Here is a 56,981-nt window from a genome sequence, read left to right on the forward strand (position 1 = left end):
CCGAGGGCTCGCCCTCGATCGTGATGTGCGCGGTGTTGTCGAGTTTGGGGTGACCGGCGAATCGCTCCCCCAGCGGGTCGGTGACCCGGATCGAGACCCAGGTACGGATCGCTGCACCGTGCGAGAAGAGCACCGCGCGTTGCGAACTCGCGGCAATCTCGTGCACCACCGAGTCGAAGCGTTCCAAGAACTCGTGCCCGCTGATGCCACCGGGGAGGCGATGATCGAGGTCGTCGAGAGCCCACGCAAGCATCTGGTCGAAGTACGCCTCGAGCGCCTTGTGCTCGTTGACCATCTCCAGGTCGCCGGCGTCGATCTCCCGGATTCCGTCGCGGAGTTGCGGTTCCAGGCCGGTCAGCCGCGCCAGCGGCGCCGCGGTCTGCTGAGTGCGTACGAGCGTCGAGGCCCACAGTGAATCCGGCTCCAGCCGAGCCAACGCGGGCGCAACCGCAACTGCCTGCGCCTGACCGATCTCGTCCAGTGACGCGCCAGGGATGGCGGTGTCGAGAGCCAGGACGGTGTTGGAAGCAGTCCGGCCGTGCCGGACGAGGGTGAGACGCACGCGGCAAGGATGCCAGGTCAGCTGATCAGCAGAGAGCCATGCCGAGGTTCGAGGAGGAGTTCACCACGAAGGTCTTCGTGCAGGCACTGCTGTTGGACCAATCGCCGTCGGTCGAGCCGGACAGCGAGGCCGACAGCGTGAAACTTGCTTTGGGGTTCAGGTTGTTCCACGCAAACTGGATGCAACCACCAGCCGCGATGGCGGAGGTCAACCTGACCGTGTAGTTCCAGGTGCCGCCTGCGGCGAGCGTCGCCGTGGTGCCGTCACCAGGACCGGTGCTCCCCGCCAGGATGGAGTAGTAGCCCGAGCCTCCGCTAGCCTTCTGGATCGAGTCGCTCGTCGCGGCGTTGTTCTTCAGCGACACCGTGAACTGGGTTCCGATCGGGATCGCTGTGCCCTTGCCACAGGTGTTGACGTTGCAGACCTGCAACGTCAATTGGCAGTTGGTCGAAGTGCAAGTCCAGTGGTGCCGGAACACCATGTCCCACGTGTTGCCGGTCCAGCCCGCTTGGGTGCATTTCGACGCCGCATATGCGGGAGCGGCCGTCGCCACCACTACGGCCGGCACCGTCCAGGCCGCGCCGGTGGCAAGTCGGCGTCGCGTGGGCGCGGCATTCTGCGTCTCAGGCACGATTCCCCCAGGCAATACTAAAGTTCCGAACGCGCAGGCAAGAATATACCTACGTAGTTATTAGAGGACACGGACCGGCGGAACGAAAGCCACCGTCGGCAAAAAACACGCGAACGGTCGCGAACCAATTCCTGCGGCGCATCGCGCGGTGGTGTGGACACCATAGAGTCACGGGGTGCGCGCCCTGGTGAAGACCGCTGCTGGCCCCGGACTCACGCTGACCGACGTCCCCGAACCAACCTTCGGGCCCGACGAGGTCAAGATCCGCGTGCAGCGCGCGGGCCTGTGCGGCACCGACCTCCACTTGTACGACTGGGACGACTGGGCTGCGTCCGTCGTACGACCTCCCATGATCACCGGCCACGAGTTCTTCGGCGAGGTCGCCGAGGTCGGCGCCGGCGTGACCAACGTCGAGCCCGGCCAGCGGGTTTCAGGCGAGGGGCATCTCGTGTGTGGCACCTGCCGCAACTGTCGTGCGGGCCGGCGTCACCTGTGCATCAACACGATCGGCATCGGGGTGAATCGTGACGGCGCCTTCGCGGACTACATCGTGATCCCGGCATCGAACGTGTGGGTTCAGCCCGACGATCTCGACCCCGACCTCGGCGCCCTCTTCGACCCGCTCGGCAACGCCACCCACACCGCGTTGTCGTTCCCCTTGGCCGGGGAGGACGTGATCGTCACCGGCGCGGGGCCGATCGGCGTGATGAGTGTGGCGATCGCGCGCCACGTCGGGGCCCGCTTCATCGTGGCGACCGACCTCTCGCCAGCTCGTCTCGACCTGGCGCGCCGCGCCGGCGCGGATCTGGCGATCGACCCGAGTCGATCCGACCTTCGCGCGGCCATGGCAGATCTCGGCATGAGAGAGGGCTTCGACATCGGGCTGGAGATGTCGGGCGCACCGGCCGCCGTACGACAACTCGTCGACACGATGAACCACGGCGGGCGGATCGCGATGCTCGGTCTGCCGTCCGCGGCGTACGAGATCGAGTGGGCCAAGGTGATCACCCACATGCTCACGATCAAAGGCATCTACGGCCGCGAGATGTACGACACCTGGTATGCGATGAGCGCGATGCTGCAGACCTCACCCGCCCTGCGTGAAGCCGTGACGTCGGTGGTGACGCATAGATTCGCCGCAGAGGACTTCGAAGACGCCTTCGCCGCCATCCGCACCGGGGAGTGCGGCAAGGTGCTGTTGGACTGGAGCTAGGAGACTGTGTGATGTACGGCGACCTGCGCGCCCGCCTGCGTACGACTCTTTCGGAGATCGACGCGGCCGGACTGACCAAACGCGAACGGCAACTGACCACCCCGCAGAGCGCGCACATCGCGACGCAGTCGGGTGAGGCGTTGAACTTCTGCGCGAACAACTACCTCGGCCTCGCCGATCACCCCGAGGTGCTGGCGGCAGCACGCGCCGCGTTGGACGACTGGGGATTCGGGATGGCGAGCGTACGTTTCATCTGCGGCACCCAGACGCTGCACAAGGACCTCGAAGGCGCGATCGCCGACTTCCTCGGCACCGATGACGCGATCCTCTTCTCCTCGTGCTTCGACGCCAACGGCGGCGTCTTCGAGACACTGTTCGGCGAAGAGGACGCGATCATCTCCGACGCGCTGAATCACGCCTCGCTGATCGACGGCATCCGGCTGTCGAAGGCCGCGCGCTATCGCTATGCCAATGCCGACATGGGCGAGTTGGAGGCGCGCCTGGTCGAGGCGTCGGGGGCGCGTACGCGTGTCATCGTCACCGACGGCGTCTTCTCGATGGACGGCTACCTCGCGCCCCTGGGCCGGATCTGCGACCTGGCAGAGAAGTACGACGCGCTGGTGCTGGTCGACGACTCACATGCGACCGGCTTCGTCGGGCCTGGCGGGCGGGGAACTCCTGAGCATTTCGGCGTCCAGGATCGCGTCGACATCGTCACCGGGACCCTCGGCAAGGCGCTGGGCGGCGCCTCGGGTGGTTTCGTGGCCGCCCACGCCGAGGTCGTCGAGTTGCTGCGCCAGCGTGCGCGTCCCTACCTCTTCTCCAACGCGGTGGCGCCCTCTGTGGCTGCCGGGTCGCTGCGGGCGCTGGAGATCGCGGCCTCTTCGGACGAGGCGCGTACGACGTTGCGCGCCAACACCGCTCTCTTCCGCTCGCTGATGACCGAGGCCGGCTTCGAGGTGCTGGCCGGGGAGCACCCGATCACCCCGATCATGTTCCGCGGTGATGACGGCGCTCGCCAGGCTGCCGACGTTGCGGACGCGATGCTCGCCCAAAGGGTCTATGTGATCGCGTTCTCCTTCCCGGTCGTGCCGCGTGGCGAGGCGCGCATCCGCGTGCAATTGTCCGCGGCGCACAGCGAGGCAGACGTACGCCGGTGCGTGGAGGCGTTCGTCGCCACCCGTGCCGCCTCGTGAGCGGTGGGGCTCTCAATCACCCCTCCGGAGGTAGACAGCACACCGACGCCGGGCGATGGTCGAAGTATGCCTATCCGTCTCGCACTGGTGAACGACTACGAGGTCGTGGTCGAGGGACTCTCGGCGATGCTGCGGCAATATCCGGGCGAGTTCGAGATCGTCGAACTCAATGCCAACACCGAGGTCGTCTCCCGCGTCGACATCGCCTTGTATGACGTCTTCGCCCAGAGCGCAGGCGACGGCGCCGACATCGACGACCTGCTCGCGAACCCGGTCGTCAACAAGGTGGTCGTGTACGCCTGGAACATCAGCCCGGGCGTGGCGCGCCAGGCACTCGACCGCGGCGTCCACGGTTTCGTCTCCAAGACGCTGCCGGCCAACGAACTCGTCGTCGCGCTGCGTACGGTCCACGACGGCGAACAGGTGGTCACCGACAAGGCTGCCAAGCGCGGCACGATCGGTGGCGACTGGCCCGGGCGCGAAGAGGGATTGACCGCGCGTGAGTCGGAAGTGATCGCCCTGATCACCCAGGGCCTGTCCAACAGCGACATCGCCAGCCAGGCATCGCTGTCGATCAACTCGGTGAAGTCCTACATCCGCAGCGCCTACCGCAAGATGGGCGTCACCTCACGTACGAATGCCGTCCTCTGGGGGATTGAACACGGCTTCGCCCCCGACCGCAGCCGCCAGCGCGGACCTGATTCCTGAGGTTGAGTTGGCCGTGCCTGGGTGTTGAGTTGGGCGTGCCTGGGCAAATGCAGCGGACCCGGCCGGGTCTCCCCGGGCCGGGTCCTGTGTTGCTGCTGGGCCGATCTCGGCCCGTCTCTTCAGTCTCGTGTGACGATCACACGTCCGTCTCCGCACCGTTGCGGCGCTGGGCCAGGCGCGAGACACCGGTCTTGAGCTGGCCGGCCACCTTGCCGACCTGGTCGGCGTACTTGCCGTCCGTACGCTCATCGACCTTCGCCGTCGCCTTGTCGAGGAAGCCCTCGATCTCGGCGCCGCGCTCGTGCGCGAGGTCACCGGCAGCTGCGAGGCCGCGGTGGACCAACTTCTCGGCCTCGGCCGCGAAGGTCTGCACGTGCTTCTCGATCTCGAGTTCGTCGATCTTCTTCTTCAGAGTCTCGGTGATCGTCATGTCATTACCCCTTCGGGGAGTGGGAGCGCGGGTCGCGCGCTCCGGTCCTTCTTGATGAACCCCGTGTTCGGTGCTCGCGGGTGCAACGAGTGAGCGGGCCGATCCATTCCGCCTCCCCGGTGGTTGAGGAGGGCGAAGCCCGCCCCCCGGTGGTTGAGGAGGGCGAAGCCCGCCCTCGGTGGTTGAGGAGGGCGAAGCCCGCCCCCCGGTGGTTGAGGAGGGCGAAGCCCGTCCCCCGGCGGTTGAGGAGGGCGAAGCCCGTTCCCGGTGGTTGAGGAGGGCGAAGCCCGTCTCGAAACCACACGACAGCGGGAATGCGCACCTCCCTTTGGGCTGTTTCGCTCCTACGCCGGTGCGGGTAGACAGAACCGGCCCGGCCGAGTCGCGGCCGGTCGTACTCCTGAGGAGACCACATGGGCTTGCTCGATCTGATCCGCCCCAAGAAAGAGGACGTACGCGCGACGCGCTCGGCGCTGGAGGCGGCCGAGGACGGCACCGCAGACGATGGGGCCATCAACGGGCTCGTCACGAAGATCTTGAACTTCGGCCTCGACGGCGCCGGTCCGCTCGACTCCGCGGTTCAGATCGCCGAGGAAGCACGCAGCAAGCACAAGTCGACCAACGACGCGATCGATGCGGTCGTACGCAAGCATCTGATCGGCGGCGCGGTCGGTGGTTTCGCCACTGGTGTCGGCGGCTTCGTGACGATGCCGGTCGCGATCCCGGTCAACGTGTTGGAGTTCTATGTCCAGGCCACCCGGATGGTCGGCGCGATCGCGCACCTGCGCGGCTATGACGTGACCCGGCCCGAGATCCGTACGGCCATCCTGCTCACCCTGATCGGCTCGAAGGCCGACGACGTACTGAAGAAGGCGGGTGTCGCGACCGGTGCCGGGCGGCTCACGACGCTGGCGTTGAAGAACCTGCCTCCTTCGGCGATGTTGATGATCAACAAAGCGGTCGGCTTCCGGCTGCTGCGCGGTGTGGGCGAGAAGCTGTTCTCGCGATTCGGCCGTGGCGTACCCGTCCTCGGCGGTGTGGTCGGCGGCGGTATCGACGGCTTCATGATGCGCAAGATCGCCGAGGCGGCGCGCAAGGAGTTCCCGGTCAAGCCCGCCTAAGCCGAGGGGTCATGAACTCTGGCCGAGGGGTCATGAACTCCGCTCCCACGCCGGGCCGTCGCCGCCGAACTTCTCGACCAGCCGGCGTCCGACGTGACCGGCGTTCGCTTTGAGTACGCCCTCGGGCACGGTCGGCAGGTTCTCCTCCCAGTCGATCAGTGTCGAGCCGCGGAACTGCAGGATCCGGGCCGGTCGCCCGAAAAAGAACTGGTGCAGGTGCGCGCTGCCGTCGCCATAACGGGCCAGATGTACGCGCCCGACGCTCGGCAGTTCCTCCACCGCCGCTGCGATCGCGACGATGAGGCGGCCGAACTCGGAGGCGAGTTCATCAGGCAGGTCGGCGAGGTCGTGATGCGTACGCGGGTCCAGGTTCAGCGCGACGGGCAGTTTGCCTTCCAGCCAGGTGTTGAGCACCCAGCGTTCGTTGCTCCACGCGTACGATCCCTCGCGCTTCTCGCTCGGCGGCCGCGAACACCAGCACTCGGCCGGGTCCTCGCCTCGACGAGGCGTTTCCGCGTTGGCGAGCGCAGCGAGCGGCTTGATCCGCAGACCTTCGGTTTCGAACGGGAAGATGTCCCACCCCGGCATTTCCTCCAGGGCCACGGGGAGCCGCCGCTCGGCGTCGGTTGCTGCGAGCACGCGGGCGTAGAACTCTTCGGGTTTTTCGAGGTCAGTCATGCCGCTGAGCCTGTCACCTTCTGCTGACTCGGCGGGAAGATGTGCTGACTCGGCGGGGATTTGTGCTGACTCACCAGGGGGAGGGTTCGTAGTCCTTCACGAAGCAGCCATACAGATCGACGCCGTTCTCGCCTTGGACGATCGGGTCGTACACCCGAGCGGCACCATCCACCAGATCCAGCGGCGCATGCCAGCCCTCGGCGGCGATCCGCAGCTTTTCGTGATGCGGCCGCTCGTCGGTGATCCACCCGGTGTCCACCGCTGTCATCAGGATGCGGTCGGTCTCGAACATCTCCTTGGCTGAGGTGCGCGTCAGCATGTTCAGCGCCGCCTTGGCCATATTGGTGTGCGGGTGCCCGGCGCCCTTATAGCGGCGCGAGAACTGCCCCTCCATCGCCGAGACGTTCACGACGTACGCGCGCCGCACCCCCGGCTCCGAGCCGACACCACGCGTCGCCGCCGCCATCGCCGGCCGCAGCCGCGACACCAGCAGGAACGGCGCGATCGAGTTGCACAACTGCACCTCGAGCAACTCCAGCGGATCGACTTCGCCGACCGTCTGGGTCCAGGAGTTGTTGAGTTGTACGTCGGGCAGCAGCCCACCCGCATCGATCGCCGTACCTGCCAGATGCGCGTCAAGTGACGCGTTGCCCGCTTTCAACGCAAGCGCTGTCAACGACGCCGCGTTGTGCGCCGCCAACGCCGCCGCATCCGACTCACCCTCGTGATGCGCGACTGCCTCGTCGCGCAAAGCCCCCGCGATCGCGGCCGGGTGCGCATCTGAGATCCGGTCGAACGTGACCATCTCGGGCAAAGTGCGATCAGTCGGCAGCGGCGCGGATTCACCCTCGACCAGCGGGGCGTACGCGCCGGGCGTACGGCGTACGGTCTGGCAGGCGTTGTTGATCAAGATGTCCAGCGGACCCGCTGCCGCAACATCGTCGGCCAGCGAGATGACCTGGGTGGGGTCGCGAAGATCGATGCCGACGATCTTGAGCCGGTGCAGCCAGTCGCCCGAGTCCTCCAGGTCGGTGAACCGGCGTACGGCATCCTTCGGGAACCGCGTCGTGATCGTCAGATGCGCACCGTCGCGCAGCAGTCGCAGCGCGATGTACATCCCGATCTTGGCCCGCCCGCCCGTCAGCAGTGCGCGCCTGCCGGTGAGATCCGTACGTTGGTCGCGTTTGGCGTGACTCATCGCCGCACAACTCGGGCAGAGCCAGTGATAGAACGCGTCCACCAGCGTGAAGTCGTTCTTGCAGATATAGCAGCCGCGTGCGGTGATCAGTTCGCCCGCAAAGGCTCCGGGCGCGGTGGAGACCAGCGGAATCCCGGCTGTCTCGTCGTCGATGCGTACGGGACTCCCGGTCGCGGTGAGCTCGATGATGCGCTGGTCGTGTTGGAATCGCTCGGCCCGGATCTCGGCGCGGCGGGCCTTCTTGATCAGCTTGTACATGAACGACGCCGCACGCTTGACCGTACGAATATCCGGGTGATCGGGCGGCAACTCGGGCAGTTGTTTGAGCACTCGCAGGGTCGTCGCCAGATCCTCTGGGTCGATCCTGGGGACGTCGCTGTTCGCACTCACCCCGCCATTGTCACGGGTGCGGGTGATAACGGCCGATTTCACAACTCAACGACCAGGGTGGCCCAACTCAACGCCCAGGGTGGCCCAACTCAACGGACGCGGAGGATGCCGTGGGCACCCCGTTCGGCATCGATCATCACGTGGCTGACGAAGGGGTAGTCGCCGCGTTCGGTGAGGGTGAGTTCCACGAAGCCACCCTGGGCAGGCAACAGAGGAAGCACCTGGGCGCCGGTCGAGCGCGCGGGCGCGGAGGCCGACCCGAGAGTCCAGGACCCTTCGGTCCACACCCGATCGAACTGACCACCGACCACGTGGAACGACGACGCCCGATTCGGCCCCGCGTCGAGGATCCAGAAACGCACCCGGTCACCGGGCGAGACGACGAGTGGGTCGTGGTCGTACTGGTTCGGATACCCGTTGAAGGACACCTTGTCGGGGCGCTCGGCCATCAGTTTGTCCATGTCGACCTCACCTGCATTGCCGGAGCCATCCTCGGGGCCGAAGAACTGCTCGGACTGCACCATCACGAACTCGTGATCCACCTCCGGCAGGTCGGGTGGGTCGATGACCACGGCACCGAAGAGCCCGTTGGCGATGTGCGCCGACATCGGCATCGAGGAGCAGTGATACATCCAGATGCCCGCGCGCCGCGCCGTGAAGCGATACACCAGGGATTCGCCGGGCGGGATCGTACGCATCACCTTGTCCGGCGCGCGTACGCCCGCGTGGAAATCGACCGAGTGACCGATCTTGCCGTCGTTGACCAGAGTGATCACGAAGCGGTCGCCCACTCGGCCACGCAGGGTGGGGCCGGGTGCGGTGCCGTTGTAGGTCCACAAGGTCTGGCGTACGCCCGGCGCCACCTCCTGCTCCTGCTCGGTGACTCGGAAGGTGACGCGATGCACCCGTGACTGCGCCGCGGGGGGCAAGGCGGGATCGATCAGGCGAGCATCGGGGCCAGGACCGGCATCGGAGCCGGAGTGCGACTCACCGTGGGAGGAGTGAGCCGAATCTGCGGTAGCGGCGGGAGGGTCCGAGGCAGCTGGCGCAGCAGCACCACCGCGCGCCACGATCGACATCACCATGCCCATCTGCTTGTGCCCGATCACCGAGCACCAGCCGTCCACGTCTCGACCGACCACGCCGACGTCGACCACGGCCGACTCTCCTGGCGCGAGTCGGCCGGAGTCGTGACCGGTCTCCAGCACCAGGTCGTGCACGTCGGTGTCGTCGGTGTTGACCAGGGTGATGATCAGGTGATCGCCCGCATCGACCTCGATCTTGTCGGGGGTGAAACGCATGTCGGCGGCCTCGACACGTACGCGTACGGTCTGGCCGGTCGCAGCCACACCTGCCGCGGCCGAGTCCGGCGGCCCACCCAGCGAGGCCGGATCGACCGCACCGCCGATCGCGACCGCGCCGAGCATCAGCGCGAGCCCGACGGCCGCAAGCCCGGTGTGCTGCCCCGCGGGTCTGGCCTCGACGAGTGCTGTCTCCCCACGATGGCGCAGTCGAACGCTGCGCAGCAGCAGAGGTACGAACGACGCCAGCGCGCCGAGCACCAGCGTCGAGGCGATCACGCGTACGACACTGGGCACCGGCAGCGCGCAGACCACCAGGCCCAGGTTGGCCAGCGTCACCCGCAACGCACTCGCGGCGTCGAGTGAGCGGTTGGCCGCGCGTACGGCCGCGGGACCACCGCCCAGCACCACCGGCACCAGGTAGGACAACGCCCCGAGCAACACCTGGGCGATGAATCCCGCGGCCAGGTAGGGCGTGACCGCGTCGAGCGCGTCGGAGATGCCGTGCCAGCTGGGCGTACGCGCGATCAGCACCAGCGCCCACGACAAGCCGCCGACCAGCCAGGCGACACCGGCGCCGACCGACCAGGTCGGGAACTCGCGCGGCGGCTTCACCCGCGCGGTGAGCACGAAGAAGACCGCGAGCATCGCCACGCCGCCGAGATAGGTCACCAGCCCGACCGCGACCACCCATGGCCGGTCGGTCCAGGACGCGAGCAGGACCAGCGTGATGCCGCCGAGCAGCGCCGGCAGGGCGCGGCGCGACCAGACCTCGGCGCCTTCGACGATCCGCGTACGCAGCATGGTCGGCCACAACGTGACCAGGGTGCCCAGCACCGTGAGGCCGATCCAGCCGAGCAGGTTGACGCCGACATGCGCGATCCGCACCCGCGTGTCGAGCGGATCCGACAGATCACGTGCCAGCCAGACGCCGAGCACGGCGCCGACAGGCAGCAGCGAACCCGCCGCGAGATAGAAGTGCAACGTCGACGCAAAGCGCGACTTGGTCGGGCCAAGCCCGCCGACGAGCGCCCAGACATGCCACACCACTGCAGCGATGACCAGTGCCGCACCCGCCACGGTCAGCGGCCAGATCCGCGACGGCACGCCCATGGTGACGACGAGTACGCCGACGTTGAACAGCGCCAGCCGGGCACTCTGTTCGCGCCGCGGCGTCGCCGGGATCCGCAGCAGGGTGTCGGCGAAGTAGCGGCTCCACACCAAGATCGCGTGCCCCGCGGCACCCAGCACGAGTAGGTGGATCATCAGCCAGCGCGGGGCGGAGATGAAGGGGTGCACCAGCGAGACCACCAGCACCGCGACCAGCCAGCCGACGACCGGGAGGTCGCGCATCGGCCAGAAGCCGCGGGTCGACGAGGCCGCCGGGCGCGAGTCGATCGTGGTCATCGCAAGGCCTCCTGGCGTACGCGGGGTGCTGGCGCCAGGACGAGCCCGAGCACGGTGAGCACGAAGAGGAGCAGCGCGACCGCGTTGCCCGCTCCGCCGATCTCGCGTGCGGGCACCGAACCGAGCCAGTCCCCACCCCACAGCCGCACGATCAACGAAAGCTGCAACACCGCCCAGGGCAGGTAGAGAACGGGGCGATAAGGCAGCGCCACCCGGCTCACGGCGGGAAGGATCGTCGGGGCGTGCGCCATGATCATCGACAGGGCGAAGCCGAGGAATACCGCATGCACCACCGCGTCGTACGCCCGGCCCTCACCGGCGGCCAGCGCACTTCCAGCCACCAGCCAGATCAGCCCCGCCACGAGCAGCCAGGCCTGACCGGCCAGCATGCAGACCGCGATATAGCGCGGCAGCCCGGTGCCGCGCACGGTGCGGCGCGCGACGTCGTACGACCACAGCCACCAGGTCAGCAGCAGCAGTGCTGCGCCCAGCAGCGGGAAGCCGACAGCGGGCCACAGCGTCGCAGCCGCCGCGGACAGGCAGATCAACGTCGCGGTCGCGAGCAACGACCGGGAGGCCTGGGCGGGCATCGCCAGGCGCGCCAACTCCAGTCGTTCGCCCGCGATGGTGAGGATCACGAAGCCTGCCAACCACGGCACGACGAGCGCCAGATCGGCGCCACGACTCCACAACACGGTGCCACCCGCCACCAGCACCGCCCCCAGGGCGCTGACCAGCACGGCGTCGTCGCGCTGGCGACGCCACAGCGGGACGTAGAGCAGGCAGAGTCCGAGCGCACCGGCGACCAGGACTCCCGCTGCGGGAGCGAACCCCGCGATCAGGCCGAGCGCACCCAACCCGAACAGCGCGGGGACGAGATAACCGGCTCGCTGGCCCAGTGCGACGGCGCGCTCCAGGGCGATCAGGGTGCCGATGAAGCCGAGCACCATCAAGACGCCGTGCGCCTCGCCGAGGCGCCCCGAATGGATCGGCGACCAGACCCGCAGGAGGGTCAGTCCGGCGTCGATTCCCACCAGGAGGGCGAGCCCGGCCGGCAGCACGTACGCCGTACGTGGCGCTGCGGTCATGTCAGCCGCACGCGGCAGCCGCCGCCCTCCACGAACGGTTCGAGGGTGGCACCGTTGGCGCCCAGCACGCCTTGAATCATGCCGAGGTGCGCACCACAGACGACATCTTGATGTGATCGGGCTGCGTCGAGCAGCGGGCAGTTGGCGAGCCTGATGGTCGTGGGCTCGTCGATCCAGTCGGGGCTGAAGCCGGCGCGCGCGAGCGCGGCGAAGACGCGCGCGGAGGGCTCCTTCGCGGCCTGCTTGCCCAACTCGGCCACGACGCGTCCCCCCCAGGCACGACCACCGCGTACGGCCGCCTCCACCGGGCCGTCGTCGGTGAAGTTGGACAGACCGTCGGCGAGCGCGAGCGCGAGCGACTGGTAGTCGGTCAGGGTCGGGATGTAGGCCCAGGCCGGCCGACCGCGCCGCCCGTTGTGGAGCGGCACCCGCGCGACCTTGCCGGCCGAGACCAGCGCGGCGAGATGGCCGCGCAGCGTGTTCGCGTGCAGCCCCGTCTCGCTCTCCAGCATCGCAAGCGAGATCGGCCCGTCAGCGGCCTCGATGACCTCGAGCACCCCGACTTGAGCGGCCGTGACCGGCACAGTTTTTTCCACGGGGCTTAGGGTAGTTTATTAAGCCAAGTCTCCCAAGCCGAAAGAAGCACCTGATGGACTACCTGCCCCTCGCCGACCAGCCGACCGACGACCACCACGCCGAGGGTCACACCTGTGCCTGCGGCGAGTCCGACCCGGCCGGCTTCCCCGAACTCGATGCGCGCATCATCCCGCATGCGATCCGACATGCCACGATCTTCGGCGCACTCGACTCGATCGCGCTGGGCCACGGGCTCGTACTCATCGCCCCTCACGACCCGCTGCCGCTGCTCGCGCAGGCCGAGCAGCGTTATGGCGGCGCCTTCGAGGTGTCCTATGTGGAGCGCGGCCCGGAGGCGTGGAAGGTCCAGTTCGTACGCAACTGATCGCGGCGGTTTGCCGCCCGGCACCCGCTAGCGCGAGCCGGCAATGTTGACCAGCCAGTCGATCCCGAAGCGGTCCACCAGGGCGCCGAACTCGTCGCCCCACACCTGCTTCTCCAGCGGCATCGACACGGTGCCGCCTTCGGCGAGCGCGGCGGAAATAGCCGCGCATCGTCTCGGCGTCGTCTCCTGAGATCGAGATCGTGATCCCCGCAGGCTTGGCGTACTCCATCCCCGGCGGGGTGTCGGCCCCCATCAGGCAGAAGCCCTCGTCGGTGAGCAACTGCGAGTGCATCACCAGGTCCTTCTCCGGACCGTCGGCGCCCATGTCGCCGAAGCGCATGACGTTGAGCTCGCCCCCGAGGACGGACTGATAGAACTCCATCGCCTCGCGGGCGTTGTCGACGAACGAGAGGTAGGGGTTGAGTCTCATCATGGGCTCAACCTAGACCTCAGATCAGCGCCTCGTGATGGCGTTGGCCGAATGCCGTCAGCGCCTCGAGCACCGGGCGTACGTCACGACCCACATCAGTCAGCAGATAGCGCACCGACACCGGCGGGCCCGGGTCGACGACGCGCTCGGCGATGCCGCGCTCGCACAGTTCCTTGAGCCGAGCGGACAGGACCGCATCGGTCACGCCCGGCACCGCTCGCGAGATCTCGGAGAAGCGTTCAGCGCCTCCAAGCATCGCCTCGATGACCGCACCCGCCCAGGCTCGCCCCAAGACACCCAGGGCGTTCTCGATGGGTGAGCAGACTGGGCCTCGACTTTGCTCGACCGACTTGGGCACCGCACTCCTCGATTCGTGCTTGGAATAACTGAGCCACTATGTTGTTGATAGCGGCAACAGAGTTCATAGTACGGCACGCAACCAGGGAGTGAGCAATGCAGTTCGGCATCTTCACCGTCGGAGACGTCACCACGGACCCGATGACCGGTCAGACCCCCACCGAGTACGAGCGGATCAAGGCCACCGTCGCGATCGCCAAGAAGGCCGAGGAAGTCGGACTCGACGTCTTCGCCACCGGGGAGCACCACAACCCGCCGTTCGCCGCACCCGCGAACCCGACCGTGCTGCTGGCGCACATCGCCGCGCAGACCAAGCGGCTGATCCTCACCACCGCCACCACGCTGATCACCACCAACGACCCGGTCCGCCTGGCGGAGGACTATGCGTACCTCCAACACCTCTCCGACGGCCGGATGGACCTGATGCTCGGTCGCGGCAACACCGGCCCGGTCTATCCGTGGTTCGGCAAGGACATCCGCCAGGGCCTCGAGCTCGCGGTGGAGAACTACGCGCTGCTGCACCGGCTCTGGCGCGAGGACGTCGTCAACTTTGAGGGCAAGTTCCGCACTCCGCTGCACAACTACACCTCCGTGCCCCGCCCCCTCGACGGCGTCGCGCCCTTCGTGTGGCACGGCTCGATACGTACGCCCGAGATCGCCGAGCAGGCGGCCTTCTACGGCGACGGCTTCTTCGCCAACCACATCTTCTGGCCCGCTTCGCACACCCAGCAGATGGTGCAGTTGTATCGCCAGCGCTTCGAGCACTACGGCCACGGCACCGCCGACCAGGCGATCGTCGGACTCGGCGGTCAGGTCTATCTGGCGCGCAACAGCCAAGACGCCGTACGCGAGTTCCGGCCGTACTTCAACCGGGCGCCCGTCTACGGCGGCGGCCCGTCCATGGAGGACTTCACCCGCGAGACGCCGCTGACGGTGGGCTCGCCGCAGGAGGTCATCGAGAAGACGCTCGGTTTCCGGGAGTACGTCGGCGACTATCAGCGCCAGCTCTTCCTGATCGACCATGCGGGGTTGCCGCTGGCCACCGTGCTCAAGCAACTGGACCTGCTCGGCGAGGAGGTCGTACCCGTGCTGCGCAAGGAGTTCGCGACGCTGAAGCCGGCGCACGTGCCCGACGCGCCCACGCACGACTCGCTGCTGGCGAGGCTGCGTGGTGGTTTCGAGACGCCGACTTCGTCGGCTCCTCAACCACCGGATGGGGCCGCTGCTTCGGGTGCACAACCGCAGGTCGATCGGTGGACCGGCACCCGCGCCGAGGACGAGAACCAAGGCTTCGCACCGGCGTCGACCGCGACACCGGTGGTTGAGGAGTTCGCGACAGCGAACGTCTCGAAACCACGCAACACGGGAGGCGCAGCATGACCCGCTCACTCGTCGTGGTGAGCGCGGGCCTGCGCTCGCCCTCCACCACCAAGATGCTCGCCGACGACCTGACCCAACAGGCGGTCGCCGCCCTGGGCGGGTCGCCGCACGTGACGCACATCGAGGTCCGCGAACACGCCCACGCCCTGGCCGACACGCTGCTGACCGGCTTCCCCACCGGCGCGTTGAAAGAGGCACTCGACGCGGTGGCTGCTGCCGACGGTCTGATCGTGGTGACGCCGACCTTCGCCGCGTCGTACGCCGGCCTGTTCAAGATGTTCTTCGACGTGCTGGAGCCCGACGCGCTGCGCGACACCCCGGTCTTGCTGGCCGCGACCGGCGGCACCGAACGGCACTCGCTGATGCTGGAACACGCACTGCGCCCGCTGTTCAACTACCTGGGTGCGCAGACCGTACGTACGGCCGTCTTCGCCGCGACCCAGGACTTCGGGGGCGCCGGAGTGAGCGATCTCCAGACCCGGATCGCGCGCGCTGCCGCGGAGTTGGGGGCGATGATCGAGCGCCGGCCGGTCGCGAGCAGGCAAGATGAGGTCGCAGGGCTGCCCGCCGGGGTTGCGCCGTTCGCGCAGTTGCTGCGCGGCTGATCCTGGAGGAGAGCAGATGACCGAGGTGCAGGTGTTGGCTCCGCGCGAGGTGCCGTTGGGCGGACTGCGGGCGCTGACCGTCCGGCGTACGCTCCCCCACCGCGACCGCTCCTTCATCGGGGCGTGGTGCTTCGTCGACCACTACGGTCCGGCTCGAGTCGGGGTGGACAGCCCGCCGATGGATGTCGCACCCCACCCGCACACCGGGCTCCAGACCGTGTCGTGGCTCTTCGAGGGCGAGATCGAGCACCGGGACTCCGGGGGCGTACACGAAATGGTGCGCCCCGGCGAGGTCAACCTGATGACGGGCGGCTCGGGGATCTGCCACTCGGAGGTCTCGACCCCGTCGACCTCCACGTTGCACGGCGTGCAGTTGTGGGTGGCGTTGCCGTCAAGCGCACTCGACGCGCCGCGGGCGTTCGACCACTACGCGGCACCGTCGGTGCAAGTTCCCGGCGCGACGATGCGAGTCTTCCTGGGATCGCTCCTAGGTTCCTCCTCGCCGGTGACGACTCACACCCCACTATTGGGCGCCGAGTTGGTGTTGGAACCTTCAGCGGTGTTGGAGGTGCCGGTGGACTCCTCGTTCGAGCATGGCGTGCTGCTGGACACCGGGTCGGTGTCGGTGTCCGGAGTCGCTCTCGAAGTCGGCGCGCTGGGCTGCGTCGACGCAGGCACGTCGTCCCTGGCCTTGACCGCCGGACCCTCGGGCGCGCGGATCATCCTGCTCGGCGGGCCGCCGTTCGACGAAGAGATCGTGATGTGGTGGAACTTTGTCGGGCGTACCCATGAGGACGTGGCCGCGGCTCGTGCCGACTGGGAGGCCTCGTCGGACCGGTTCGGGTCGGTGTCCGGCTATGTCGGTGAGCGTGCACGCATCCCGGCGCCGGAGTTGCCGGGCGTACGCCTGAAGCCGCGTGGGCGGCGGGGCCGCTGAGCTTGCCCTCCCTCGCAAGAACTGCGGCCGGAGGGGTGATCTTCGGCGCTCGGACCCGCCCCGAGGCCGCAGTTCTTCGGGTCAGTTGGTGTTGCCGACATACCCCGGACGTACGCCGGGCGGCATCGCCAGCCAGCGTGCGACCACCTTGGGCCACAACGGCTGATCAGTCAGGTCGGCGAGCGGCAGCCAGGTGACGCCGGTCTGCCAGGCATCGGGCACAGTCGCCAGTCCGGGCTCCTCCCCCGCGGCCAGCGTGCAGAAGAAGAACGCTTCGCGCTGGTGGAACCACCCGTCGAGGGCAGCGAACTCGTGATCGCCTGCGACGTAGTCGCGCAGGAAGGCGAAGTCGCCGACGACCACGTCGCAGCCGATCTCTTCGCGACACTCGCGGCGCAGCCCCGCGACCGAATCCTCGCCGTGCTCCTGCCCACCACCGGGGCACATGAAGAAGGAGGTGCCGTCGGCCTCATTGACCGTCACGAGCAGGTGGTCGTCGCGGATGATCAGCGCCTTGTTGGCCACCCGGATCGCGGGGGCGGCACCAAGTCGTACGCCGGGCGGGTTCACGGGATCTGCCACATCCGCGATCGTTGCACGTCGACGATCCGGCGGCGGGACTGTGGTGGTTTTGGTGCGTCTGGTGCACCAGATCCACCACACTTCCCCACCGCCTTGCAGCGCCAAGGGCGCTAGCGTGGCGTGATGGGCCGACTGCGCTATCAGATCAACGTCACGCTCGACGGCTGTGTCGACCATGCCGCGCTCGAAGGCACCCAGGAGATGCATGACGTCGCCGCCGATTCGCTGGGCCGCGCGGACGCGCTGCTCTTCGGGCGGGTGACCTACCAGATGATGGAGTCGGCGTGGCGGCGGTCATCCCCGGAGGAGTACGACGACCCGTTTGTGAAGGTGATCAACGAGCTGCCCAAGCACGTGGTTTCGTCCACGTTGGAGTCGGTGGGCTGGAACTCGACGTTGCTGCGCGGCGACCTGGTGCAGGGCGTACGCGAGCTCAAGGAGTCGACCGATGGCGAGTTGCTCACTGGTGGCGTGACGGTGCCACGCGTACTGGCCGCGGCGGGGTTGATCGACGCGTACGAATTCGTGGTGCATCCGGTCGTCGCCGGCCACGGGCCGCGGCTGCTGGACGGTGTCCGGCTCGACCTGGAGACGGTGGCGCGCACGCCGCTGGAGTCCGGCGCGACTTTGCTGAGTCTCGTCCCGCGATGAGGGATCTGCTCGCCTATTGGGGGGTCGAGGACGAGCCCGTCACCCGGCTCGAAGGCGGGATGAACTCCGCGACCTGGGCGGTCGGGGAGTCGTACGTCTTGAAGGTGGTCGCGCCAGCTCGCGCCTGGGGTGGCTCAATAGATGCGACGAGACGCCGAGATGCCGTCGACGATCACGGTGAGTAGCGCCGCACCTGACCAGTCGACGCCTGAAGCCGACTCGCCCCGACCGTTCGCCCCGGCCGTGACCGTGTCGAAGCACGGCGATTCACTGCCGTCGGAGGCCACACAGGTCGTCGAGTCGCCGTTCGCCAGCGTCGTGATGGCGTACTCCTGTCCACTGCGGAAACCGGTGACGACGACATCGAGGTTGCGACAATTGGCCGAGTCGTCGCCTTGCCCGTCGCAGGCGCCGTTGTCGCGTAGAACCACCGTCCTGGGCGCGGCCCGGCCGCAGAAGCGCCGCGCCGGACTGGAGGCTGAGTCCTCTCTGGTTCCGGCCGTGGCCCGAATGTAGACACACGCCTCCTCGCCCCCCTCGTTGGTCGCGACCCTGACTTCCTTCCCAGAACTGCGCCACTTGCCGGTGCTTCGGCGCCACTCGAACGAGCGGAACTTGCCGCCGTGGAGTCGAGGGCGAAGCTAGACGGAAGAGCACGCTTCGCTCCTCAGGCACGACCGCGGCGAGCCTCGGCGCCGCGGGCGCACCGAACGGCGACACCCCGTGCACTGTCGCCCCAGGGCCTGACACACCGTCGAACAACGTCACGACTGTGAGCGACTGCGCCCCAAGCCTCGAGAACGGCACCCGCAACGACTCCGTGGGGCTGTAGATCTTTCCTTTGATCTTCATCCCGCTCGCGGGAGGTACGAGCGGGGCAGATGCCACCTCGACCGAAAGGGTCGCGCGGTGGTTGCCGTTGGCGACGTCCGTGACATTCGAGACGAGCCCGAGGCACTCGACCAAGCGCGCCGACGTGGCGTCCGAACGATCGTCCTGCGCACCGTCCAGGAGCACTGCGGCAAAGGCATGCGCCAGGTCGGCCTCGGGCTCGTCTCGATAGCACTGCTCGGGCTGGCTCGCCGTCGCCGAGGCGGCACCGGCCATCGAGTCGCGCGCGGCGGGATCACAGGCCAGAAGTTCGGTGAACCAGGTCTCAGCCAGACCGGCACCATTCGGGGTTCTCGCGAAGGCCTGGAACTCAGAGTCGACGAGGTCGCTCGACGCGACGACGGCATCCAAGCCCCTCTCCTTGACGAGCCCTTCGCTGGCGCAGCGTGCCGCTTCTTCAGATGTCCAGGGGTTGACCGCCTGGAGAGAAACTCCCATCTGCTTGGCAAGAGCGAGTTCGTCGTCGTTGAGCGTCAACGATTGGCGAATCGCCACACCCGTCGCAGCGGCCAGTGCTAGCGCGACGGCGGCGCCGACGAGGATGCGTACGCGCCGACCGCGTGGGCGTACGGACGTGGGCGGGGTTGGGGCCGCAACCTCGACCTCCGCCTCGGACAGATCCACCTCTTCTGCAGGCGCCTCCATGACGTCCGGAGTGCTCGCGGCTTCGAACGGTGCGATCACCGTCTGATCGAGTCCCCCAATCTCGATCTCAGTCGCAGTGTCGGGCGCCTCCTCCGGCTCATCGTCGGGCTTCTCGTGCGGCACCGGCTGAGTCACGAAGAACGCCATGCCGTCGATCTCGCCGGCGTCGAGGACCTCCACTCCGGACTCAGCGTGCGCCATCGCCCGGGCACGAGCCAGGAAAGCAGTTCGATGCTCCTGGGTCGAGCCGGTGTCTCGCGCCAGGAGCGTCAAGATGACCTCGCGCTGCAAGTCGCGCTGAATCGCGCGATAGGTCACCGCCCCGTCGCGTTCGCCCAGTCGCCGCACGATGTCGTACCGCCCGAATGCGTCGCCGGCCTGCGGCAGTCCTTCCACGCCCGGGAGCCTAAGGAGCCGAGTCGACCACCAAGACCAGATCCGGGGTCCCCTCTTTTGGGGGTGGGGGGCTCCCGGCCCTTAGTGGGCGCCTCGTGGCCACCTGGTGGCACCCACGCACCCGTTAAGCCGACTGCCTCACCAGCCTTCGGCCGGGCCCTGCACCTCGTCGCCGCCGACCCAGACCGCACCGATATCGACGGCACTGGCCAGCGCGAAGATCTTGGCCAACGCGTCGGAGTCGTCGGCGGCATGGCGCAAGCCCACGTCTAGCGGGTCGTCGGTCACCGGTCGCAGCCAGATCGCGTCGAACTCCTTGCCGACGCTGAGATCACCGCACGTGTCCGACATCCCCAGCGCCGAGGCGCCAGCCGCGGTGGCGAGATGAAGCAGGTGCGTCGAGGTGAGTTCGAGGCCGACGGCGGGGCCGAGGAGTTGCTGGATGAAGTACGCCTGGAGCCCCTCCTTGAAGATCGAGAAACCCGTACCCGCTCCCACGTCCGAACCGAGCGCGACCTCCACGCCGTGCGCGACATGGCGGCGCAGCGAGAAGAGACCCGACCCGAGCGCCGCATTAGAGGTCGGGCAGTGCGCAACCGCGGTCCCGCGGTCGGCGAGCACGTCGAGCTCATGGTCGGTCGCGTGCACGTTGTGCGCGAGGACCGCATTGGCCGAGAGCAGGGCGTGGCGGTCGTACGAATCCACGTAGTGCTGGGCTTCCTTGAAGAGTTTCGCCACCGACGCGATCTCGAGCGGGTTCTCGTTGACGTGCGAGGTGAACCAGGTGCCAGGTCGGTCCTTGAGCACGGCTTCGCACGAGTCGAGCATCGGCTCGCCAGCCGAATACGAGAAGCGCGGCGTCACCGCATAACGCGTACGCCCGACGTCATGCCAGCGGTCAGCGAGCGCGACGGCCTCGTCGTACGCCCGATCGGGAGTGCTCAGCAGTTCGGGACGCAGCAGCCGGTCGCTCACGACCAGACCGGAAGTGACGCGCAGGCCGACCCGGCTGGTCTCGGCGAAGAGAGCATCAACGGCGGTCGCGAAGTGCGAACCGAAGACGAGCGCCGTCGTCGTCCCTGCCGAGACCAGGCCGTGGACGAAGTCTTGGGCGACTGCTTCGGCGTACGTCCGGTCGGCCAGGCGCGCTTCCTCCGGCAGGGCGCATTTGTCGAGCCACTCGAGCAGCGGCATCCCGAGCCCGGCGATCACGCGGACCTGCGGATAGTGCACGTGGGTGTCGACGAGGCCGGGCAGGAGGATGCCATCGCGCAGGTCGATGACGTCGGCGTCGGGGTGTGTCGCTCGGAGGCTGTCGTACAAATCCCGCGCCGTGATCCGGCCACCCTCCACGAGGATCCCGGCGTCCGCGTCGGCTCGCAGCGTGCCGCCGGCGAACGGGTTGTCGGGGGTATCGAACACGCGGGCGCGGTAGAGCGTCTGCGTCATGGCGTCTCCACCACCGACTGCTGCCAGGAGGCGACGAGTTCGGCGGCCACGGCCAGCGCGATCGTGGCCGGCTCCTTGCCGGCAAGCGCGGGCAGTCCGATCGGGGACCGGATCGAGTCGGGATCGAGGCCTTCGGCGCGCAGATTGCGTACGAACCTCTGCCACTTCACGTCGCTGCCGATGACCCCGATCGACCCGAGGTGGCCGCAGCGCAGTGCTGCGTCGCAGAGCGCGAAATCTTCTGCGTGGTCGTGAGTCATGATCAAGACGTCGGTGCCCGCGGGGACCTCACCGAGGACGAGTTCGGGGACGATCGCGTGGCGGGTGTGGATGGTGGCGGGGTGGTTTGGGTGGTTTCGATGGTTTCGAGACGCCGGTTGCGCCGGCTCCTCAACCACCGGGGAGCACGAAGCCGCAGCGACAGCATCGGCGCGGGAGTCGACCAGCCAGAGCTCGATGTCGTGGCGGACCAGGATGTGCGCCAACTCCCGACCGACGTGGCCCAGGCCGAAGATCGCGACAGCGGGTACGACCGGCAGGGGTTCGAGCAGCAGCGTGACCTCGCCGCCGCAACACTGGCGACCGTGCTCGGTCTGCGCCTTGTCGGAGAGGTTGAGGGTGAGCGACTCGGCGGCGACGGCCCGACCGACGATCAACTCGCGCGCCCGCCGGATCGCCACCTCCTCCAGGTTGCCGCCGCCCACCGAGCCCCAGGTCTCGTCGTCGGTGACGACCATCTTGGCTCCGGGCGCACGCGGGGTGTGACCGCGTGCCGCGCTGACTGTGACGAGCACCCCGGGCGTACGCGTCGTACGCAGGTCCGCGACGGCGCGCACCCAACTCACGGGTGGTCCTCGGTGGGCAGCAGCGTGCGTGCCATCTGACCCGAGCCAGACCACTGCGCGGCGGCCTCGGAGTGCGGCCGGAGCGGGCGCGCATCTGCGTCAGGCTGCGGCGGGATATGACCGTCGAGGCTCACGTGCGCATTGGCCGGGTCGTCGGCGTGCCCGGCACGAGCCGCCTCGATCGCCCACCACACCGCCTCCGGAGTCGCGGGCGACGCAAGATCCACCGACACCCCGTCGGGGCCGAACGCCTCGGCCGCGGCGCGCAACGCCTCGCGTACGGAGAACGCCAACATCAGCGGCGGCTCTCCCACTGCCTTCGAGCCATAGATCGCACCGTCCTCGTGCGCCTTGTCGTAGAGCGTGACCCGGAAGTCGGTCGGCATCTCGGAGAAGCTCGGCAGCTTGTAGGTCGACGCCGCCTGCGTCGACAACCGACCACGGTTCGGTCCATCGCTCTCGTCCCAACGCAGGTCCTCCAACGTCAACCAGCCCGCGCCTTGCACGAAGCCGCCCTCGATCTGGCCGATGTCGACGATCGGAGAGAGAGAATCGCCGACGTCATGGACGATGTCGACTCGACGAGTGGTGTACGCCCCGGTGAACCCGTCCACCTCGACCTCGGCGACGGCCGCTCCGTACGCGAAATACTTGAACGGCACGCCCTGCATGATCGAGGAATCCCAGTGCAGACCCTCGGTGGCATAGAAGCCGGCCGCCCAGAGCTTGACCCGGTTGAAGTAGGCGGTGTTGACCAACTCCTCCCACGTCACGTCGTCGGCCAGGCCCTTCGCAGCCTTGAACTCGTGCAGGCGGCCGAGGATCTCGTCGCAGGCCGCCTTGACCGCGCCGCCGTTGAGGTCCGCGCCCGTGGAGGCAGCGGTCGCGGAGGTGTTGGGCACCTTGTCCGTACGCGTGGGTGCGAGCCGCACCTTGCTGAGGGGTACGCCGAGCGCGGTCGCCGCGACCTGGAGCATCTTGGTGTGCAGGCCCTGGCCCATCTCGGTGCCGCCGTGGGTGACCAGGACCGAGCCGTCCTTATAGACGTGGACGAGTGCGCCGGCCTGGTTGAACGCGGTGAAGTTGAACGAGATCCCGAACTTCACCGGCGTGATCGCGAGGCCGCGCTTGGTGTGCTCGTGAGTCTTGTTGAACTCATGGATCTCGGCCCGACGGTCGGCGTACGCACTGGACTCCAGCACCTGGTCCCAGATCTCCGGCATCCGCTCGGCGTGGCGCACCGGCATGCCGTACGGCGTGTCTTGGCCCTCGACATAGAAGTTGCGTCTTCTGAGTTGCGCGGGGTCGATCCCGAGCAGTGGCGCGACGCGGCCGAGGATGTCCTCGATCACGAGCATTCCCTGCGGGCCGCCGAAGCCGCGGAACGCGGTCTGCGAGGTCTTGAGGGTCTGCGCGATCCGGCCGTGCACGCGCAGGTCGGGGATCCAGTACGCGTTGTCGATGTGGCACAGGGCGCGCGCCAACACCGGCTCGGACAGATCGAGCGAATAGCCACCGTCGGAGGTCAGTGTCGCGTCGAGAGCCTGGATCCGGCCGTCGTCGTCGAACCCGATCCGCCAGTCGGCGTGGAACCCGTGCCGCTTGCCGGTCATGGTGATGTCCTGGTTGCGGTTGAGCCGCAGCCGGACCGGCCGGTTGGTCAGTGTCGCGCCGAGCGCGGCGATGGCGGCGAGTCCGTGCGGCTGCATCTCCTTGCCGCCGAAACCGCCGCCCATCCGCAGGCACTGCACCGTCACTGCGTGCGCGTCGATCCCGAGGACGTGGCTGACGATGTCTTGGGTCTCGGTGGGGTGCTGGGTGCTCGACTGGATGAAGATCTGGCCGCTCTCGTCGACCATCGCGAGCGAGCCGTGGGTCTCCAGATAGAAGTGCTCCTGGCCCGCGAACTCGAACTCGCCGGAGAACACATGCGTCGATCTCTCGAAGCCGGCCTCGACGTCGCCTCGCGCCACGGTGGGCTGGCCACCCTGGAAGCTGTGCGCCGCGATGGCTTCCTTGACGTTGATCAAAGAGGACAGCGGCTCGGTCTCGACCTCGACCGCCTGCGCGCCCAGCCGGGCGGCTTCCAGCGTCTCGCCGAGCACCCAGCAGATCGCGTGTCCGACATAGCGAACCTCGTCGGGGAAGAGGGGGTCGTCGTGCTTGATGCCAGCGTCGTTGACTCCGGGCACGTCTTCTTTGGTGAGGACGCGGACCACGCCTGGGATGTCGTACGCCGGCTCGGTGTTGAGCTTCGTGATCCGCGCATGCGCATGCGTGATCGAGACCGGCCAAGCGTGCAGGCAGTCCTTGGTGCGGTGCACCAGGTCGTCGGTATAGAGCGCGTGCCCGGTGACGTGGAGGGCGGCGGACTCGTGTGGGTGCTCCTGACCGACGATCGCGTGGTCGGGGCGCTGGCTGAGCGTGCTCATCAGGACTCCTTCCCGAACTTGCGCAGCGACTGGCGCAACATCGCCTTGCGATAGGGCGCGCTGGCGCGGTGGTCACCCATCGGCGTGCCCTCCTTCTCAAGGATCGTGGCGGCGGCTTCGACGGTCTCCTTCGTCCAAGGCCGTCCTTCCAGCGCGGCCTCGGTGTCGTACGCCCGGATCGGGGTTGCGGCGACGCCACCCAGCCCGATGCGCGCCTTGGTGATGACGCCGTCCTCGACGTCGAAGGCGTACGCCACCGCGACGCTGGAGATGTCGTCGAACCGTCGCTTGGCGATCTTGTGGAACGCGGTGATCTTGGCCAGTGGGAGCGGGATCGTGATCGCCTTGATCAGCTCGTCGTTGCGCTTCACGGTCTCGCGGTAGCCGGTGAAGTAGTCCTTGAGGGCGACCTCCCGCTCACCTTGGGCGCTAGCCAAGATGAGGCTTGCTTCGAGTGCGAGGAGGGCGGGCGGGGCGTCGCCGATCGGCGAGCCGGTGCCGAGGTTGCCGCCGAGTGTGGCGCCGTTGCGGATCAGGCGGCTGGCGAACTGAGGCCAGAGTGCATTGAGCAGGGGTACCCGCTCGCCGAGGTGTTGCTCGATCTCGCTGAGGGTCAGCGCCGCCCCGAGGGTGAGTGGTTTCGAGACGGGGCTGCGCCCCTCCTCAACCACCGGTGAGTCGGGTGGCTCAGAAACCGCCGCGGCGTCCGGTGGTTGAGGAGGCCTTCGAGACGCCGACTCCGTCGGCTCCTCAGGAACCACCGCCCCAGGCGAAGTCGGTGGTTGAGGAGGCCGCGCAGCGGCCGTCTCGAAACCCTCCAAACCACCCAGGTCCAACTCGCGCAGCTCTGCGAGGCGATCGATCGCGATCACCAGTGGCGGTCGGGCGCCCTTGATGTTGACGTCGACACCGTGGTCGGTCGACCCCGCGACCAGCAACGCGTCGGGTACATCGGCGAGCAGGGCGAGTGCTGCGGTGAGATCAGCCGGTCGTACGAACCTCCCGCTCGAATCCTTGAGATCGGTCGGGCGCGCTTCGGGCGCCGGGTGAGTGCAGCGGGTCATGAGGCTGTCGTCGCCAGCGGGGTCGCCCAGCTCGTACGCCGCGTCGCGGATCGGGCGATAGCCGGTGCACCGGCACAGGTTGCCGCTCAGGGCGTGGAGGTCGAACCCGTTGGGGCCGTGTTCGTGTTCGTGGTCTCTACTCTGCGCAGCCACCCGGTCGGGGCGGTAGTACTCGGCTGCCATCGAGCACACGAAACCGGGCGTGCAGTAGCCGCATTGGGAGCCACCAGCCTTGGCCATCGCTGCCTGCACGGGGTGCAGATCATCGGGCGAGCCCAGGCCTTCGGCGGTGACAACCTCCTGGCCGTCGTACGCAGCGGCAGGGACCAGGCACGCGTTGATGGACACCCAGCGCGAGCCACCGTCGCCATCGGGGCGAGCGACGAGCACCGCGCAGGCGCCACACTCACCCTCGGCGCAACCCTCTTTGGCGCCGGTGAACCCCTGACCTCGTACGAAGTCGAGCAGGTTGGTGTGCGGCGCGGTGCCCTCCAGGGGACAGGTCGTGCCGTTGACCGAGATCTTCATGAGCTCCTCCGAGTCTGCGCAGGCGTCTGCCTTCAGCACGGTTGGGGTGGAGCAACGCGGACCCTGGTTATCCATGCGAACAACGCCCGCGCGGGCCATGTGGCCCCGGTCACATCGTAGCCTCAAGCCTACGGCGATCGGGCCACTCGATTGGGCCACGAACCCCGGGGAGCAGTTTCCGCAAGATCGTGGCTAGCTTCGGTCCACCCAGCGAATGCCTACGGTGTTATCGCCCGTATAAGGATCCGGGTTAGAGCCATATGCCTGACCGTCTACCCATCCATCTCCAGTCCACTTGCGCTTAGCCACCACCGTGAACGTCATTGACTCGACGGGGAGAACCCACCCGTCAAAGCCGAGATTGTTGCTGTATGTGCCGGGAGTGCCTTGATAACTCACCACGTCAAACACGGAACCCAAAGTGATTGCGAGTCCGCCATTCGGTTCCTCGTCGGGCCCCATGTTCGTCAACGTGAACACGATCGTCACCGTCTCACCGAGCGCAACCACGGTCTTGTCCGCGGTCACCTCGAGTTTGAGACCGATGGCGCTGCTTGCGTACGCCGGTGCTGCTGCGGCGAGGGAGATCACAGGGACGCTCCAGGCCGCGGCACGCGTGACGGCACGGCGGCTCGGTGGACTAAAGGGCTGATCGTGCATGAGGCGGCTTCCGATTTGAGGGAGAAATGGCTGCTCCGAGAGCCGAGATTTCCGGGGCCACCGACCAGAGCGAACGCCACGCTAGGGCATTAACCGCCACCGCGTCCGGGGAACTGACAAATCGCGACAAGAGGGTGTTTCACTAAATGTGAATAGTGAACAGGACATAGTCACCCGTGGCGCCGTCACCCTCCACCTTTGCACTCAGACTCGAGAAGCCATTGCTCGGAGTGCGTCCGACGATCAGGGTCACGGTGCTGCTATCCCCCGCCAGCAACTCATCACTCCCGAGCGAAAGCGGGAGTGACGAGCCAACGGGAGGAACGTTCAGGGGATACCAGAGCGCTCCATTGATGCTGACGAAGGTTGCGTTGGAGCCAAAGGAGACGCTCAGTTGCAAGAGCGAGGCGTCAGACGGACCGTAGTTGGTGACCGTGAGCCGGGAGCTCCACCTGAGCGACATCGCCTGGTGGAGTGACCCGCTGGATCGCCAAGTCCAGCCCGCTCACCGGAACCGGCTGACTAGTGGCGTAGGCGGGCGCGGAAGCGGCCAAAGAGACCGCAGGGACGCTCCAGGCTGCGGCGCGCGTGACGGCACGGCGGCTCGGTGGACTAGTGCCGCGTGTCGTAAGTTCCTAGATAGTTGGGATCTGAAATCATGAGGCATGGCGAATCGTCCTGCTCCTGCATTGGTTCTGCGTCCAGGCGATCGCGAGGAGCTTGAGCGGTGGGCCCGGGCTTCGACGGTGCCGGCGTCGGCGGCGAAGCGGGCGCGGATCGTGTTGCTCGCGGCCGACGGGGTGGCGAATACGCGGATCGCGGAGTTGGTCGGTGCGACGGTGACCACGGTGCTGGGCTGGCGGGATCGCTACCAGTCCAAGGGACTGGCGGGGCTGGCAGATGCTCCGCGTTCGGGACGTCCGCGGGAGCTCGATCACCGGGCGATCGTGGCCGAGACGTTGAAGCCGCCACCGAAGAAACTCGGTGTCACGCACTGGTCCACCCGGCTGCTGGCCAACCGGCTGAAGATCTCCCACAAGTCGGTCGCCCGAGCCTGGTCGGCCTACGGCGTCAAGCCGTGGAAGGCGGAGTCGTTCCGGTTCTCCACCGACCCCGAGCTGGTCGGGAAGGTGACCGACATCTGCGGGCTGTACCTGGCGCCGCCGGAGAACGCGATCGTGCTGTGCGTGGACGAGAAGTCCCAGATCCAGGCGCTGGACAGGACGGTCCCGATCTTGCCGATGCAACCGGGCAAGGTCGAGCGCAGGTCGCACGACTACTACCGGCATGGCACCACCACGCTGTTCGCAGCGCTCGACATCGCGACCGGGCAGGTCACCGCGGCGCTCAAGCCGCGCCATCGTCATCAAGAGTTCTTGGCGTTCCTCAAGCAGATCGAGCGGGCCTACCGCGACGTCCGCGACGCCGACGGGCAGCCGGTCGAGCTGCACTTGGTGATGGACAACTACGCCGCGCACAAGCACCTGAACGTGAAGACCTGGCTGGCCGACAACCCGCGCTTCGTCGTGCACTTCACCCCGACCCATGCCTCCTGGATGAACCTGGTCGAGGTCTGGTTCGGCATCGTCGAGCGGCAGGCGATCCGCCGCGGGGTGTTCAAGTCGGTCAAGGACCTCAACGCCAAGATCCGCGCCTTCATCGACGGCTGGCACGAAAGAGCGCATCCGTTCGTGTGGACCAAGACCGCCGATCAGATCCTGGCGAAGGCCAACCGTCCAACAACTTCAAATCCGCGGCACTCGAGAGCTGATCGTGCATGAGGGGGCTTTCCGATTTGAGGGAGAAATGGCTGCTCCGAGAGCAGAGACTTCCGAGCCACCGACCAGAGCGATCACGAGGCTAGGGCACTAACTGCCACCGTGTCCGCCTAACGGACAATTCGCGACAAGAGTGCGCCCCGGACCCGCGCCGTCGAACTGCGTCAGAAAATCGTTATGGAGAAAAAGTTATCGTTTTCGTCAGGGTCGGGGATCCTGCCCGAGAGATAGCCGTCAACCTGGCCCGTGTTAGCTGTCTTGCGCACTATCAAAGTTATCGTCTCTGTCGTGACGCCCATGTCGTAGCGATTAAAAAAGACCGGGGTCGGAAAACCCCAAAGCCTGCTGGACGAGGAGGCAGAGACGAACTGGACTCCGCTATAGACCAATTCCATTGTCATATACGACGCGTAGGGCCCGTAGTTGGTCACGGCAAGGGTCACCGTGACCGTCTCGCCAACTGCGACAGTCGTCGGGCTCGCGCTGGCCGCCACCGCCACGCCTATGAGGCTGCTGGCGTACGCCGGTGCTGCTGTGGCCAGAGAGATCGCAGGGACGCTCCAGGCCGCAGCTCGAGTGACGGCACGGCGGCTCGGTGGACTCAGAGGCTGATCTGCATGAGCGGCCTTCCGGTAGAGGTGCGACTGCTCCGAAAGCCGAGACGGCGGCGGCCCACCCAGAGCGGTCGCGACACTAGGTCCCCAAGCACCCCCGCGTCTGGCGAACCAAAGACATTGCGACAAAAGTTCAACCGCACCCCGCCGCCGGTCTACGCCCCAAAGGGGCGGGGGACTCGGCTTGTGAACACTCGACGATTGGAGAGTGATCACTTTGGAGGACTGGGCGTTGATCCGGAGGCTGGCTGCGGAGGGGGTGCCGAAGGCGAGGATCGCTGAGCGGTTGGGGATCTCGCGGACCACGGTCATCAAGGCGGTCGACCTCGGATGCGCCGCCGAGGTACGTGCGTGACGCCGAGGCCGACATCGTTCACGGAGTTCGAGGCGCGGGTCCGGGCGCTGCTGGCCGACGAGCCGGAGCATGCCGGCGACGGTGCTCGCCGAGCGGGTCGGCTGGACCGGGTCGATCACGGTGGTTCCGCGAGAACGTGAAGCGGCTGCGCCCTGAGCTACCGGCGCGTCGACCCGGCGGATCGGATCGTCTGGGAGCCCGGGGACGCGGCGCAGTGCGATCTGTGGTTCCCGCCGCAGGAAGATCCCGCTGGAGGACGGCACCTCGCGGCTGCTGCCGGTGCTGGTGATCACGGCCGCGCATCTCCCGGTTCGTGACTCGGGCTGATGATCCCGACCCGCAAGACCGAGGACCTGCTGCTCGGGATCGTGGGAGCTGCTCGGGCAGCTCGGCGCGGGTGCCGCGCCGGCTGCTCTGGGACAACGAGCCCGGCATCGGCCGAGGGCCAGCGCCGCGCGGAAGGGGTCGCGGCGTTCATGGGCACCTTGGCGACCCGGCTGGTGCTGCTGCCGCCGCGGGACCCGGAGTCCAAGGGCATCGTGGAGCGCCGCAACGGCTGGTTCGAGACCTCGTTCATGCCCGGGCGCACGTTCGAGTCTCACCGGCAGACTTCAACACCCAGTTCACCGACTGGCTGACCCGCGCGAACGCCCGGGTGGTCCGCACCACCAAGGCCGCGTCCACCGATCGCGCGCCTGGACGCCGATCTGGCCGCGATGCTCGCCGCTGCCGCCGGTCCCGCTGCATCTGGGCTGGCGCAACAGGATCCGGCTCGGGCGGCGACTACTACGTCCGCGTCGACACCAACGACTACTCCGTCGACCCCCACGCGATCGGCCGGATGGTCGAGGTGACCGCGCGACCTGCGACCGCGTCCGGGTCCGCGCTCGAGGGCCGCCTGGTCGCCGACCACCCCGAGGTCGTGGGCCAGAGGGACCGCGGTGGTCACCGACCCCGTCCACGTCGCAGACCGCCGCGCGGCCTGCGCGCAGCAGTTCCAAGCAGCCCCGCCCGATCGACGGCCGGTCGACGACCTGGGCCGGGACCTGCCTGGACTACGACCGCGCGTTCGGCCTCGGCGACACCGGTGAGGGGGTCATGCTGATGGCCGGCCAAGAACACCGCCACGACCGACGCGGTCAAGGCAGATCACACTACCTCGCAGCCGCCCTCAAGGCACCCCGGATCACCGAGTCCGCCGGCCCGGCTGGCCGACCAGGCCCGCGACGCCGAGCTGGACCCACGAGGACTACCTCGCCGCGGTCCTGGACCGCGAGGTCGCCGCCCGCAACGCCTCCGGCGCCCGGCTGCGCATCCGCGCCGCCGGGTTCGCCGCCGTCAAGACCCTGGAGGAGTTCGACTTCGACGCCCAACCCGCCGCCCGCCAGCAGGTCGCCGCACTCGACCTCCGGCGGCGTTCCTGAGCCGAAGCCCGCAACGTCGTGCTGCTCGGCCCACCCGGCACCGGCATCTGGAAGATCACTGTCACGTGGTGGCAGTGATCTTCCAGTTAGTTCGGTGTGGTTTCGAGACGGCCGCGGCGCGGCCTCCTCAACCACCGGGGACAGCATGGTTTCGAGACGGCCGCGGCGCGGCCTCCTCAACCACCGGGGACAGCATGGTTTCGAGACGGCCGCGGCGCGGCCTCCTCAACCACCGGGGACAGCACGGTTTCGAGACGGCCGCCGCGCGGCCTCCTCAACCACCGGGGACAGCACGGTTTCGAGACGGCCGCCGCGCGGCCTCCTCAACCACCGGGGACAGCACGGTTTCGAGACGGCCGCGGCGCGGCCTCCTCAACCACCGGGGACAGCATGGTTTCGAGACGGCCGCGGCGCGGCCTCCTCAACCACCGAGCCGGGGTCACACGTCGAACTTGACCCCTTGCGCGAGCGGGAGTTCGCCGGAGTAGTTGATCGTGTTGGTCGCACGCCGCATGTAGGACTTCCAGGCATCGGTGCCCGACTCGCGGCCCCCGCCGGTCTCCTTCTCGCCACCGAAGGCGCCACCGATCTCGGCACCCGAAGTGCCGATGTTGACGTTGGCGATCCCGCAGTCCGAGCCGCGCGCGGACAGGAACAACTCGGCCTCGGCTTGATCGGAGGTGAAGATGCTCGACGAGAGCCCCTGGGGCACTTCGTTGTTGAAGCCGATCGCGTCGTCGAGGTCGTCGTACGCCGTGATGTAGAGGATCGGCGCGAACGTCTCGGTGTGCATCACCTCGTCGTGGGACGGCATCGAGATGACGGTCGGCTGCACGTAGTACGCGTCGGGGAACTCCTCGGAGAGCGCGCGCGACCCACCCGCGACGACCGTCCCGCCCGCGTCGACGGCCCGCGCGACTGCGGCGGTGAAGCCGTCGTACGCCCGCTCGTTGATCAGGGGCCCGACCAAAGTGCCCTCAACACGCGGGTCGCCGACCGGCAGCTTGGCGTACGCCGACGCGATGCGATCGGTGAGTTCGGCGGCCACCGAGGTGTGCGCGATGACGCGGCGCATCGTGGTGCAGCGCTGCCCCGCGGTGCCTGCGGCCGAGAAGACCACGCCGCGCACCGTCAGGTCGAGATCGGCACTCGGAGTCACGATTGCCGCGTTGTTGCCACCGAGCTCGAGCAGGCACCGACCGAAGCGCGCGGCCACGATCGGCGCGACCTCGCCGCCCATCCGCGACGAACCGGTCGCGGACAGCAGCGCCACGGAGCGGTCAGCTGCCAGCGCCTCACCGACCGCGCGGTCACCGATCACGACCTGACTGATCGCGGCGTCGTACCCCTGCTCGGTCAACGCCTGCTGCATCAACGCGTTGCAGGCCAGTGCGCACAGCGGCGCGGCTTCCGAGGGCTTCCAGACGACCGTGTCACCGGAGACCAGGGCCAGCGCGGTGTTCCACGACCACACCGCGACCGGGAAGTTGAACGCCGAGATCACGCCGACCACGCCGAGCGGGTGCCAGGTCTCCATCAGGCGGTGGCCGGGACGCTCCGACGGCATCGTGTAGCCATAGAGCTGCCGCGACAACCCGACCGCGAAGTCGCAGATGTCGATCATCTCCTGCACCTCACCGAGCGCTTCGCTGGTGATCTTGCCGACCTCGATCGACACCAGGGTGCCGAGGTCTTCCTTGTGCTGCGACAGGAGTTCGCCGAAGCGCTTGATCAGGTTGCCGCGTACGGGCGCGGGGACGTCGCGCCACGTCGAGAACGCCTTGGAGGCAGCCGCGACCACGCCTGCGACGTCGTCGGCCGAGTCCCAGCGCAACGACGACACCACGGCACCGGTGAGCGGCGAGCGTCCTTCCTGGTCGCCAGCGTGAGCAGCCAGGTCGACCCCGCACGCGCGGGCAGCAGCCTCGGCCTCGACGCGCAGGTCGGTGGATACGTCGGTCATGGTGTCTCCTTGGGATTGGTCAGCCACGCAGGGCTGCGACGATCTGGTCCTCGCTCAGCAGCACGGTGGCCGCGCCGGGGCCGAGGGGGATGAACGTGTCTTCGCTGTTGAGCCGGGTGATGGTGCCGTCGTAGCCAGCGTCCACCAGCGCGGCCACGATGCCTTCGGCCACACCCCCACTGTGCCGGGTCTCGTCGGCGACGACCACCCTGGAGTAGCGCGCGGCATGAGCACACATCTCTTCGACGGGCAGCGGCGAGAGCCAACGCAGGTCGAGGACGTCGGCGGGTACGCCCGCCTGATGCACCGCGCGTCGGGACAAGTGGACGCCGTTGCCGAACGTGATGACCAACGTGTCAACCGCCGCGCCGTCGGCATACAGGGTCGTACGCCCCAACTCAGCGATCGGCTCCCACGCCTCGGGTGCGGCGTACGACGCGAGCAAGCCGCCGTCGCCGTCGACCACGTCTCGCGAGTGATAGAGCGCGATGGGTTCGAGGAGTACGCAGACCCGTCCCTCGACCCGGGCCAGCGCGGCCATCGTGCGCAGCATCCGAGGCGCCTCGGCCGCACACGACGGCACACCCAGGATCAAGCCGGGAATGTCGCGCAGCACGGCCACCGAGTTGTCGTTGTGGAAGTGCCCGCCGAAGCCGCGCTGATAGGCCAGGCCCGCGATGCGTACGACCATCGGGTTCTGGAACTGCCCGTTGCTGAAGAAGCGCAGCGATGCGGCCTCACCGCGCAGTTGGTCCTCGGCGTTGTGCAGGTAGGCCAGGTATTGGATCTCGGGAATCGGCAGCGCGCCCGAGACGCCCGCACCCAACGCGACGCCGAGGATGGTCTGCTCGTCGAGCAGGGTGTCGAAGACCCGAGAGGCACCGAAGCGTTTGCGCAGTCCGCGCGTCACGCCGTAGACACCACCCTTGACGCCGACGTCCTCGCCGAACACCAACGTGCTGTCGTCGTACGCCATCAGGTCGGTCAGCGCCGCGTTGATCGACTGGGCGAGCGTCAACGGCGGACCCTCCTCGGGCAGGTTGCCGTGCACGTGGAGTCGGCGATCACGACCCGCAGACAACGTTGCCGCCTTAGCCACCTCGTCGGCCGATGTCGCGACGAGGGGGGCCATCACCTCAGCCGGCGTCGCCAGGTGGGTCACGGGAAGGGACGTAGCCGCCTCGGCAACCTCGCGGCGTACGTCCTCGTAACGCGCCGCGACGTCGGCCGGGTCGACTCCGGCGAGGATCAGCGCGCGGGCCGTGCCGAGCAGTGGATCGAGTGGGTGGTCGGCGGCGATCTCCTTGCTGCTGCGATAGGCGATCTCGGCGTCGGAGCCGGCGTGGCCGAGGAACCGTACGGTCTTCAGGTGCAGTATCGCGGGGCGGCGGCGTTCGCGGATCGACGCCACCACCTCGTGGCAGACGCGCAGCGTCTCGTCCGGGTCCGACCCGTCGGCGAAGTGGTAGTCGATGGCGGGGTGGCTGGCCAGGGAACGCGCGGTCCAACCCGCGGGCGTACGCACGCTGATGCCGATGCCGTTGTCTTCGCAGACGAAGAGGAGCGGGAGGGGTACGCCCTGGTGGCTCAGGTAACCGGCGGCGTTGAAGGCACCGGTCGCGGTCGAGTGGTTGGCAGATGCGTCACCGAAGGACGTCACGACGACGGCGTCGCGCGGCCAGCGGGTCCTCGTACGCCCGATGGTGAAGGCCACGCCCAACGCTCGCGGCAGATGTGAGGCGATGGTCGAGGTCTGCGGAATGATCGCCAGATCTGGGTGACCGATCACCTTGTGGCGACCACCCGAGATCGGATCGTCGACACCGCACATGTGCGACAGCAGTAGGTCGTCTATCGCAGAGCCCGCGACCTGCCCCGCGCGGGCGGCGAAGAAGGCGCCGCTGCGATAGTGCAACAGCGCTGGATCGCTCGGTCGCAACGCCAGGGCTACGGCCGCGTTGGCTTCATGCCCGGCAGAGGAGATCGTGTAGAAGGCCCGCCCCTGCTTTTGGAGTTCGCGAGCCGCGAAGTCGACGTGTCGGCTGCGCAGTTGCGCGGTGAAGAGCGCGTCCAGGGTCTGGCGTGCGGCACTCGGAACCGGACCTGACGGCGGCTGCTGGGACCAGGCCAGGACCTGATCGCGGAAGTGCTGGTCGATCATCTCGATTCAGATCATGCCGTGCGGTCGTCAGTCCGGCCCGCACCGGCGCGCAGACCCGCCCGTACGAGGTCGACGACGAGGTCGAGCTCCTCGCTCGTGCAGTCGAAGGTCGGCGTGAACCGCAGCGAACTCGCACCCCCGTGAATCACCCCGAGGCCCTCACGACGCAACCACTCCTCCAGCGAGTCGGTGCCATAGATCTTGTGCCCGGCGATCTCCAGGGAGACCAGCAGCCCGGTGCCCTGGGCGCCGACCGCGACACCTGGGAACTCGTCCCTGAGCGCGTCCAGTTTGGCGGTGAGTTCGTCGCCGCGCGCGACGATATTGGCGCGCAACTCGGTGGTCATGTGCTCCAGGACGGTCGCGCCGATCGACATCGCCCGCGGGTTGCCGGTCATGGTGTTGCCATATGTCCCGCGCTGATAGATCGCGACTGCACGCGGCCCGAGCGCAAGGGTGGACAGCGGGTATTGCCCCGCCTGGATCGCCTTGCTGAAACTCTCCATGTCGGGGGCGTCGCACCCGGCGTACTCCGGATAGTCGACGACGCTGAGCACCCCCTTCGTACGCAGCCCAGCCTGCACCGAGTCGATCAGCAGCAGCGAGCCGTGCTCGGTCGCCAGGCGGCGCGCGGCCTGATAGAACTCGCGGGTGATCTGATAGCCGGGATTGCCCTCGCCCATTACGGGTTCGAGGGCGACGAGTTCGATGAACCAGCCGTTCTGCTCGGCGTCGGCGAAGGCACTCTCCAGCGCGGCGACGTCGCCGGATTCCACGACGAGCACCGAGTCTTCGGTGGCAAAGCTGGCGAGCCGCTCGTCATAGGTGGAGCGGCTTGAGTCAGACAGCAGCGCGGGGCGCTCCGTACGCCCGTGGAACGCGCCCTTCTGCACCAGGCGCTTGACCGTGGCACCCTCGCGGGCACCGCCGGGACCGACGACCGTACGCGAGAGAGTGTCGGCGATCCGGCAGGCCAGCGACATCGCCTCCGAGCCCGAGTTGAGCGACATGAATCCGGCGTACGGGCACTGGTCCTGTTGGCCGATCTCGCGCATCAGCGCGTCGGTGAAACGGCGCTGCGCCGGATGGGCGGTCATCACGTTGGCCATCGGCTGCTCGTGGGCGAGGGCGGCGATCACGAAGTCGGGGTTGTGGCCCCAACCGAGCATCCCGTACCCGCCGGTGTCATAGAGCACCGCGCCCTTGAGCGTGACCTGCCACGGCCCCTTGGCGCCCGCCGCCACGAACGGGTTGACCGCGTCGGGGTCGTAGAAGTTGTGCAGCCCGGCCTGACACCAGTCGACCTGCTCGGCCTCGTCTTGGTCCAAGAAGGCGGGGTCGAGAGTGCGAGCCGTCGCCACCGCGGACTCCACCGCGGCGAGCAGGCGTGGATCGCGCTTGCCGAACTGCGCGATCAGTTCGTCGCTGAGTCCGGTCGTACGCCGGTCCCCACCGCTGGCGCGCAGCGGCGTGAGTGCGGCCAGGGCCGCCTGACCGGTGTCGACTTCCACAGACATCACCATGTGACCAGGGTCACGCGCGAAAGATTTTCTGTCAATGGGCCGGGCGTACGTGAATCTTCCGGCCTAGAGGAACCGCGGGTGTCGGTGCATGTCCTTATAGAGCAGATATCGGAACCTGCCCGGTCCCCCGGCGTAACAGGCTTGGGGGCAGAAGGCGCGCAGCCACATGAAGTCACCGGCCTCGACCTCGACCCAGTCCTTGTTGAGCAGATAGACCGCCTTGCCCTCCAACACATAGAGGCCGTGCTCCATCACGTGCGTCTCCGGGAACGGGATCGCGCCGCCGGGGCCGAAGTTCACGATGTTGACGTGCATGTCGTGGCGTACGTCGTCGGGGTCGACGAAGCGTTGCGTCCCCCACGCGCCGTCGGTGCCGGGCATCTCGGTGGGCGGGTGGTCGTCCTCGTGGGTGACGAACGCTTCGGGAGTCTCCAGGCCCTCGACGGCTTGATGGCGCTTGCGGATCCAGTGGAAGACGGCGTTCTCGTCTTGGGCGGGGTTGTGCAGGGTCCATTGCGCCCGGGGCGGGAGGAAGACGTACGACCCGGGGCGCAGATCGTGAGTCTCGACTTCGCTCGACCGGCTCGGGTCGCTCGACCCGCTCGTCGTCAGCGTGAGGGTGGGCGCGCCGCCGACGACGAACAGCACCGCCTCGGCCTCGGGATCGGTCTCCGGGTGGTCGGACCCGCCGCCGGGTGCCACCTCGGCGATGTATTGGCTGAACGTCTCGGCGAAGCCGGTCAGCGGTCGCGCGATCGTCCAGAACCTCGTGCCCTCCCAGAAGGGCAACCGGTTGATCACGATGTCGCGCATGGTGCCGCGCGGCAGGACGGCGTACGCGTCGGTGAAGACCGCGCGCCCGGAGTCCTTGGTGGTGAGTTCGGTCTGGCCCGGATGGCCGGCGGTGGGGACGTAGTAGTTCATCGGGTCCTCTCGATCAGCTCTCCGCGAGGGGCTGCGTCTAGATCGACTTCCTCGCCCGCGAGGTAGGTGCGGCGTACGACTCCGTGGAGGGTGTGCCCGGCGTAGGGCGAGACGGGGTTTTTGTGGTGCAGTCGGGTCACGTCGACCTCGAAGGTCTCGTCGGGCGCGAGGACGGCCAGGTCGGCGCGGGCACCGACGGCGATCCTTCCGCGATCGGTGAGGCCGACCCGATCAGCGGTCGCGGTCGCCATCCAGCCGATCACGTCGGCGAGCGGGATACGCCTTCGCCGGGCCGCGGTCCAGGTTGCCGCGAGCCCGAGTTGGAGGCCGGCGATGCCTCCCCACGCGTCCGCGAAGTCACCGGTGTCGAGTTGCTTCAGGTCGACAGTCGAGGGTGAGTGGTCGGTGACGACGTAGTCGATGTCGCCGTCGACGAGCCCTGCCCAGAGTGCATCGCGGTTGGCGCCGTCGCGGATCGGTGGGCAGCACTTGAATTGAGTGCCGCCCTCGGGCACCTCGGCTGCGTCGAAGAACAGGTAGTGCGGACAGGTCTCGATGGTGAGATCGATGCCAGCCTCGCGGGCTTTGCGTACGGCCGGGATCGCGTCGCTGGCACTCAGATGCACGATGTGCGCCTTGCCGCGCGTCGCGCGGGCTGTGTCGATGACCAGGTCGATCGCGCGGGCCTCGGCCTGGGTCGGCCGCGAGTCGAGGAAGGGTGTGTACGACCGCCCGTGCGCGCAGTCGCCGATCAGGTCACCGGACTCGGCATGCGCGATCAGCAGCGCACCCAACCGCGCGGTCTCGGTCATCGCCTCGACGAACTGTCGTGCGTCGAGTGGTGCGAACTCCTCGACGCCGCTGTCGAGCAGGAAGCACTTGAACCCGAACACGCCGGCGTCGTGCAACGGCTCTAGGTCGGTCAGGTTGCCTGGCACCGCGCCGCCCCAGAAGCCGACATCGACGTACGCCTGTCCCCGCGCGGCCTCCTTCTTGGCTTGGAGCGCTCTTGTGGTCGTGGTGGCCGGGATGGAGTTGAGCGGCATGTCGAGGATCGTGGTGACCCCGCCGGCTGCGGCGGCTCGGGTGGCGGACGCGAAGCCCTCCCACTCGGTGCGGCCGGGCTCGTTGACGTGGACGTGCGTGTCGACCAGGCCGGGGATCAGGACCTCGTCATCGCGCAGAGTGATGATCTGTGGTTTCGAGACGGCGCTGCGCGCCTCCTCAACCACCGGGCTTGTGGGCTCCCCCGGGAACGGTTTCGAGACGGCGCTGCGCGCCTCCTCAACCACCGGACTTGTGGACTCCCCCGGGAACGGTTTCGAGACGGCGCTGCGCGCCTCCTCAACCACCGGGGCCGCTCTCGGTGGTTGAGGAGCCGCCGAAGGCGGCGTCTCGAAACCATCCACACAGATCGCGACGATCAGGCCGTCTTCGATCGTCACCTCGGCGGGCACCTCGCGGCCGTCGATGATGGCGCGCGGGGCGCGGATGATCATCAGGAGCCTCGATAGGTGGAGTACGCGAAGGGCGACAACAGCAGCGGCACGTGGTGGTGTGCCGCGGCATCGGTCACGGTGAAGACGACCTCGGCATAGGGATAGAAGTAGTCGTGGATGCCGACCGCGTCGAACCAGGCGGCCGTCTCGAAGCGCATCCGATAGGTGCCCTCGGCCAGGTCCAGGCCCTCGGTGAGTTCGGGGCATCGCCCGTCGGCGTTGGTGAGACCGGACCCGAGGTCCTGCACCACGTCGCCTTCAATGCGACCAAGCGTGATCGACAACCCGACCGCAGGACGGCCATGTGTCGCGTCGAGCACGTGCGTGGAGATCGTCACGTGCCCTCCTCGGTTGCGGCAGACCCGAACGCCGAGGTGAGGCGCAGCCGGGTGATCTTGGCGAGGTTCTCCTTGACGATCTGCAACTCCTCGGCCGGGTCGTTGCCGAGTCGCGATTGCAGGATCGCCAGCAGCTCCTCGGCACTGCGCCCGGCCGCGGCGACCAGATAGATCCGGCCGAAGCGCGCCTCGTACTCCTCATTCCCGCGCGCCATCGCCGTCTTGAGTTCGGCGTCCGCGGCGCTCATCCCGGCCTGTTCGGACGACGACCGCGCCGCCTCGTCCTTGCCGAGGGACGCGCCCGCCTTCTCGCCGATCCTCGGGTGCCCGGCCAGCGTTTCGTCGATCCCGGCCTCGGTCAGCGACAAGATGATCCGATCGGACTCGGCAAGCAGCGACTCGAGGTCGCCGTACGGGCGTCCCGCGATCAGCCGGGTGACCCAGGTGTCGGACCGGGTCAGGCCGAGCAACTGCGGCCCGAGTTCGGCGTCGGGAATGGTGTCGAACCTCATCGCTGGCCCCTCACAAGAATCCCGGTACGCCCGCCCAGGCCGCCGGATCGTCGTCGACGTCATCGCGCCTGACCTGCGCCTCGATCAGACCGTACGGCCGGTCGGCGGCATAGAAGACCTCGCCGGGATTGTCGAGGCCGAATGGCGACAGGTCGGAGAGGAAGTGGTGCTTGTTGGGTGCGGAGAATCTGACCTCGGCGACCTGCGGGTGCGCCTTCAGCACCGCCTCGCCCATCAGGAACAGGGTCTCCTGCAAGGCACGGCTGTAGGTCTGCGCGAAGGTCGCGAGCAGGATGCTGCGGATGTCGAGATAGGCCGCGTCCCAGTCGTCGACGGCGCCGGAGTCGGTCGTACGCCACCTCGCGGTCAGCGAGGTCGCCATGATCCGGTCGTCGGTCTCGGCGAGCGTGGTGTATTCGTCTTTGAGGAAGCCCTTGAACTCCGACCCCGTCGATTTGAGCAGGGTCAGATCGGTCAGTCCGCTGAGCACGTGCACCGACTCGCGGGTCGAGGTCACGACAGCCGTACGCGTCTCGGTGCCACGACGTACGAACGCGTGGTCGTGCCCCTCCCCGGTACCGGGGATCGAGACGCGGTCCCAGGCGTACTCCTCCAACCGGATCTGCGCCTCGACGCAGGTGTCGGCGGCCGTGAGGAACCGCTTGCCGAGCGCCCTCCCGAAGTCCTCGGGCGAGGAGATCCCGTGGGACTTGGCGAAGGCGAAGACGGTGTTCTTCTGCGTGTCCGTGGGCAGTACGTCGGCCTGGTCACCGTCGCTGTGCGCCGCCGAGAAGTCGCCGCGCAACGAGGTCGAGACGCTGAGATCGCGGATCTCATGGCGCTCGGTCTGCCTGGTGATCCGTACGACCCGGTTCTCGGCCTTGCCGTATTGGTTGGTCCCCAGCACGATGCCCACGGCAGTCCCCTTCCCGGTGGTTGAGGAGCCGATCCAGCGCGTCTCCCCGGTGGTTGAGGAGCCCGCGCAGCGGGTGTCTCGAAACCACCTGCGGTCACCTCTCCGGCGAGGATGTCACATCGACACGTTTGGCGAGAGCGTTCAGCGTGGCCAGATCCAGCCCGCTGCCCTCGCTCACCTCGCGCCACGAGACCGCGCCGCAGTCGAGTCCTCGCAACACATAGTCGGCCAAGGCGCGAGCCGTCGCGGGCTCGTCCAGCACCGCGCCCTCGACCCCGGCGACATAGTGACGCAGCCTGACCAGCGCATCCTCCAGGCGCTCGCGAAAGAACGCGAACGTCGCCCCGAAGCGCGTCGGCAATTGATGCGGGTGCAGGTCCCAACCCTGGTAGTACGCGCGCTCCAGGTGACGGCGCACCAGGCGGTGGTGGAGTTCCCAGCCCCGCTCGATCGCGGCGTCGTCGCCGACGGGAAGGATGTTCGTCGAGCCGTCCGAGAGGCGTACGCCCGTCCCCGCCGCAGCGGCCTGCATCACCGACTTCGCATAGTCAGCCGCCGGGTGCTCCATCGATTGGTAGGCCGCCGCGACCCCGACGAAGGCCGAGTAGTCGTACGTCCCGTAGTGCAGGCCGGTGACGCGCCCGTCGCCGACGTGAATCATCCGCGCGACCAACGCGGTGCCGTCGGGTCCGAGGATCGATTGCGGTGTCTCGATCTGGAGCTCGAAGCCAATCGCGTGATCGGCGAGGCCGAGCCGATCCTCCAGGCTCTGCGAAAGTTCCACCATCGCCTCGACCTGAGCGACGCTGGTCACCTTGGGCAGGGTCAGCCCCATCCCGTCGACCCAGCCGGCGGTGTCGAGGAACATCGCGAGCGTCCGGATCCCGCGAGCGCGCGTGGGTCCCTCCAGGCTCTTGAAACGGATGCCGACGTACGGCGGGGCGGTGCCGTCGGACTTGTCGAGACGCAGTGCCTTCGCAGCCGCGAGACAGACCGCATCCTCATCCTCGGCGGCGACGTGTTTGGCGCCGTCCTCGAAGTCGATCCGCAGATCCTCGATGGGCTCTGATCCCAGCTTTTCCTGCACCCGGGCCAGGTCGTCCTCGCCGGTCCCCGTGGCCCGCCTGTATCCCTGCTCACCACTGGCGAGCAAGGAGCAAGCCTGCGTACCCCACTGTTGCGCCAGGCCCGGCCGATAGCGATCGGCGGCGAGGTAGACCGTGTGTACGGGCTGCCTCATCGCGCGCTGTCCCGGAAACTGCGCGAGCAGCGCCGCGTCGGCGTCGGCCAGTCGGGCGTCGGCGGTGATGATCAGGTCAGCGACCCAGTCCGGTGCTTCGGCCGTGGCGTCGTCCATGCACGGAGGCTAGCCCCGGCCGGGATCACTCCGTCGCGATCGCCTGCAGCACATTCATCCGCGAGGCCCGGATCGCCGGCACGATCGCGGCCAACACACCGAGGATCACCGCGATGATCAAGAAGACCACCAGACTGCTCAGCGGCAACGCCAGCACGGTGAGGTCCTTCTTCAGCGACTGCCGCAGCAGGATCCCGATCACCAGCCCGACCCCGAGCCCGAGCGCGGCACCGAGAAGCGCGATCGTGACCGATTCGAGCATCACCATCAGTCGCAGTCGACTGCGCGAGAGCCCGACCGCGCGCAGCAGACCGATCTCACGGGTGCGTTCGAGCACCGAGAGGCCCAACGTGTTGATGATGCCGAAGACGGCGATGATGATCGCGAGCGCCAGCAGGCCGTAGATCATGTACAGAAGCTGATTGAGCTGGCCCTTGATCGAATCGGCGAACTGCTGCTTGTCCTGCACCGCGACGATCGGAATATCGGCAATCACCGCGTCGAGCGCCTTCGCGACCTCGGCCTTGTCCGCCCCCTTGTCCGCGTTGATGCTCAGCGCCTGGTCTGCGCGCTTGATCCCGGCAGCCTTCAGCACCGACAGCGGCGCGGTGATCGAGCCCGTCACCGGAGTGTCGTCGAAGATGCCCGCGACCTTGAGGTCGAGCGTCTTGCCGCTCGGGAACTCCAACGGCAGCGTCCCGCCGACCTTGAGGTCGAGCGCCTTGGCCTTGCTCTTGTTGAGCAACACCTCGTGGCCCGTGAGCCGCTGCGTTCCCGAGAGCATCGTCAGTTTGTAGATGTCGGGGAAGGTCGAGTCGACCCCGATGACGTACTCCTGCTTCGGCTTCTTCGACCCGTCGTCGGACAGTGCCACGACACCCTGCTGACGCGACACGACGGCCACCCCGTCGACCTTGGCCATGTCGTCGCCGATGGCGGTCGGGAAGGCGCCGAAGGTCGGCGACTGCACCAGGAAGTCGCTGGAGAACTGATCGTTGATCAGTTTGTCGTTGGTCGCGCTTACGGAGGAGGCCAGCACGCCTACGGCCGACACCACCGCCAAGCCGATCATCAGCGCCGACGCGGTGGCGCCCGTACGCCTGGGGTTGCGCAGCGCGTTCTCACCGGCCAGTCGACCGGATGCACCGAAGACCTTGCCGAAGACACCGCGCAGACCGAGCAGCAACGGCTTGCCGAGCACGGGCGCGATCAGCGCTCCGGTCACGATCCAGATGATCGCTGCCGCGCCGATCCAGATCGCATCGTTGCCCGGGCCACCCACGAGGCCTACCGCGGCCAGCGCGGCGCCGATGAGCAGGGCGACGACGCCGACGATCGTACGCCGACGCATCCCCTTCTCCTGGACCTCCACGTCCTCACGCATCGCGGCGACGGGTGGCACCTTCGAGGCCCGGCGGGCCGGCAGGTACGCCGCCGCCATCGTGACCAACAGACCCACGACGTACGCCCAGATCACGGTGCCCGGAGTCAGCGACAGCGTGTCGCCGGAGATCTCCAGCCCGACCATCTGGAAGACCGCGGCCAGGCCACGAGCAAGCAGCAGCCCCAACAGGACGCCGAGCGTCGCCCCGACCAGAGCCATCAGGAGCGCCTCGATCAGCACCGACCTGGTGACCTGCTTGCGGCTGGCGCCGAGCGCGCGCAGCAGGGCGGACTCGCGTACGCGCTGCTGCACCAGGATGCTGAACGTGTTGAAGATGATGAACGCGCCGACGACGATCGCGATGACCGCGAAGGCGGTGAGGAAGATGGAGATGACATCGAGGAACTGACCGATCGACGCCTCGGACTCCTTGACCAACTTGTCACCGGTGACGGCCGTGAAGCCGTCGGGGACGACCGTATTGGCCGCAGCCGCGAGTTCCTTCTGCGAGACGCCGTCCTTGCCGGTGAGCGAGACGCTGGTGAAGGCATCCAGTCCGCCCAGGAACACGTCCTGGGCCTGCTTGGTGTCCATCAGCACGAGGATCGCGCCCGCCGTGCCTCCGCCGTTGAAGTTGGCGGTGCCGACGAGTTCGAACTTCCTCGTCGCGTCTTGGACCGAGGCGGCGTTGGGGACGATCAGGGAGACTTCGTCGCCGATGTCGTACTTCCCGCGATCCGCGCTCGCCTGGTCAAGCACCACCTGGCCGTCAGCGGTGGGCCAGTCGCCCTTCTCCAACTGCAGGATCGGCTCGCCGAGCATGTTGTTGCTCTGCTCGTAGTTGAAGACCAGCGTCGGGGCACCCTGACCACCGACGAGTTTGCCGTTCGTACCCAGCAGGTAGGCACCCATGCCGTCGACCGAACCGCTGGCCTTCTCGACCTCGGGCAGAGCGGCGATCTTGGCCACGTCTTCGGGGGTGATCATCGAGTCGAGGGCGGCGTTGGCGTTGCTGAACGCGAGTTCGCCCTTGGGCTGGACGCGTGCCTCGGGGGTCGAGCCCTTGATGATGCCGTCGAAGGTGTTGCCCAGGCCGTTGCTGAAGGTCATCACCCCGGCCAGGAAGCCGACGCCCAGCACGATCGCAAGCGTGCTCATCAGCAACCTGACCTTGCGTGCCATCAGGTTGCGGAGCGTGAGGTGGAGCATCTCAGTCGTCCGTCCCGGTCTTGCTGGCTGCCCGGTCCATGGCGGCAGCTTGCAGGGCGGTCATCCTCTCGAGGATCACGTCGCGATCGGGGTTGCGTACCTCGTCGACGATCTTGCCGTCGGCCAGGAAGATGACGCGATCGCAGTACGACGCCGCGACCGCGTCGTGGGTCACCATCACGATCGTCTGGCCGAACTCGTCCACGCTGCGACGCAGGAAACCCAGCACCTCGGCCGAGCTCGTCGAGTCGAGGTTGCCCGTCGGCTCGTCGGCGAAGACGATGGCGGGCTGACTGACCAGGGCGCGGGCGCACGCGACGCGCTGCTGCTGACCGCCCGACATCTCACTGGGCCGGTGGGTGAGTCGGTCCTGTAGGCCGACGGCACCGATCACGCGGTCGAACCAGGCCTGGTCGGGCTTCTTGCCGCTGAGCGAGAGCGGGAGCGTGATGTTCTCCTGCGCGGTCAGCGTGGGGATCAGGTTGAACGCCTGGAAGACGAAGCCGACCTTCTCGCGCCGCAACGTCGTGAGGTCCTTGTCCTTGAGTTTTCCCAACTCGGTGCCGTCGACCCAGGCACCGCCACTGGTGGGCTGGTCGAGCGCGGCGAGGCAGTGCATCAGCGTGGACTTGCCCGAGCCCGAGGGGCCCATGATCGCGGTGAACTCGCCGCGCATCAGGTCCACGCTGACCCCGTCCAGCGCACGCACCTCGGCGTCGTCGTGACCGTAGGTCTTGACGAGATCACGCGCCGCGGCGGCGATCGAGTGCGTGGTCGAGGCGGTGGTCTGCGGGTCGGTCATGGCAGAAGCGTGACAGAAGTCGCCAGCACCTCACATTCGGGAATCACCCTGACCACACCCCGAGACGAACGAACGCGTGTGTCACGTCGCGTTGCTGAACATGTGCTCCCACACAGCCTCCCCACAGGCTCCAGGCGAACTCTGGCAGGCATGAGGACCTCCACCGCTCCAGCTGTTTCTCGCACTCGCCGCTATGTCGTGGGCGTCATGCTCGCGGCGAGCGTCGCCACGGGTGGTTTGGCGTACGACCTGGCGACCCATGCCACCGCGACAGGCTGCCGTCTTGGCATTCGGCGCCGCGGCACTGCTCTATCTGGTCGTCGAGGAACTCCTGGTCGAAGCGCACGAGGAGCAGGAGACCGTCTGGTTGGGCGCGTCGTTCTTCGCCGGATTCCTGGTCATCTATGTACTCGCGGCAATGGGCGGCTGAGCGAGGTCTCGACCTGTCGCGTCTGCTCAGCGCGAAGGCGCCCACCTGTCGCATCTGCTCACGGACCTGTGGATGAAGTGAGCATTAGCGACAGGTCGGGGGGGTTGAGAAATGCAGACGCGACAGGTGGGCTTGAGCGACACACCCGGCACCGCCGGGGCTCCCTCCTCGCTCCGGCTCAGAGACCCATGTCCTTGGCGATGATCAGCTTCATCACTTCGCTCGTGCCGCCGTAGATGCGGTTCACGCGGTTGTCGGCGTAGAGGCGCGCGATGGGGTACTCGTTAATGAAGCCGTACCCGCCGTGCAACTGCAGGCAACGGTCGATCACGCGGTGCGCGACCTCCGTACAGAACAATTTCGCCGAAGCCGCCTCGGCGGGGGTGAGATCGCCCGCGTCGTGGGCCTCCAGAGCGCGATCCACCACGGCCTCGGCCGCGTCGACCTCGGCCTTGCAGGCGGCAAGCTCGAACTTGGTGTTCTGGAACGCGGCCACCGGCTGCCCGAAGACCTTGCGCTGCTCGACGTACTCCTGAGCAAAGCGGATCGCCGCAGCAGCCTGGGCGTACGCCCCGATCGCGATCGCGAGCCGCTCCTGCGGCAGGTTCTGGCCGAGGTAGTAGAAGCCCTTGTGCTCCTCGCCGAGCAGGTCGGCGGCGGGCACGCGTACGTCCTGGAACGCCAACTCGGCCGTGTCGGACACCTTCAAACCCAGCTTGTCGAGCTTGCGACCCACCGAATAGCCGGGCGCCTTGGTGTCCACAACCAGCAGTGAGATCCCGAAGCGACGGTCGGTCTCCGACGGGGGTGCCGTACGCGCGCACACGATGACCTTGTCGGCGTGTACGCCGCCGGTGATGAAGGGCTTGGCGCCGTTGAGGACGTACTCGTCGCCATCGAGGCGCGCGGTCGTCGTCATCCCCGCGAGGTCGGAGCCGGTGCCGGGCTCGGTCATCGCGATCGCCCACATCTCCTCGCCGGAGACGAACGGCGGCAGCCAACGCTGCTTCTGCTCGTCGGTGGCGAGTTTGAGGATGTACGGCAGGCAGAGCCCGACGTGGACGCCCGACCCTCCCAAGGACACACCCGCGCGGTGGACTTCCTCGGTCTCGACGGCGGCGTACTTGAACGACTCGATGCCCGCGCCGCCGTACTCCTCCGGCACCTCGATGCCGAAGACACCGAGCTCGCCGAGTTTGAGATAGAAGTCGCGGGGGGCCTGGCCGGCTGCGTACCACTCGTCGTAATGCGGGACGACCTCCGACTCCAGGAACTGGCGGATGGTCTGGCGGAAGGACTCGTGGTCCTCGTTGTAGACGCTGCGGCGCATCGGGACTCCTGTGTTCAACGGGCTTCTACTACGGACGCTAGTGGATGACCGGAATCGCCCAGCAAGGGTCCAGGGCTTTCACAGGCTGTCGACAGGCCCCGCGTCGAAAGTGGAGTCAGCCGGGCGGCGAGGTACGCCGCCTGTGACCACAGGAGAAAAGATGAACAGGAACAAGATCATCGGCCTCGGCATCGGTGCGACGGCGGCCCTCGCGGTCGCGATGCTAGGCGGGATGGCTCTTGCCAACGCGACCGACGACGACGGCGCCGCCGCCCCATGGGGCCGGCCCCAGCACGGGCAGATGCGGGGAGGTCCCGAGATGGGCGAGCCGGGGATGGGTCGGCACGAGCACACCCCCGTTGACGACGCGACGTTGCAGAAGATCAAGGCGGCCGTGAAGAAGTACGACGACTCGATCACCGTGAGCGAGGCAGTCACCGATCCCGACGGGTCGTACGACGTGCGCGCGACCAAGGACGACAAGCAGGTGATGTTGGAGGTCAGTGCGGACCTGAAGACCGTGTCGGAGAGGGCTGGCGGACCTGGGATGCCTCCCGGTGGCCAGCCCGGCGCGGGTCAGCCGGGCGATATCGGCACCTCGCCGGACTTCGACGGTGATGGCCAGCCGGACGACACCTCCTCGAGCGCCAAGTCCTGAGGCCCCGCCGACCGAAGGAACTGCGGCCGTCGCGGGCCTCCGCGCGACGGACCCTGGTCGTACGGCCGCAGTTCTTTCAGGTGCGCGCGAGCGCCAGAACGTCCGTCCCGACGGATACGGTGAGCCGGTGATCACGGGTGAGCTGAAGAGCAAGATCGATCGCGTCTGGGACTCGTTCTGGTCGGGCGGCATCAGCAACCCGGTCGAGGTGATCGAGCAGATCACTTACCTGCTGTTCATCCGTCGTCTCGACGAACTGCACACGCTCGCAGAAAACAAAGCGAACACGATCCGCAAGCCGATCGAGAACCCGCTGTTCCTGCCCGGCCAGGAGCACCTGCGGTGGAGCCGGTTCAAGAACGATGACCCGGCGGTGATGTTCAAGGTCGTCAGCACCGAGGTGTTCCCGTACCTCCAGCAGCTTGGTCAGCGCGGCGGAGACGACACGACGTACTCCGATCACATGCGCGATGCGCGGTTCACGATCCCGACCCCCGCGTTGTTGTCGAAGGTGGTCGACCTGCTCGACGACATCCCGATGGCGAACCGCGACACGAACGGTGATCTGTACGAGTACATGCTCGGCAAGCTCGCCACATCCGGCACCAACGGGCAGTTCCGCACGCCGCGGCACATCATCGAGTTGATGGTGGCGATGACGGCGGCGAAGCCTGATGACGAGATTTGCGATCCGGCATGCGGCACGGCGGGCTTCCTGGTCGCGGCGAGTGAGTACGTGCGCGAGCAGCACCCGTCTGCGCTGACGGATGCGCGGCAGCGCCAGCACTTTCACTCGTCGATGTTCCATGGGTATGACTTCGACTCCACGATGCTGCGCATCGGCTCGATGAACATGCTTCTGCACGGGGTCGAGTCGGCCGACATCCGCTATCGCGATTCGCTGTCAGAGGGCGCGAGCGGGGAGGCGGAACGCTTCACGCTGATCCTGGCCAACCCGCCGTTCGCGGGGTCGCTGGACTATGAGGCGACGTCGAAGGATCTGCAGCGGATCGTAAAGACGAAGAAGACCGAGCTGCTGTTCTTGGCATTGTTCTTGAAGCTGCTCAAGCCCGGTGGGCGGGCGGCGGTGATCGTGCCCGACGGCGTGTTGTTCGGTTCGTCGAACGCGCACAAGGCGTTGCGCAAGGCTCTGGTCGAGGAGCAGAAGCTCGACGCCGTCGTGAAGCTGCCCTCGGGTGTGTTCCGGCCGTACGCCGGGGTGTCGACTGCCATCTTGTTCTTCACCCGCACTGACTCCGGCGGCACCGAGGACGTGTGGTTCTACGACGTACGCGCCGACGGGTACTCCCTCGACGACAAGCGCAACCCGGTGGAGGCGAACGACCTGCCCGACGTGCTCGCGCGCTGGTCAAGCCGCCCCACGTCGGTTGAGCCTGGCGAAACCACGTGGTCGGAGACCACCCGCGCGCGCACCGAGCAGTCGTTCCTCGTGCCGAAGACCGACATCGTCGCGCAGGGGTACGACCTGTCGCTCAACAGATACAAGGAGATCGAGTACGACGAGGTCGAGCACCGCGCTCCGCTCGAGATCATCGCGGACATCGAGAAGCTGGAGGCTGAGATCTCCGATGGGCTCGCTGAGTTGAAGGCGATGCTGTCGTGAAGATGGTGCCGCTGGCGGACGCCTGCGCGATCACGATGGGGCAGGCACCCAGTGGCGACTCGTACAACGATCGCGGCGAGGGCCTGCCCCTGATCGCAGGAGCCGGGGATTTCAAAGGGGCGGCCTTAGCCCCGAGCAAGTTCACCACCAAGCCCACGAGGGTGTCAGCGGCTGGCGACATCGTCCTCAGCATCCGCGCATCGATCGGCGCAAAGGTTCGGGCGGATGGCGAGTACTGCCTCGGCCGGGGCGTCGCGGGCTTGCGACCCGGATCGGAGCTGGACGACGGCTACTTGTGGCACTGGCTCACTCGGTATGAGCGGGAACTGGCTTCGAAAGGTCGCGGAGCCACCTTCCTCCAGGTGAACAAGACCGATATAGGCGAGATGTTGATCCAGCTTCCGCCACTGGATGAGCAGCACCGGATCGCCGCGATCCTTGACCACGCCGACGCCCTCCGAGCCAAGCGCCGCCAAGTCCTCGCCCACCTCGACTCCCTGACCCAGTCGATCTTCCAGAAACGATTTGGGCACATGGATCCGAAGGTGGAGCTTCAGGCGGTGTGCACCAAGGTCACCGATGGAACTCATCAATCACCAATGTGGGCCGACGAAGGTGTCCCATTCCTCTTCGTGAGCAACATCACGAGGGGCGAGATCGAAACGACCACTCAGAGGTTCATCAGTTTTGACACATGGTCAGAACTGACGCGGCGAACCCCTATTGAGGTCGGAGACCTGCTGTACTCCACGGTCGGGAGTTTCGGCATTCCTGCGCTAGTTCGTTCAGACGAGCCCTTCGCGTTTCAACGTCATATCGCACACATCAAACCGGATCGCGCCAAGGTGGACTCAACCTTTCTTGGCGCCCAACTGAAGTCCCCACTGGTGCGGCGACAGGCGGTCCGCGCTGCCCGAGGCGTGGCTCAGCCCACCGTGAACCTTGCGGACATCAAGAGGTTCGCCGTGGTCGTTCCCCCGATTGCTGATCAGCGCGCGTTCGCCAACGAGGCCGAAGCCGTCCGCACCCAACAGCTTGCAATGCGCCTTGTGAGTTCCCGCGAAGACGCCCTCTTCGCGTCCCTCCAGTCCCGCGCCTTCCGAGGAGAACTCTGATGAGCACAGTTCCAACCTGGGACCAGTACATGGCCCCTTCGCTGCAGGCCCTTGTAGACGGGGAGGTCCGTCGCGCGTATCAATGAGGACGTGTCTGCTCAGTTGCTCGACCGCCTCCATGCCCAGGAGCCGGCCTTCTTCGAGCAAGCGGTCCTCGACCTGCTGATGGCGTGAGCTACGGCGGCGCGGACGGCACCGCGACTCGTACTCAACTCTCCAACGACGGCGGCATCGACGGTGTGATCGACCAGGACGCCCTGGGTCTGAGCCGGGTGCACGTTCAGGCCAAGCGCTACGCCCCGACCACGCCGATCGGCCGGCCCGACATCCAGGCCTTCGTCGGTGCCATGGCTGACAGCCAGGCCAACCAAGGCGTCTTCATCACCACCGGCCGTTTCAGCTCTGGCGCGCGCGACTACGCCAACAACGTCCCCACCCGCGACGTGCTCCTCGACGGCCCGCGCATGGCCGCGCTCATGATCAAGTACGGCGTCGGCGTACAGGTGAAGCGCACCCTCCACATCGTCGAGATCGACGAAGATTTCTTCGAGTAGAGACGCGGCCGCGCTTCTGGCTGGGCGGGTATCAGGTCGAGGCGAGCTTCCGCACGACGTACTGGTTCAGGCTCATCCGCTCCTCGGCGGCGTGCATCACCAGGTTGCGATGAAGTCGTTCGCCGATACGCACGTTGAAGGTCCCCGAGAACTTCCGCTCCGAGAGTGGTTCGGGGATGGCCTCGCCGGTGCTGGCCATGTCCGCAACTACGTCAGCGAGGAGCTGTTCCAGCCCATCGATCGCCGCGGCGCGAGATCCCGCGAGCCAGGACAACGAAGGGAACTCAAGGCAGGTGGCGACGTACTCGCTGTCTTCAGCAGACCAAGTCACCCGGTAGGTGTAGTGGGCCACGTTCACCTGTGGGCGGTCCAGCGTGTCCATCACATAGCCTCCTTCTTGTCGATAGCCGCGAGCACCTGACGAACCTGGTACGCCTTCGCCTTGCCTTTGTCGTTCTGAATGTTGACTCGGGGATCGCCGGGCCAGGGCATCTTGAACACCGCGTGGGAAGTCCCTGCCTGCCGGGGCTTCCCGAAGTAGTGCTCGCAGACTTTGTGAAGATCGTTGAAGGCGACGTTGTGGGGGTTGCTCCTCAGAGCCCTCACGATCTTGCTTACGGATGTCATTGGCATGGTACCGCAGGCAGTACCACACCTGCCAGGTCTCGCGACAGCTTGGCCACCCGGCGCGCAATCCAGACCTCGGCCTCGCCGGCTTTGCACCGCGCCCACACGCGCGGCAGCCGATGCCGCAGGTCGAGCACGTCGGCGATCGCGTGCGCGCCGCCCATTGAGCCATGGCTTCCAGCTCATCGACGTCAACCAACCGCCTCCGCGCCACCGCATCCGACGCTGCGGCGAGCGTGGCCGCGGCGTCGAGGGAGTCGAAGGAGGAGGTCATATGAACAAGCTAGAGGTGACCACCGACGGTTTGGATTGGGCGGAACCGACAGGGATGGACCGCAGTTATATCGCCCGCGATAACACCCCGATAAGGTGGCGTGCATGGACATTCGTGCGGAGCGGCTCGCGGCTGGGCTCAGCCAGTCGCAACTCGCCCGCGCCGCGCGGGTGCCGCAGCCCAATCTTTCGGCGTACGAGAACGGCCGGCGCAGCCCGAGCCCCGAGGTGATGCAGCGCATCGTGCGTGTCTTGCAGGGCCGTCCGTCCCTGCGCGTCGCGGAGCATCGCGACAGCATCCGTGCCCTGGTAGCCGATCATCACGCACTCCACCCGCGCCTGTTCGGCTCGGTTGCACGCGGCGATGACGAGCCAGGATCGGACGTCGACCTGCTGGTGGAGTTCACCGACGAAGCCACTCTCCTCGACGAGGTCGGGCTGCGGCTGGCTCTGCGTGACCTGCTCCAGGTCGAGGTCGATGTGGTCGCCGACGACGGGCTCCGGGGCGAACTCCGCGAGCGCATCCTGGGCGAAGCGGTGCCCGTGTGAACGACTCCCACTCCAAGGCAATCGACGTGGCCGGCCGCGTGGTCTCCGTGTGTGACGTGCTGGCCGAGATTGTCCGCGGAAGTGACATCGACGCCTTTGTTACCGACGTACGCACCCAATGGGCTGTCGAGATGGGCCTCATCCGGATCGGCGAAGCGATCAACCGCATCCCCGCCGACGTGTTGACCGACTTCCCCGATCAGCCCTGGCGTCAGATCATCGCGATGCGCAACTTCGCGGCACATCAGTACGACGACCTCGACCCGCGCCGCGTCTGGCGCACTTTGACCGGTGACGTGCCAGCTCTGCGCGCCTACCTCAACGACACCGTGATCCCCGGGCTCTCATCGTGAGCAATTTCGCCTTCGTTAAGCAGACGCTGCCGGCGGTCCACGCCGACTGCGCCCGCGCGGAGGCCTACCTCACCACCGACCCGCGCACCTCCTGCATCTACGCGCGGCGTGCGGCTGAGTTGCTCGTGGGTCATCTGTACGACGTACTCGCGCTGCCTGCGCCGTACAAGGATGACCTCAGTGCCCGCATCAACGCGCCCGCGTTCAAGACCGCGACCGGCCTCGGCGTCAACGCCAAGCTCAACCTGATCCGCCACCTCGGCAACAGCGCCGTGCACGCGCAGGCGCCGATCCAGCCGCAGTCGGCGGTCAACGCCATACGCGAACTCCACCACGTGATGACGTGGGCCGCCTTCCATCACTCGCCCCAACCCGGCGCCGTGCCCACGGGAGCGCAGTTCGACCCCACGCTCGCCAGCAAAATGGCGCCCCTCTCGCGCGCGGAAGTGCAGAAGCTCGCGGACACCTTCAAGAAGCAGGACGAAGCGCACGCCGCCGCGCTGAGCGAGAAGGATGAACTCCTCGCCGCCCACGAAGCCGAGATCGCCCGGCTGCGCGAGGAGATCAAGGCAGCCCAAGCCGCCAACACCAAGCCCGACGACCACGACTACGACGAGGCCACCACCCGCGACGTCTTCATCGACGTGCTGCTCGGGCAGGCGGGCTGGGTTTCGACAGGCTCCGGGGTGCGGCTCGAACGTGAATACAGAGTCGCGAGCATGGGGGTTTCGACAGGCTCAACCACCGAGAAGGTCGGGTATGCCGACTACGTGCTGTGGGGCGCCGACGGCCTCCCGCTCGCGGTGGTCGAGGCCAAGCGCGCGAAGAAGAGCGCTGCCATCGGCCAACAACAAGCCACGTTGTACGCCGACGCGCTGGAGCGCGAGTTCGGCCGACGGCCGGTGATGTTCTGGACCAACGGATACGAGCACTGGATCTGGGATGACGTATCCGGATATCCGCCGCGCCAGGTGCACAGCTTCTATACGCGCGACGAGCTGGAGCTGATGATCCAGCGCCGCCACACGCGCCTCCCGCTGGCTGGTCAGCCGATCGATGTGGACATCGTCGAGCGTCCCTATCAGCACCGAGCGATCCGGGCCGTTGGCGACGCCTTCGACCGCAAGCAGCGCGAGGCCCTCCTCGTGATGGCCACCGGCTCCGGCAAGACCCGCACCGTCATCGCGATGATCGACCAGTTGATGAAGACCAACTGGGTCAAGCGCGTGCTCTTCCTCGCCGATCGCAAGGCGCTGGTCAACCAGGCCGCCAACGCCTTCAAGCAGCACCTGCCCGATGCCACGACGGTCAACCTGATCACGGACAAGGACGTCGACGGACGCGTCTACGTGTCGACGTACCCCACGATGTTGAACCTGCTCAACGACGTCGACGACAAGGGTCTGCGCCGCTTCGGGCCGGGGTACTTCGACCTGATCGTGATCGACGAGGCGCACCGGTCGGTGTATGCGAAGTACGGCTTCATCTTCGACTACTTCGACGCGATGCTCGTCGGTCTCACCGCGACGCCGAAGGACGAGGTCGACCACAACACGTACCGCCTGTTCCACCTCGAAGACGGCGTCCCGACCGATGCGTACTCCTTGGAGGAGGCCGTCTCTGACGGCTACCTCGTGCCGCCGCGAGGGGTGAAGGTCGACACCTTCTTCATGCGCGAAGGAATCCGATACGCCGACCTCAGCGATGACGAGCGCGACGAGTGGGATGCGCTGGAGTGGGGAGACGACGGCCCGCCGAGTGAGGTGGGATCCGGGGAGTTGGACCGCTTCCTCTTCAACGAGGACACCACCGACAAGGTGCTCGCCAAGCTGATGTCCGACGGGCGCAAGGTCGCGGGCGGTGACCGGCTCGGCAAGACCATCATCTTCGCCAAGAACCAGGCCCACGCGGAGTTCATCGGCCGGCGCTTCGACGTGGGCTGGCCACATCTGGCCGGGCAGCACGCGCGGGTGATCACGCACGCGACGCCGTACGCCCAATCGCTGATCGACGACTTCTCGATCAGGGACAAGGCGCCCCACATCGCGATCAGCGTGGACATGCTCGACACCGGCATCGACGTGCCCGAGGTCGTCAACCTGGTGTTCTTGAAGACGGTGCGCTCGAAGTCGAAGTTCTGGCAGATGATCGGGCGCGGCACGCGGCTTTGCCCCGACCTATACGGCCCCGGCCAAGACAAGGAAGATTTCTTCGTCCTCGACTTCTGCGGCAACCTGGAGTACTTCAGCCAGGACCTGCCCGGCAGTGAAGGCTCGGTCCAGAAGTCGCTCACGCAGCGGATCTTCGAATCAAGGCTCGGGCTCGTGACCGCCCTCGACGCGTCGGGAGAGCACGCCGACCTGCGCGCCTCGACGGCCAAGATCCTGCACGCGTTCGTGTCCGGGATGACGCTCGACAACGTGCTCGTACGTCCACATCGGCGGGCGGTGGAGCGGCTGTCGGAGGCGTCGACGTGGGAGCGGTTGACGCCCGAGGACGCCGAGGCCGCGCTCGTGCTCGGCGGCCTGCCCACCACCGAGCAGGACAACGACGAGGACGCGAAGCGCTTCGACCTGTTAGTGCTGCGGCGTCAGGTCGCGCAGCTTGATGGCGACGCCGTGACCGCCGAGAGGTTGCGCGAGACGATCCAAGCCATCGCCTCAGCGTTGCTCGCCAAGACCACAATCCCGTCGGTGGCCGAGCAGGCAGTGTTGCTCGAATCGATCGCCAGCGAGGAGTGGTGGATCGACGTCACGCTCCCGATGCTGGAGCTGGTGCGCGTGCGGATTCGCGCGCTGGTGCGGTTCGTGGAGAAGTCGCGGCGGAACCCGGTCTACACCGACTTCGTTGATGAACTCGGCCAGTCCAGCGAGGTCTCGCTGCCCGGGATCACGCCGGCCGTGGACTTCGAGCGGTTTCGGGCCAAGGCGCAGGCCTATCTGCGCGAGCACGAGGAGCACATCGCGCTTCAGCGGCTGCGGCGCAACCGGCAGCTCACCGGTGAGGACCTGGCCGCACTGGAGCAGATGCTGATCGAGGCCGGCGCAGACCGTGGTCACCTCGCTCGGGCCGCTGGCCACGATGGCGGCCTCGGTGTCTTCATCCGCTCGCTCGTCGGGTTGGATCGAGTGGCCGCGCAAGAGGCGTTCGCCGGCTACCTCGATGAAAGCCGCTTCTCCGTGCAGCAGATTCGCTTCATCGACATGGTCATCGACGAGCTCACGGCGAACGGCGCGATGGAGCCGGCGCGGTTGTTTGAGTCGCCGTACACCGACAACGCACCGACCGGCCCGGAGTTCTTCTTCCCCGGCCAGGTCGGCGACCTCGTCGCGATCCTTGATGACGTGACCGCGCGCGCGACGGTGGCGGCGACGGGCTGAGTCATTTGGACCGAAGAACTGCGGCCGTAGGGGGCACGCCTGCGCGCCAGATCGACACCCTGGCCGCAGTTCTTCCCAGGATTGGGGGTCAGTGTCCGGCGTGGTCGAGAGCCTCGGTGGCTTTCGACCGGCCGAGCTCGATCAGTTCGTTGGCGCGGTGGAATTCGAGCGTACGAGCGGCAGCCAGCGGGATCGACACCATCACGTCCGGCGGATTGGTCGCCACGTGATAGCGCGAGATGGCCGCCTGCATCGTCTCGAACGACCCGAGCATCACATCCATCGCGCGCAAGTCGGGCTTCTTGGGTTTCTTCCTACGGCTGCGTACGGGGATCCGCGATCGGGCTGACCGGCGCGACCCCTTGGCGACTTCTGCTGACTCGGCGGGGATTTCTGCTGACTCGGCGGGGATTTCTGCTGACTCGGGTTCGGCGTCGGTAGCCGAGAACCCGATCCGGCGCAGCCAGGTGCGCTGGTCTCCACTGACCGAAGCCTCCTCGTGCACCGGCGACCCGCCGATCCGGCCGCGGTCGGCGGCCGAGAGGTCGACCGCCACGGTCAGATCAGCATCGACGCCGAGGATCGGGCCGACC

55 protein-coding genes and 1 pseudogene (2 of these 56 cut by a window edge) are annotated in these 56,981 nt (G+C 67.3%); 21 read left to right on the forward strand and 35 right to left on the reverse strand.

Annotation, left to right across the window (positions count from 1 at the left end):
- Together V9G04_17150 and V9G04_17155 are read right to left on the reverse strand one after the other, a co-directional pair.
- Positions 1-562: the 5' portion of a histidine phosphatase family protein gene (locus tag V9G04_17150; GenBank protein MEI2714963.1), read on the reverse strand. The gene continues 53 nt to the left of window position 1, outside the view; the window shows 562 of its 615 coding nt (coding positions 1-562); it begins with the start codon at positions 560-562; the stop codon falls past the left edge of the window.
- A gap of 25 nt (positions 563-587) precedes the next feature.
- Positions 588-1,193, reverse strand: coding sequence for a hypothetical protein (locus tag V9G04_17155; protein MEI2714964.1), 606 nt, complete (start codon positions 1,191-1,193; stop codon positions 588-590).
- A 175-nt stretch (positions 1,194-1,368) separates the two neighbouring features.
- Between V9G04_17155 and tdh the strand changes: the two genes are divergently transcribed.
- From tdh to V9G04_17170, 3 genes are all read left to right on the forward strand, one after another.
- Positions 1,369-2,406, forward strand: a complete 1,038-nt coding sequence (gene tdh, locus V9G04_17160) for an L-threonine 3-dehydrogenase (GenBank protein ID MEI2714965.1) — start codon at positions 1,369-1,371, stop codon at positions 2,404-2,406.
- 11 nt (positions 2,407-2,417) lie between these two features.
- Positions 2,418-3,602, forward strand: a complete 1,185-nt coding sequence (locus V9G04_17165) for a glycine C-acetyltransferase (protein ID MEI2714966.1) — start codon at positions 2,418-2,420, stop codon at positions 3,600-3,602.
- 66 nt (positions 3,603-3,668) lie between these two features.
- Positions 3,669-4,310, forward strand: coding sequence for a response regulator transcription factor (locus V9G04_17170; GenBank protein ID MEI2714967.1), 642 nt, complete (start codon positions 3,669-3,671; stop codon positions 4,308-4,310).
- Between the two features lie 136 nt (positions 4,311-4,446).
- On the opposite strand, the gene V9G04_17175 is transcribed toward V9G04_17170, so the two are convergent.
- A complete protein-coding gene (locus V9G04_17175; protein MEI2714968.1) occupies positions 4,447-4,740 on the reverse strand; it encodes an antitoxin in 294 nt (97 codons plus the stop codon).
- A 413-nt stretch (positions 4,741-5,153) separates the two neighbouring features.
- On the opposite strand from V9G04_17175, the gene V9G04_17180 reads away from it, so the two are divergent.
- On the forward strand, positions 5,154-5,861 hold the full coding sequence (locus tag V9G04_17180) for an EcsC family protein (GenBank protein MEI2714969.1): 708 nt from the start codon (positions 5,154-5,156) through the stop codon (positions 5,859-5,861).
- Positions 5,862-5,891: 30 nt separating this feature from the next.
- Here V9G04_17180 and V9G04_17185 read toward each other — a convergent pair whose 3' ends face one another.
- The 5 genes from V9G04_17185 to V9G04_17205 all read right to left on the reverse strand — a co-directional run bounded on the left by V9G04_17185 (position 5,892) and on the right by V9G04_17205 (position 12,519).
- Positions 5,892-6,539 (reverse strand): hypothetical protein, encoded by a 648-nt coding sequence (locus tag V9G04_17185; GenBank protein MEI2714970.1) that lies wholly within the window; start codon positions 6,537-6,539, stop codon positions 5,892-5,894.
- Between the two features lie 70 nt (positions 6,540-6,609).
- Positions 6,610-8,127 (reverse strand): SDR family NAD(P)-dependent oxidoreductase, encoded by a 1,518-nt coding sequence (locus V9G04_17190; GenBank protein ID MEI2714971.1) that lies wholly within the window; start codon positions 8,125-8,127, stop codon positions 6,610-6,612.
- An 89-nt stretch (positions 8,128-8,216) separates the two neighbouring features.
- Positions 8,217-10,835 (reverse strand): multicopper oxidase domain-containing protein, encoded by a 2,619-nt coding sequence (locus V9G04_17195; protein ID MEI2714972.1) that lies wholly within the window; start codon positions 10,833-10,835, stop codon positions 8,217-8,219.
- Positions 10,832-11,923 (reverse strand): hypothetical protein, encoded by a 1,092-nt coding sequence (locus V9G04_17200; protein ID MEI2714973.1) that lies wholly within the window; start codon positions 11,921-11,923, stop codon positions 10,832-10,834. The genes V9G04_17195 and V9G04_17200 overlap by 4 nt, the downstream gene beginning before the upstream one ends.
- Positions 11,920-12,519: a hypothetical protein gene (locus V9G04_17205; protein ID MEI2714974.1), complete on the reverse strand. Its 600-nt coding sequence runs from the start codon at positions 12,517-12,519 to the stop codon at positions 11,920-11,922. Before V9G04_17205 ends, V9G04_17200 begins: the two co-directional genes overlap by 4 nt.
- A gap of 53 nt (positions 12,520-12,572) precedes the next feature.
- Here V9G04_17205 and V9G04_17210 point away from each other — a divergent pair, with 53 nt between their 5' ends.
- On the forward strand, positions 12,573-12,884 hold the full coding sequence (locus V9G04_17210; protein ID MEI2714975.1) for a DUF2249 domain-containing protein: 312 nt from the start codon (positions 12,573-12,575) through the stop codon (positions 12,882-12,884).
- A gap of 181 nt (positions 12,885-13,065) precedes the next feature.
- On the opposite strand, the pseudogene V9G04_17215 reads toward V9G04_17210, so the two are convergent.
- A pseudogene (locus V9G04_17215) lies at positions 13,066-13,317 on the reverse strand (VOC family protein).
- Between the two features lie 16 nt (positions 13,318-13,333).
- Complete coding sequence (locus V9G04_17220; GenBank protein MEI2714976.1) at positions 13,334-13,672, reverse strand: helix-turn-helix domain-containing protein; 339 nt, start codon at positions 13,670-13,672, stop codon at positions 13,334-13,336.
- Positions 13,673-13,767: 95 nt separating this feature from the next.
- On the opposite strand from V9G04_17220, the gene V9G04_17225 reads away from it, so the two are divergent.
- The 3 genes from V9G04_17225 to V9G04_17235 are packed head-to-tail and all read left to right on the forward strand — an operon-like array spanning position 13,768 to position 16,593.
- On the forward strand, positions 13,768-15,051 hold the full coding sequence (locus tag V9G04_17225) for an LLM class flavin-dependent oxidoreductase (GenBank protein MEI2714977.1): 1,284 nt from the start codon (positions 13,768-13,770) through the stop codon (positions 15,049-15,051).
- Positions 15,048-15,656, forward strand: coding sequence for an FMN reductase (locus V9G04_17230; protein MEI2714978.1), 609 nt, complete (start codon positions 15,048-15,050; stop codon positions 15,654-15,656). Before V9G04_17225 ends, V9G04_17230 begins: the two co-directional genes overlap by 4 nt.
- Before the next feature lie 16 nt (positions 15,657-15,672).
- Positions 15,673-16,593: a pirin family protein gene (locus V9G04_17235; protein ID MEI2714979.1), complete on the forward strand. Its 921-nt coding sequence runs from the start codon at positions 15,673-15,675 to the stop codon at positions 16,591-16,593.
- An 81-nt stretch (positions 16,594-16,674) separates the two neighbouring features.
- Here the strand turns inward: V9G04_17235 and V9G04_17240 are convergent, their stop codons facing one another.
- On the reverse strand, positions 16,675-17,175 hold the full coding sequence (locus tag V9G04_17240) for an NUDIX domain-containing protein (GenBank protein MEI2714980.1): 501 nt from the start codon (positions 17,173-17,175) through the stop codon (positions 16,675-16,677).
- 123 nt (positions 17,176-17,298) lie between these two features.
- Here V9G04_17240 and V9G04_17245 point away from each other — a divergent pair, with 123 nt between their 5' ends.
- On the forward strand, positions 17,299-17,826 hold the full coding sequence (locus V9G04_17245) for a dihydrofolate reductase family protein (protein MEI2714981.1): 528 nt from the start codon (positions 17,299-17,301) through the stop codon (positions 17,824-17,826).
- Complete coding sequence (locus V9G04_17250; GenBank protein ID MEI2714982.1) at positions 17,823-18,011, forward strand: hypothetical protein; 189 nt, start codon at positions 17,823-17,825, stop codon at positions 18,009-18,011. The genes V9G04_17245 and V9G04_17250 overlap by 4 nt, the downstream gene beginning before the upstream one ends.
- Before the next feature lie 82 nt (positions 18,012-18,093).
- On the opposite strand, the gene V9G04_17255 is transcribed toward V9G04_17250, so the two are convergent.
- The 6 genes from V9G04_17255 to V9G04_17280 form a co-directional block, all read right to left on the reverse strand.
- Complete coding sequence (locus V9G04_17255) at positions 18,094-19,758, reverse strand: hypothetical protein (GenBank protein MEI2714983.1); 1,665 nt, start codon at positions 19,756-19,758, stop codon at positions 18,094-18,096.
- 138 nt (positions 19,759-19,896) lie between these two features.
- Positions 19,897-21,207, reverse strand: a complete 1,311-nt coding sequence (locus V9G04_17260) for a guanine deaminase (GenBank protein MEI2714984.1) — start codon at positions 21,205-21,207, stop codon at positions 19,897-19,899.
- On the reverse strand, positions 21,204-22,052 hold the full coding sequence (xdhC, locus tag V9G04_17265; GenBank protein ID MEI2714985.1) for a xanthine dehydrogenase accessory protein XdhC: 849 nt from the start codon (positions 22,050-22,052) through the stop codon (positions 21,204-21,206). The genes V9G04_17260 and xdhC overlap by 4 nt, the downstream gene beginning before the upstream one ends.
- Positions 22,049-24,484, reverse strand: coding sequence for a xanthine dehydrogenase molybdopterin binding subunit (xdhB, locus tag V9G04_17270; protein MEI2714986.1), 2,436 nt, complete (start codon positions 24,482-24,484; stop codon positions 22,049-22,051). The genes xdhC and xdhB overlap by 4 nt, the downstream gene beginning before the upstream one ends.
- Complete coding sequence (locus V9G04_17275; protein ID MEI2714987.1) at positions 24,484-26,076, reverse strand: FAD binding domain-containing protein; 1,593 nt, start codon at positions 26,074-26,076, stop codon at positions 24,484-24,486. Before V9G04_17275 ends, xdhB begins: the two co-directional genes overlap by 1 nt.
- Positions 26,077-26,268: 192 nt before the next feature.
- A complete protein-coding gene (locus V9G04_17280) occupies positions 26,269-26,667 on the reverse strand; it encodes a hypothetical protein (GenBank protein ID MEI2714988.1) in 399 nt (132 codons plus the stop codon).
- Positions 26,668-27,401: 734 nt separating this feature from the next.
- Here V9G04_17280 and V9G04_17285 point away from each other — a divergent pair.
- Positions 27,402-28,517: an IS630 family transposase gene (locus tag V9G04_17285; protein MEI2714989.1), complete on the forward strand. Its 1,116-nt coding sequence runs from the start codon at positions 27,402-27,404 to the stop codon at positions 28,515-28,517.
- A gap of 161 nt (positions 28,518-28,678) precedes the next feature.
- Here the strand turns inward: V9G04_17285 and V9G04_17290 are convergent, their stop codons facing one another.
- Positions 28,679-29,014, reverse strand: coding sequence for a hypothetical protein (locus V9G04_17290; protein MEI2714990.1), 336 nt, complete (start codon positions 29,012-29,014; stop codon positions 28,679-28,681).
- Positions 29,015-29,336: 322 nt separating this feature from the next.
- On the opposite strand from V9G04_17290, the gene V9G04_17295 reads away from it, so the two are divergent.
- Positions 29,337-29,483, forward strand: coding sequence for a helix-turn-helix domain-containing protein (locus tag V9G04_17295; GenBank protein MEI2714991.1), 147 nt, complete (start codon positions 29,337-29,339; stop codon positions 29,481-29,483).
- 326 nt (positions 29,484-29,809) lie between these two features.
- Entirely contained in the window at positions 29,810-30,121 is a 312-nt protein-coding gene (locus V9G04_17300) for a hypothetical protein (GenBank protein ID MEI2714992.1), read from the forward strand.
- 307 nt (positions 30,122-30,428) lie between these two features.
- Here the strand turns inward: V9G04_17300 and V9G04_17305 are convergent, their stop codons facing one another.
- The 13 genes from V9G04_17305 to V9G04_17365 all read right to left on the reverse strand — a co-directional run bounded on the left by V9G04_17305 (position 30,429) and on the right by V9G04_17365 (position 45,495).
- Positions 30,429-30,626, reverse strand: coding sequence for a hypothetical protein (locus V9G04_17305; GenBank protein MEI2714993.1), 198 nt, complete (start codon positions 30,624-30,626; stop codon positions 30,429-30,431).
- An 11-nt stretch (positions 30,627-30,637) separates the two neighbouring features.
- The gene (locus tag V9G04_17310; GenBank protein MEI2714994.1) at positions 30,638-31,054 is read right to left on the reverse strand and encodes a hypothetical protein; all 417 of its coding nucleotides are present in this window, start codon (positions 31,052-31,054) and stop codon (positions 30,638-30,640) included.
- 292 nt (positions 31,055-31,346) lie between these two features.
- Positions 31,347-32,870 carry an aldehyde dehydrogenase family protein gene (locus tag V9G04_17315; GenBank protein MEI2714995.1) on the reverse strand — a complete coding sequence of 508 codons (1,524 nt, stop codon included), beginning with the start codon at positions 32,868-32,870 and terminating at the stop codon, positions 31,347-31,349.
- 19 nt (positions 32,871-32,889) lie between these two features.
- Entirely contained in the window at positions 32,890-35,031 is a 2,142-nt protein-coding gene (locus tag V9G04_17320) for a thiamine pyrophosphate-dependent enzyme (protein ID MEI2714996.1), read from the reverse strand.
- Positions 35,032-35,042: 11 nt separating this feature from the next.
- Positions 35,043-36,554: an aminotransferase class III-fold pyridoxal phosphate-dependent enzyme gene (locus tag V9G04_17325; protein ID MEI2714997.1), complete on the reverse strand. Its 1,512-nt coding sequence runs from the start codon at positions 36,552-36,554 to the stop codon at positions 35,043-35,045.
- 63 nt (positions 36,555-36,617) lie between these two features.
- Entirely contained in the window at positions 36,618-37,478 is an 861-nt protein-coding gene (locus V9G04_17330) for a bifunctional allantoicase/(S)-ureidoglycine aminohydrolase (protein ID MEI2714998.1), read from the reverse strand.
- Positions 37,475-38,977, reverse strand: a complete 1,503-nt coding sequence (gene allB / locus V9G04_17335) for an allantoinase AllB (protein ID MEI2714999.1) — start codon at positions 38,975-38,977, stop codon at positions 37,475-37,477. Before allB ends, V9G04_17330 begins: the two co-directional genes overlap by 4 nt.
- Positions 38,977-39,315, reverse strand: coding sequence for a hydroxyisourate hydrolase (uraH, locus tag V9G04_17340; protein ID MEI2715000.1), 339 nt, complete (start codon positions 39,313-39,315; stop codon positions 38,977-38,979). The genes allB and uraH overlap by 1 nt, the downstream gene beginning before the upstream one ends.
- Positions 39,312-39,827, reverse strand: a complete 516-nt coding sequence (gene uraD, locus V9G04_17345; GenBank protein MEI2715001.1) for a 2-oxo-4-hydroxy-4-carboxy-5-ureidoimidazoline decarboxylase — start codon at positions 39,825-39,827, stop codon at positions 39,312-39,314. Before uraD ends, uraH begins: the two co-directional genes overlap by 4 nt.
- A 10-nt stretch (positions 39,828-39,837) precedes the next feature.
- Positions 39,838-40,743, reverse strand: a complete 906-nt coding sequence (pucL, locus tag V9G04_17350; GenBank protein MEI2715002.1) for a urate oxidase — start codon at positions 40,741-40,743, stop codon at positions 39,838-39,840.
- A gap of 94 nt (positions 40,744-40,837) precedes the next feature.
- On the reverse strand, positions 40,838-42,100 hold the full coding sequence (locus V9G04_17355; protein ID MEI2715003.1) for an aldolase: 1,263 nt from the start codon (positions 42,098-42,100) through the stop codon (positions 40,838-40,840).
- A gap of 25 nt (positions 42,101-42,125) precedes the next feature.
- The gene (locus V9G04_17360) at positions 42,126-44,642 is read right to left on the reverse strand and encodes an FtsX-like permease family protein (protein ID MEI2715004.1); all 2,517 of its coding nucleotides are present in this window, start codon (positions 44,640-44,642) and stop codon (positions 42,126-42,128) included.
- Positions 44,643-44,694: 52 nt separating this feature from the next.
- Positions 44,695-45,495, reverse strand: coding sequence for an ABC transporter ATP-binding protein (locus V9G04_17365; GenBank protein ID MEI2715005.1), 801 nt, complete (start codon positions 45,493-45,495; stop codon positions 44,695-44,697).
- A 283-nt stretch (positions 45,496-45,778) separates the two neighbouring features.
- Between V9G04_17365 and V9G04_17370 the strand changes: the two genes are divergently transcribed.
- Positions 45,779-45,925, forward strand: coding sequence for a hypothetical protein (locus V9G04_17370; protein ID MEI2715006.1), 147 nt, complete (start codon positions 45,779-45,781; stop codon positions 45,923-45,925).
- A gap of 178 nt (positions 45,926-46,103) precedes the next feature.
- Here the strand turns inward: V9G04_17370 and V9G04_17375 are convergent, their stop codons facing one another.
- A complete protein-coding gene (locus tag V9G04_17375; GenBank protein ID MEI2715007.1) occupies positions 46,104-47,255 on the reverse strand; it encodes an acyl-CoA dehydrogenase family protein in 1,152 nt (383 codons plus the stop codon).
- Between the two features lie 160 nt (positions 47,256-47,415).
- Here V9G04_17375 and V9G04_17380 point away from each other — a divergent pair, with 160 nt between their 5' ends.
- The 4 genes from V9G04_17380 (at position 47,416) to V9G04_17395 (ending at position 51,206) form a co-directional block, all read left to right on the forward strand.
- Positions 47,416-47,913, forward strand: a complete 498-nt coding sequence (locus V9G04_17380) for a hypothetical protein (protein ID MEI2715008.1) — start codon at positions 47,416-47,418, stop codon at positions 47,911-47,913.
- 127 nt (positions 47,914-48,040) lie between these two features.
- Positions 48,041-49,537 carry a class I SAM-dependent DNA methyltransferase gene (locus tag V9G04_17385; protein ID MEI2715009.1) on the forward strand — a complete coding sequence of 499 codons (1,497 nt, stop codon included), beginning with the start codon at positions 48,041-48,043 and terminating at the stop codon, positions 49,535-49,537.
- Positions 49,538-49,539: 2 nt separating this feature from the next.
- Positions 49,540-50,652 (forward strand): restriction endonuclease subunit S, encoded by a 1,113-nt coding sequence (locus tag V9G04_17390; protein MEI2715010.1) that lies wholly within the window; start codon positions 49,540-49,542, stop codon positions 50,650-50,652.
- A 170-nt stretch (positions 50,653-50,822) separates the two neighbouring features.
- The gene (locus tag V9G04_17395; protein ID MEI2715011.1) at positions 50,823-51,206 is read left to right on the forward strand and encodes a restriction endonuclease; all 384 of its coding nucleotides are present in this window, start codon (positions 50,823-50,825) and stop codon (positions 51,204-51,206) included.
- A gap of 31 nt (positions 51,207-51,237) precedes the next feature.
- On the opposite strand, the gene V9G04_17400 is transcribed toward V9G04_17395, so the two are convergent.
- Positions 51,238-51,588: a toxin-antitoxin system HicB family antitoxin gene (locus V9G04_17400; GenBank protein MEI2715012.1), complete on the reverse strand. Its 351-nt coding sequence runs from the start codon at positions 51,586-51,588 to the stop codon at positions 51,238-51,240.
- Positions 51,588-51,833 carry a toxin HicA gene (locus tag V9G04_17405; protein ID MEI2715013.1) on the reverse strand — a complete coding sequence of 82 codons (246 nt, stop codon included), beginning with the start codon at positions 51,831-51,833 and terminating at the stop codon, positions 51,588-51,590. The genes V9G04_17400 and V9G04_17405 overlap by 1 nt, the downstream gene beginning before the upstream one ends.
- A 378-nt stretch (positions 51,834-52,211) precedes the next feature.
- Between V9G04_17405 and V9G04_17410 the strand changes: the two genes are divergently transcribed.
- From V9G04_17410 to V9G04_17420, 3 genes are read left to right on the forward strand one after another with little or no spacing between them, the layout of a single operon-like run.
- On the forward strand, positions 52,212-52,655 hold the full coding sequence (locus tag V9G04_17410) for a helix-turn-helix domain-containing protein (GenBank protein MEI2715014.1): 444 nt from the start codon (positions 52,212-52,214) through the stop codon (positions 52,653-52,655).
- Positions 52,652-53,008 carry a DUF86 domain-containing protein gene (locus tag V9G04_17415; protein MEI2715015.1) on the forward strand — a complete coding sequence of 119 codons (357 nt, stop codon included), beginning with the start codon at positions 52,652-52,654 and terminating at the stop codon, positions 53,006-53,008. The genes V9G04_17410 and V9G04_17415 overlap by 4 nt, the downstream gene beginning before the upstream one ends.
- The gene (locus V9G04_17420) at positions 53,005-56,388 is read left to right on the forward strand and encodes a DEAD/DEAH box helicase family protein (protein MEI2715016.1); all 3,384 of its coding nucleotides are present in this window, start codon (positions 53,005-53,007) and stop codon (positions 56,386-56,388) included. The genes V9G04_17415 and V9G04_17420 overlap by 4 nt, the downstream gene beginning before the upstream one ends.
- Positions 56,389-56,476: 88 nt before the next feature.
- Here the strand turns inward: V9G04_17420 and V9G04_17425 are convergent, their stop codons facing one another.
- Positions 56,477-56,981, reverse strand: partial view of a patatin-like phospholipase family protein gene (locus V9G04_17425; protein ID MEI2715017.1) — the 3' portion only. It continues 479 nt past the right edge of the window; the window shows 505 of its 984 coding nt (coding positions 480-984); the start codon falls outside the window, past its right edge; its stop codon occupies positions 56,477-56,479.

The sequence above is a fragment of the Nocardioides sp. genome (genome assembly GCA_037045645.1).
Taxonomy (GTDB): domain Bacteria; phylum Actinomycetota; class Actinomycetes; order Propionibacteriales; family Nocardioidaceae; genus Nocardioides.

Coding starts and splice junctions, on each gene's coding strand:
- V9G04_17165 (MEI2714966.1), top strand. CDS start 2,418: ATGTACGGCGACCTGCGCGCCCGCCTGCGTACGACTCTTTCGGAGATC.
- V9G04_17170 (MEI2714967.1), top strand. CDS start 3,669: ATGCCTATCCGTCTCGCACTGGTGAACGACTACGAGGTCGTGGTCGAG.
- V9G04_17175 (MEI2714968.1), bottom strand. CDS start 4,740: ATGACGATCACCGAGACTCTGAAGAAGAAGATCGACGAACTCGAGATC.
- V9G04_17180 (MEI2714969.1), top strand. CDS start 5,154: ATGGGCTTGCTCGATCTGATCCGCCCCAAGAAAGAGGACGTACGCGCG.
- V9G04_17185 (MEI2714970.1), bottom strand. CDS start 6,539: ATGACTGACCTCGAAAAACCCGAAGAGTTCTACGCCCGCGTGCTCGCA.
- V9G04_17195 (MEI2714972.1), bottom strand. CDS start 10,835: ATGACCACGATCGACTCGCGCCCGGCGGCCTCGTCGACCCGCGGCTTC.
- V9G04_17200 (MEI2714973.1), bottom strand. CDS start 11,923: ATGACCGCAGCGCCACGTACGGCGTACGTGCTGCCGGCCGGGCTCGCC.
- V9G04_17210 (MEI2714975.1), top strand. CDS start 12,573: ATGGACTACCTGCCCCTCGCCGACCAGCCGACCGACGACCACCACGCC.
- V9G04_17225 (MEI2714977.1), top strand. CDS start 13,768: ATGCAGTTCGGCATCTTCACCGTCGGAGACGTCACCACGGACCCGATG.
- V9G04_17230 (MEI2714978.1), top strand. CDS start 15,048: ATGACCCGCTCACTCGTCGTGGTGAGCGCGGGCCTGCGCTCGCCCTCC.
- V9G04_17235 (MEI2714979.1), top strand. CDS start 15,673: ATGACCGAGGTGCAGGTGTTGGCTCCGCGCGAGGTGCCGTTGGGCGGA.
- V9G04_17245 (MEI2714981.1), top strand. CDS start 17,299: ATGGGCCGACTGCGCTATCAGATCAACGTCACGCTCGACGGCTGTGTC.
- V9G04_17250 (MEI2714982.1), top strand. CDS start 17,823: ATGAGGGATCTGCTCGCCTATTGGGGGGTCGAGGACGAGCCCGTCACC.
- V9G04_17260 (MEI2714984.1), bottom strand. CDS start 21,207: ATGACGCAGACGCTCTACCGCGCCCGCGTGTTCGATACCCCCGACAAC.
- xdhB (MEI2714986.1), bottom strand. CDS start 24,484: ATGAGCACGCTCAGCCAGCGCCCCGACCACGCGATCGTCGGTCAGGAG.
- V9G04_17275 (MEI2714987.1), bottom strand. CDS start 26,076: ATGAAGATCTCGGTCAACGGCACGACCTGTCCCCTGGAGGGCACCGCG.
- V9G04_17285 (MEI2714989.1), top strand. CDS start 27,402: ATGGCGAATCGTCCTGCTCCTGCATTGGTTCTGCGTCCAGGCGATCGC.
- V9G04_17300 (MEI2714992.1), top strand. CDS start 29,810: ATGATCCCGACCCGCAAGACCGAGGACCTGCTGCTCGGGATCGTGGGA.
- V9G04_17310 (MEI2714994.1), bottom strand. CDS start 31,054: ATGCTGTCCCCGGTGGTTGAGGAGGCCGCGCCGCGGCCGTCTCGAAAC.
- V9G04_17315 (MEI2714995.1), bottom strand. CDS start 32,870: ATGACCGACGTATCCACCGACCTGCGCGTCGAGGCCGAGGCTGCTGCC.
- V9G04_17320 (MEI2714996.1), bottom strand. CDS start 35,031: ATGATCGACCAGCACTTCCGCGATCAGGTCCTGGCCTGGTCCCAGCAG.
- V9G04_17325 (MEI2714997.1), bottom strand. CDS start 36,554: ATGGTGATGTCTGTGGAAGTCGACACCGGTCAGGCGGCCCTGGCCGCA.
- V9G04_17330 (MEI2714998.1), bottom strand. CDS start 37,478: ATGAACTACTACGTCCCCACCGCCGGCCATCCGGGCCAGACCGAACTC.
- allB (MEI2714999.1), bottom strand. CDS start 38,977: ATGATCATCCGCGCCCCGCGCGCCATCATCGACGGCCGCGAGGTGCCC.
- uraD (MEI2715001.1), bottom strand. CDS start 39,827: ATGAGGTTCGACACCATTCCCGACGCCGAACTCGGGCCGCAGTTGCTC.
- V9G04_17355 (MEI2715003.1), bottom strand. CDS start 42,100: ATGGACGACGCCACGGCCGAAGCACCGGACTGGGTCGCTGACCTGATC.
- V9G04_17360 (MEI2715004.1), bottom strand. CDS start 44,642: ATGAGCACGCTTGCGATCGTGCTGGGCGTCGGCTTCCTGGCCGGGGTG.
- V9G04_17365 (MEI2715005.1), bottom strand. CDS start 45,495: ATGACCGACCCGCAGACCACCGCCTCGACCACGCACTCGATCGCCGCC.
- V9G04_17375 (MEI2715007.1), bottom strand. CDS start 47,255: ATGCGCCGCAGCGTCTACAACGAGGACCACGAGTCCTTCCGCCAGACC.
- V9G04_17380 (MEI2715008.1), top strand. CDS start 47,416: ATGAACAGGAACAAGATCATCGGCCTCGGCATCGGTGCGACGGCGGCC.
- V9G04_17390 (MEI2715010.1), top strand. CDS start 49,540: ATGGTGCCGCTGGCGGACGCCTGCGCGATCACGATGGGGCAGGCACCC.
- V9G04_17400 (MEI2715012.1), bottom strand. CDS start 51,588: ATGGACACGCTGGACCGCCCACAGGTGAACGTGGCCCACTACACCTAC.
- V9G04_17405 (MEI2715013.1), bottom strand. CDS start 51,833: ATGACATCCGTAAGCAAGATCGTGAGGGCTCTGAGGAGCAACCCCCAC.
- V9G04_17410 (MEI2715014.1), top strand. CDS start 52,212: ATGGACATTCGTGCGGAGCGGCTCGCGGCTGGGCTCAGCCAGTCGCAA.